We start from the raw sequence: 55,951 nt of genomic DNA, 5'->3' as shown, positions 1-55,951 counted from the left end.
TGTGACGGTGCTGTCCTTCAGGCCGATGCGATCGGCCAGTTCGCCCATGCGCATGGCCGCACCGCCCTCCGGGTGACGGGTTGTCATGTCACTGCGCAGCACGTACGGTTGCTCGTCATGAACACCGGACCGGCGCTACGCCACACACGGATCGGCTATCCGGTGGAGGGCTGACCGGACAGCGGGTGCGCGCAGGGCACCCCCTCGGTTCGGCACGCGGACCCCCCGTGCTCGTGCACCACGACGAGTCCGTTTTCGTGCCGAACCCTCTTGAGGCCCACCGAATGACAGCCACGTTCAACCACACCATCATCGCCGCCAAGGACCGCAACGCATCGGCCCGCTTCTTCCGGGAGCTGCTGGAGCTGCCGGAAGCGCCGTCCTGGGGTCCCTTCACCAACATCCAGCTCACCGACGGCGTACTGCTCCAGTTCGCCGAGCCGCCGGTGGAGATCCAGATGCAGCACTACGCGTTCCTGGTCGACGACGAGCTGTTCGACCGGGCGTACCGGCGGCTTTGCGATCACGGCATCGAGCACTGGGCCGATCCGCAGATGCGACGCCCTGGCGAGATCAACGACGAACACGGCGGCCGCGGGGTCTACTTCAAGGACCCCGCCGGTCACGCCATCGAGCTGATCACCCGCCCCTACCTGTAACCGGGGCCGCCCCCGGCCGGGCGCCCGCGCACGGCGCCCGGCCGGGTCAGCCGGCCGGTGCCCGCGCCGCCAGCTTCTTGAGGGCGTCACCGCTCACGCGGCACACCGTCCATTCCTCCAGCAGCTCCGCTCCGAGCGATGTGTAGAAGCCGATCGCGGGCTCGTTCCAGGCCAGGACCCACCATTCGAAGCGCTCGTAGCCGCTGCGCTCGCAGATCGCGGCGAGCGAGGCGAACAGGGCCTTGCCATGGCCCCCGCTCCGGGCGTGCGGCCGAACGTAGAGGTCCTCCAGGTGCATGCCACCCGTGCCGGTCCACGTCGAAAAGTGCTGGAACCACACGGCGTAGCCGACCGTCTCGCCCGTCTCGTCGTCCTCGGCGATCAACGCGAAGGCGGCGGGACGTTCGCCGAACAGCGCCTCGCGGAGCTGCTCCTCGGTCGCCCGGGCCTGCTCGGCGGCACGTTCGTACTCGGCGAGTTCGCGGATCATGGCGCGGATCTCCGCGATGTCGTTCACGGTTGCGGCACGGATCATGCCGGGATCGTCGATCACCGTGGCGGGCCGTGTCCATCCGCGTCCGCTCACTGAGCAGCGACGCCGGACAGGCGTGCGCTGTGGGGACGCCGGCGCGGAGGATACTCCGCCCCGCCGCCGGATGCTCCTCCTGTGGCGGTGTGGCGACCGGGCGCTCAGCGTGGAACGAAGAGGAGTCCGGCCGGGCGGGCCGAACGCGGCAGGAGAGGTGGAACGCATGGACAGGGACGTCTCCGGGCCGCGGGTCGTGGTCGGTGTCGACGGGTCGCCGTCCTCGTACGTGGCCCTGCGCTGGGCCGTCCGGTACGCCGGCCTCGTCGGCGGCGTCGTGGACGCGGTCGCCGTGTGGGAGCTGCCCGGCCTGTACGGCTGGTCCGCGCCCGCCGTGGACATGGACGTCGACGAGGAAGAGACCCGCCAGCGCATGCGGCAGGAGCTGACCGACGTGCTCGGAGCGGACGAGGCCGGCTCGGTCCGGACGCACGTGGTGCACGGCAACCCGGCCGACGTGCTGCTGCGGGCCGCGGAGGGAGCCGAGGCCGTGGTCGTCGGCAGCCGGGGGAGGGGCGGGTTCGCCCGCGCACTGCTCGGTTCCGTCAGCCAGCACGTGTCACAGCACGCGACCTGCCCGGTCGTGATCGTGCGCTCCGAGACGAAGCAGTGACGCGGCCCGTCGGCGAAGAACCAGTGACGCGGCCCGTCGGCGAAGAACCAGTGACGCGGCCCCCCGGCCCCTCTTGCGCCGTACGCAGGGACCAGTGGCCCATGTGCCGAACGGCGACCAGGGCTCACGCTTGACGACGAGGGGATAGTTGCCCCCGCGACCTACCTCATCAGTGGTGGTGAACACCATGAGTGCGCTGGACGAGAACGGACCGGCTCCGAGACCACCCGCTGCGGATCCCCGAGGAGACCCGTTTCTGCGGACGCAGTTCGCCATCCCGACCCGTCCCGGCACGTTCCTGCGCCGGAACCGGCTGGCCGAACACCTCGACGAGGCACTTCTGACACCGCTGACCGTGGTCGACGGAGCCGCGGGGGCGGGCAAGACGCTGCTGGTCGCCGACTGGGCCGCGACACTGGGCGGGCACGTCGCCTGGCTCACCGCACAGGTGGCGGACAAGGGAGGCGGCACCTTCTGGGCGTACCTGCTCCATGCGCTGCGCCTGTCCGGCGTGCCCCTGTCCACCGACGTCGGGTTCCCCGCCGAGGCCGGCCGGGTGGACGACGGGCTCCTCACACGGCTCGCCGCCGAACTCAGCTCCCGGGACGTTCCGGCGACCCTGGTCATCGACGAGTTCGACCGCGTGACCGACCCGGAGACCGCGGACCAGCTCGCCTTCGTCCTCCAGCACGCCGGACACGGCATGCGCCTGATCCTCGTCACGCGCACCGAGCCGCTGCTTCCGCTGCACCGCTACCGTACGGCCGGGGCCATCACGGAGATCAGGAACGCGGAGCTGGCCTTCACCCCCGACGAGGCGGCCTCCCTGTTGACGCTGCACGGCCTGCACCTCCCCGCCGGTGACGTCCGCGCGCTGGTGGAGCGCACCCGGGGCTGGGCAGCCGGACTGCGGCTGTGCGCTCTGGCCGCGCAGGGGGAGACGGACCCGCAGATGTTCCTCAAGGAGTTCGAGGCCGACCGCACGACGATCGCCGACTTCCTGCTGGCCGAGGTGCTCGAGCGGCAGGGGGACGAGACGCAGGACCTGCTGCTGCGGGTCAGCATCCTCGAACGCGTCTGCCCGGACCTGGCCGACGCCCTGACCGGCCGCAGCGACGCCGAACGCATCCTGTCCGGCCTGCACCGCGAGAACGCGTTCGTCGAGCACCTCGGGCATGCCTGGTTCCGTCTGCACCCGCTGTTCGGGGAGATCCTCCATGCTCACCTGCGGGCGCGCTGCCCCGGACTGGAAGCCGAGCTCCACCGCCGGGCGGCGCTCTGGCTGCGCAGCTCGGGGTCCCTCGACGAGACGCTCGGCCACGCCGCCGCCGCGGACGACTGGGAGGCCGCCGCCGACGCCCTCGTCGGCGATCTCGCCATAGGGGAGATCTTCACCGGCCTGAACTCCGACGGCCGGGACGAGCTGTTCTCCCGCATGGGGCCCCAGCCCATGAGCCCCGCCACCGACCTCGTCCGTGCGGCCAGGGACCTCTCCCGGTGCGACGTCGAACGCGGCCTGCCTCGCCTGGCCCGGGCCGCTTCGACCCTGGCACGGCAGAGCGAGTCGGCCGAGGACCGCGGGGACGATGCCCCCGGCCTGGCCGCCGCCCGGCTGAGCTGTGCCCTCCTGGAAGCCCTGGCCGCGCGGCTGACGGGTTCGCCGGGACGGGCGGAGTCGGCGGCCCGGGCCGCCGAGATCCTTCGACGCGAGGTGCCGGGCCGGCGCCTGGAGGAGCACCCGGAACTCGTCGCCCTCCTCCTCACCCATCTCGGCTCCACCCGTTTGTGGGCGGGCCGCTTCGGGGCGGCGCGGGAGGCCCTGACCGCGGTCGTCGACTCCGGCCGGGAGCCGTCGACGGCACAGCTGCGTGAGGAGTGTCTGGGCCACCTCGCCCTCATCGACTACCTGAGGGGCTGGCCCGACCGGGCCGAGCGGGAGGCTCTGGCCGCCGTGACCACGACGGACCGCCGCGGCCCCGCCCCGGCGCCCGGACCGGGGCTGGGATCGCTGGTCCTGGCCGCCGTCGCCGTGGACCGCGACGAACTGGACCGGGCCCAGGTGCTCCTCGACGCCGCGATCGACGCGCGGCACCCGCTGCCCGACCCCGTGGCCCAGGCGGGGCGGGCCATCGTCACCGGGCGCGTCCTGGTGGCACGCGGCGAGACGCGGGCCGCGCTCGAAGCGGTGGACGGGCCCGTCAGGGCCGATACGGCGTCCCCCTGGGCCGGGGCCCACACGGCGTCGGTGGCGGCCGCCGCGCACCTCGCCGAGGGCCGGCCGGAGCTGGCCGTCGAGCTGCTGCGCGAGGACTTTGGCCATGAGCCGGTGTGTCTGGTGGAAGCCGCACAGGCGGAGCTGGCCGTGGGCAGGACCGGCGCCGCGGTCGACCTGCTCGACCGAGTGCGACAGGAGGGCCACGTCGGCCCCGCCGTCACCGTCCGGGCCACGCTGGTGCGGGCCCAGGTGGCAGGCGAAGCCGGGGACCTCGCCACCCAGCGCAGACTCGTCGCCCAGGCGCTCCGGGAGGCACGGCGCGAACGGCTGCGGCGCCCCTTCCGCGAAGCCGGACCATGGCTGCGGCCGCTGCTCGGCACCGTGCCGCTGCGCGGACTGGCCGAGGGCTGGCTGACCCCCGGAACGCCGTCCTCGGCCGGCGCGGCACGGGCCGAGGAGCAGCCGCCGTTGCCGGTCGTCGAAGAACTGAGCGGACGCGAACGCGACGTCCTGCGACGGCTGGCCCAGATGATGTCGACGCAGGAGATCGCCACCGACCTGTACGTGTCGGTCAACACCGTCAAGACCCATCTCAAGAGTGCCTACCGCAAGCTCGGTGTGAACCGACGTCACGACGCCGTCCGCCGGGCGCGTGAGCTGGGACTGCTGTGACGGCCGGGCGTCCGCCGGCGCCGCGCTCCGGTATCACCTTCCCCGGGTGAAGCCGGGCGGCGGGCCGGAAGAGGAGGATCGCACGGACAGGGACTGGCACGATGCCCCCGAGCGACGTGGGAAGAGCAGCTCATGCGCTACGAGATTCGCGTCGACGGACGGATGACAGAGACGTTGACCAAGGCGTTCCCTGAGCTGGAGCACGTCGTGATGTCCGGTCACACCGTCCTGTTCGGACCGGTGGTCGACGAGGCTCAGCTGTACGGGCTGCTCGCCCGCTGCCAGTCGCTGGGGTTGCGAGTCCTGGAGATGCGCCAAGTACCGGAGTGATGCGGCCCCCTCACTGCGGCGGCTCGCGTCCCTGCCGCCGCAGACCCGCCCGGACCGCCGCCGAGAGCACCCGCACGGCGACGCCCACGAGCAGCAGGCCGCCGACCATCTGCAAGGTCACGACGATCCTGCCCGCCTGGGACAGTGCGGTGATGTCGCCGAAGCCCACGGTGCTGAAGGTCGTGACCGTGAAGTACAGCGCGTCCGTTCTGGTCATGTGCTCGCTGAAGGAACCGGGGAGCGCGCGTTCGATCAGGTAGTAGGTGCTCGCGAAGAGGACCAGATACGCGCACACGGTGATGGCCACGGCTTCGACGGCCTTCAGCCGGGGGTGGGGCGAACGCATGATGGTCCACGCCTCCCACGCGAAGACGAGGACCACCGCCAGCAGACCGCCCAGCAGGATCAGCGAGGTACCGACCGTGGCGGGCCGGTTCAAGGGCAACAGGTAGTAGGCGGTGACCAGACCGATCGCGGTGCCCAGGGTCCGTGCGATGGACAGGGCCGTCGCCCGTCGCCCCGGCCGTCCGCGAAACGGCGCGTCATCCGGCGGGGTGCGCTCGGTCCGGGCAGCCACTGGATCCTTCATCGTGTGTCTCTTCGTCCGGCTTCGGTCGCAGGCCTGTCGCCTGCCCGCAGCTTCCACCTCATCGCCCCGGGCCGGCGCGCGGATCACCCGCCAAGGGTGACGCAGTCCGCGGCCGGCCGCGCGACGCTGGCTCGGTGAGGTCCCCACAACCGGCCCCGTCGGCCGTCCGGCGACGGGCCCCGCGACCGCGTGAGGAGGAGCCATGACCGAGTCACGCGGGCCCGGGGCGTACGCACCGGACGTGAGCAGGTTCCCGACGGGGCCCCAAGCCGCTCGGACCGGCCGCCGAAGCCTCTGACGAGCCACGCCGAGGACGACGGGCACGCCGAATACGACGAGCACGTCGAGGAGCACGAGGAGCACGAGGGCCACGAGGAGCCGTCACCGCCCTGCCCTGCGACACCGCCGACCACAGCGGTGCACATGCCCAAGGAGGAACCATGGCTTCGGGCACCGCCTCCGGACCGACCCCTGCGGGCGAACCCCCGCCTCCCGGTCATGTCCTGACCCCCGAGGAACACGCCGAGTACGAGCGGCTGCGCCGGGCCTCGCGGGTACGCCACCGGCGCCTGCGCCGCACGGCCGCCTCGGTGCTCCTGGTGCTGACGCTCGTTCTCGCACCCCTGGCCGTCGTCGCCGTCTGGGTCCACGACACGGTCGCCGACACCGACCGGTACGTGCAGACCGTCGCACCGCTCGCCTCGGAACCAGCCGTCCAGGACGCCGTGGCGAACCGGCTGACCGATCGCGTGGTGTCCCAGGTGGACGTCCAGGCGGTGACCGCCTCGCTCACCAAGCTGCTCGCCGACAACGGGGCGCCGCCGCGCGTGGTCGACGCCTCGAAGTCGCTGACCGGTCCGCTGCGTTCCGCCGTGCAGACGGTCGTCCACCGCGTCGTCGACCGCGTGGTCACCAGCGACGTCTTCGAGGAGGCCTGGGTGGCGGCCAACCGGCGGGCGCAGTCCTCGGTGGTGGGCATGCTCACCGGCGAGGGGCAGGGAGCTCTGCGGGCCCAGGGCGACACCGTCCAGCTGGACATCGGCGTGGTGATCGACCAGGTGAAGTCGCGCCTGGTCGACGCCGGCTTCCAGAAGGCCTCCGCCATCCCGCAGGTCGACCGCTCGATCACGCTGTTCCGCACCGACAAGCTCACCAAGGCGCAGGACCTGATGCGGCTGCTCGACATCCTCGGCACGTGGCTGCCCATCGTGACCCTCGCGGTGGCCGCCGCGGCCGTGTGGGCCGCTCCCGGGCACCGGGTGATGCTGATGGTCATCTCCGTCGGCATCGGCCTCATGATGATCGTGCTGCTCGTGGCACTGGTCGTCGCACGGCGCGTCTACCTCGACTCGGTGCCCCCGGCCACCCTGCCGCCCGACGCCGCCGCCGCGATCTACGACACCTTCGTCCGCTTCCTGCGCGACAGCGTCCGTACGCTGATCGTCGTCGCCGTGATCACGGCGCTGGCTGCCTTCCTGTACGGGCCGAGCCGGGCGGCGCGCGCCGTGCGCTCGACGGCGCAGCGGGGCACCTCGGCGGCGGGGCGGGAGCTGAGCCGCCACGGCGTGCGCACCGGCCACGGCGGCCAGTGGCTGGCCGCCCACCGGTCGTGGACCACCGGTGTCGTCATCGCGGCGGGCGCCCTGGCCCTCGTCCTGTGGAATCACCCCACGGTCGGTGTGGTGGCACTCGTCCTCTGCCTGGTCCTCGTGGTCCTGGTGGTCACGGCGGTCCTGGCGGCCGCGACGGGACCGGCCGCCGCCGACGCACCGCGTCCGTCGGCCCCCTGAGCGCCGTTCACCCGCGCCGGGTGAGGCGGCCCGGTTGCCGGCCCGCCACGCTGAGAATGCACGCAACGACTACCGGGTGCACACACCTGGGACGGAGGAAGCGACATGAGCGCACCGACCTACCTCGCGTACGACTATCCGGCGCTGAGCGTCTTCTGGTCCATGCTGGTGTTCTTCCTGTGGATCATGTGGTTCGTGCTGCTCTTCCGGGTCGTCGTCGACATCTTCCGCGACGACAACCTGGGCGGCTGGGGGAAGGCGGCCTGGACCGTGTGCGTCGTCGTGCTGCCGTTCCTGGGCGTCTTCGTCTACCTGATCGCGCGCGGCAAGGACATGGGCCGCCGCGAGGTCGAACAGGCCCGCGCGCAGCAGAAGGCCGTCGACGACTACATCCGCCAGACCGCCCAGCCGGGTCCGCCCCGCACCAGTGCCGACGAACTGGCGAAGCTCTCCGAGATGCGGTCCCGCGGCGACATCACCGACGACGAGTTCCGGCGGGCGAAGGAACTGGTCCTCGCGGGCGGCGGCAAGCCCGAACGCACCGAGAACACCGGAGCCGTACCGTCGGCCTCCCCGCGCTGAGCATCACCTTCGAGCACCACGTACGGAGAGGAACGAGGTAGCACGATGACCGCCACACGCGCGCCCGCGGGCACCGCCAAGCAGCAGTGGGCGACCGGCCTGACGGCCTTCGGAGCAGTCATGCTGATGCTCGCCGGGGTGCTGAACTTCTTCCGCGGCGTCATGGCGATCGCCCAGGACGACGTCTTCCTCACGACACGCAGCTACGTCTTCCGGTTCGACCTCACGGGCTGGGGCTGGGTGCATTTGGCGCTGGGCGTCGTCGCCTTCGCCGTGAGTATCGGACTCCTCAAGATCGCACCGTGGGCGCGCGTCAGCGGGGTGGCCATCGCCGCGCTGATCATCATCGCCAACTTCCTGTCCCTGCCGTATTACCCGGTCTGGTCGATCGTGATGATCGCGTTCTCCGGATTCATCATCTGGGCCCTGTGCGTGGTGCGGGAGGACGACGCGTCCGGCCTGTTCGGCTGAGCACTCCGGTGACAGCACGGTGTGCGCCCCCGGCATCGGGGACGCGCACCCTTGAGCGTCCCAACTCGCCCGATCCGTACATCCCTTGCCGGACCTGCCATGATCGTCCTCATGCGCACACGGATCACACCGGCCGACATCACGGACATGCACCAGCTCCTCGCCGACCACCCCCGGTACTGGGGGGACCGCGACCTCCGCTCACTGCACCTGCCGGCCCTGGTGCAGGAGTTCGGCGAGACCTGCCTGGTCGCGCGCGCCGAGGACGGAATCCGGGGATACCTCGTCGGGTTCGTCACCCCGACCGGTACCGGATACGTCCACCTGATCGCCACCCGGGACGATGCCCGCGGCACCGGTCTCGGACGCCGCCTGTACGCGGAGTTCGCCGACGTCGCGCACCGGCAGGGCGCGCGGCGGCTGAAGGCGATCACCTCGGTCGGCAACACCGGCTCGATCGCGTTCCATCGCAGGCTCGGCTTCGACTCGGAGGTCGTCGACGACTACGACGGGCCGGGAGCAGCGATGGTCGTCTTCCGCCGCGACCTGCCGTTCGACGCGCCGCAGACCTGATCGCCGCGCCGTCCGCGTCGCCGTCTCGCGCTGTGGTCAGGTCTGGCGGGCGTGCACCGGGTTGTTGGCCACCTCGTCCGGGCACCTCTCGTGCGGTGGGCGTGTGCGCCGGTCGCGGAGCCAGTCGAACGTGGCGAGGGCCAGGGACGCCACCATGCCGACGAGGGCGGCACCGATCGCGGTGGCGAGGGCGCCGCGGTAGTCGTGGCTCCCGCTGAGCACCAGGTAGAAGAGGCCGGGCAGGGCGGCGGTGCCCACCGCGGCGCCGAGCCGTTGCCCGGTCTGCAGGGCGCCGCCCGCCGCGCCCGCCATGCGCACCGGCACGTCGCGCAGGGTCATGGTGATGTTGGGAGCCACCACGAAGCCGCCGCCGATGCCGCCCAGGAACAGCACCGGGGCGGCGGCCCAGGGAGCGACACCGAGAGGCGCGAGGCGCAGCAGCAGCGCCGTTCCGCCCAGGCCGGCGATCACGCCCGTGAGCCCCCACACGGTGAGCAGCCGGCCGAACCGGTCCACCAGCCGGCCGGATATCACGGCCGCGCCGGCCGAGCCGAGGGCGAAGGGGGTCACGGCCAGACCGGAGCGGAGCGGGGAGAAGCCGAGGCCGCGCTGATAGAAGAGCGCGAAGACCAGCCAGACGCCGCTGAAGCCGATGAAGTACAGCGTGCCGACGCCGGCACCGACGGCGTAGCCGCGCACGGTGGTGAACAGACGCGGATCGAGCAGCGGCTGGGCGCCGCGGGCGACGAGGCGGCGCTGCCACTGGGTGAAGGCGGCCAGCACCGCGACGCCGACGAGGAACAGCCACCACACGTGGGCCAGGCCGCCGGAATCGGCCTGGACCAGCGGGTACATCACCGCGAGGACCCCGGTTCCGAGGAGCAGGATGCCGGGCACGTCCACGTGTCCCCGGCCGGAGCGCCTGGTGTGCGGCAGCAGACGGCGGCCGAGCAGGACGGCGAGAACGCCGATGGGGACGTTGACGTAGAAGATCCACCGCCAGCCCTGGGCGCCGGAGGCCAGGGCGAGGATGGCGCCGCCGGTGATCGGGCCGGCGGCGGAGGAGATGCCGACGGTGGCACCGAAGAAGCCGAACGCACGACCTCGTTCGGCGCCCCGGAACATCTGCTGGATGAGCGCGGAGTTCTGCGGTGCCATGAAGCCGGCCGCCAGGCCCTGGGCGAGGCGGGCCGTCACCAGCAGCGTGATGCCGGGAGCCGCGCCACAGGCCGCGCTGCAGAGCACGAAGCCGGTGAGGGCGAGCAGAAAGATCCGGCGCCGGTCCAGGGCGTCACCGAGGCGCCCGGCGGTGACGAGCGCGAGGGCGAAGGTGAGGGCGTACCCGGACACCACCCACTGCACCTGCGCGGCAGAGGCGTGCAGGTCACGCTGGATGGTGGGCAGGGCGACCGCCACGATCGTGACGTCCAGCAGGCTCATGAAGCCGGCCACCAGGGTGACCCACAGGGCCCGCCACCGGCGGGGATCCGGCTCGTCCCCGGCCTCCTGAGCGCCCGGTGTCCGACCGCCCGTCGCCGGCGTCGACGCTGTCACCTGCGCTCCTCTCACCCGGCCGCGCCCGCCCGCGCCCGGGCGAACCAAGTTCCCCGGCCGGGGCACGGGCACACACCACGGCCTACGGCGGACGGGAGCCCTCCCGCGGACTGCCCGGCCCGTACGGCCCCGTGCCGCGGATGTCAGGAGGAGAGCCAGTCGGTGTAGCGGGTGGGGGCGAGGTGGGCGTTCTTGTCGGTGAGGACGTCGCCCTTGACGGCGGCGAACATGCCGGCGGTGGGGTCGGTGACGACGGTGCGGTCGTCGCCGTGGTGGGACAGGGTGATGCGGCCCAGTTCGTCCAGGGGGAAGACCTCGGGGCCGGCGATGTCGTGGATGCCGTTCAGCGGGGTGCCCGCGGCGACCTCGGCGACGGCGTGGGCGACGTCCTGGGAGGCGATCGGCTGGATGGGTGTGGCGGGCAGCCGGACGGTGTCGCCGTCGGCGGTCCAGGACAGGACGGCGTCGATGAAGTCCATGAACTGCGTGGCCCGGACGATCGAGTAGGGGATCGGGCCGGCGGCGAGGATCTTCTCCTGGAGCGCTTTGGCCCGGTAGTAGTCCAGCTGCGGTACCTGGTCCACGCCGACGATCGAGAGGATGACGAAGTGACCGACGCCGCCCTTGTGGGCCGCGGCGAGCAGGTTGTCCATGGAGGTCTGGAAGAAGGCGAGCGAGGCGTCGTCGAAGGTGGGGGAGTTCGTCACGTTGACGACGACGTCGGCTCCGGTCACCGCCTCGTCCAGTCCACGGCCGCTGATGATGTCGACGCCGGTGGACTGCGAGTGCGGTACCGCCTCGTGTCCGGCGGCGGTCAGGTCCTTGACCACCTGCGACCCGATCAGCCCGGTACCGCCGATCACTGCGATCTTCATGACACGCCTTTCCTCGGGTTTGTGCACGGAATGCCGCGACCGGTGCTGGAAGGCGAGCTCGGCGCTTGCACCAGTGTGCTGTTCGCTTCCGGAACGTGCACCCGCATCGCTCGGCGGGAGCCACCTCGTGGGTGGTAACCGGAGCCTCCCCGGGTACTCGGGCCCCGCATCGGACCGACGCTACGGAGGCACACTGATGAGCATCGTCAAGGAAACAGTGGAAGTCGACGTCCCGCTCCACACCGCCTACAACCAGTGGACCCAGTTCGAGGACTTCCCGAACTTCATGGAGGGCGTCGAGGAGGTCAGGCAACTGGACGACCGCCACAACCACTGGACCACCAAGATCGGCGGAATCCGGAGGGAGTTCGACACGGAGATCGTCGACCAGCTTCCCGACGAGCGCATCACATGGCGCACCACCACCGGTGACACCAGCCAGAAGGGCTCGGTCCGCTTCGAGCGCGTGGACGACATGCACACCAGGGTGGAACTCGTCATGGACGTCGACCCCAGCGGAGCCACGGAGAAGGCCGCGGACATGCTGGGCACGATCGACCGGCGGGTCAAGGGCGACATGAAGCGCTTCAAGCAGTACATCGAGCAGGCCGGCGGCGAGAGCGGAGGATGGCGCGGACGCATCCGCCCGGGAGACAGCGGCACGCCGATCTGACGGTACGACGGGGCATGCCACGGCCCGCCCGACCGCGTCCGGCGTGACGCGGCGGGCGGGCCGCATCGCGCCGCACGGCCCGGCGGTCACATCCTCACGCTGCTGTCACCCATGTCGCTGTCACCCGCGCTGCTGTGATCCACGGTGCAGGCCCACCCGGCCGGGCCCCGTCCAGGGGATCAGTGCGGGGACGCCGGCGCGGTAGGCCTCGTAAGCCGCACCGAAGCGTCCCGCCATCAGGTCGTCCTCCACCCGGACCCGCCGCAGCAGCCAGGGGACGGCGACTGCCAGGAGAGCGATCCAGACGCCGAAGCCGCAGGCCGGCATGGCACCGACGATCAGGCCCAGCAGGCCCGTGTAGATGGGATGGCGCACCAGCCGGTAGGGGCCGTCCGTCCGCAGTTCGTGGTGCTCCTGGACCAGCGGCACGCTGGCCCACATGGTGCCCAGAACCCAGCGGGCCCACAGCAGCAGCGCGGTGGAGGCGACGGCGAGCAGGGCGCCTGCCACCGCGAGCCCCGGCTGCCAGTACTCCAGGTGACGCCAGAACCCCTGAGAGCGGCCGATCAGAGCGGAGAACGCGTAAGCGCCCGCGATCAGCAGCACGCGGCGGGGCCAGGAACGGCGCAGTCCGTGTATCCAGCCGCGCAGCCCGTCCTGACTCCTGACGCCGAAGTAGACGGCCCCCGCGACCCATGCGGCGCCGAAGACCGCGACGCAGGCGACGGTGAGCAGAACGAGTGCCGAGTGGAGAGATCCCATGCCTCCAGACTGCTCCGTGGCCGGTAGCAGGCACCACCAACCAGGGGTCGATGGACAAGAGCCCCCGCAACTCCACCCACGGGTAGAGATCGCTGCGTGGATCGCCTGGCCCGACCGGGTGCCTTCACACGTGCCGGAGGGTGTCGCCCCGCCGTCGGCCGCGGACGGCTCCTAGCCTCGACGGCATGCTGGGGCTACCTGCTCACGTCCGTGCCTGCCTGTTCGACCTCGACGGCGTGCTCACCCAGACCGCGAAGGTGCACGCGGCCGCCTGGAAGGAGATGTTCGACGACTATCTCCGCGACCGGGCGGCACGCGAAGGCACCGCGTTCGTGCCCTTCGACGCGGTCGAGGACTACGACGAGTACGTGGACGGGCGGCCCCGCGAGGACGGCGTGCGCACGTTCCTCGCCGCACGCGGGGTGCACCTGCCCGAGGGAGCGGCGGACGACCCGCCGGAGGCGGAGACCGTGAACGGGCTGGGCACCCGGAAGAACAACCTGGTGCTGCGGCGGATCCGTGACGAAGGGGTCGAGCCCTACGAGGGTTCGGTCCGCTTCGTGCACGCCGTGCGGGAAGCCGGACTGCGCACCGCGGTGGTGTCCTCCAGCGCGAACTGCCGGGACGTCCTGGTGGCGGCCGGCATCGAGGAATTGTTCGACGAGCGGATCGACGGCGTGGTGGCGCACGAACGCGGGCTGCGCGGCAAACCCGCACCGGACACCTACCTGGAGGGCGCGCGCGTTCTGGCGGTGGAGCCCGGCCGGGCCGCGGTGTTCGAGGACGCGCTCGCCGGGGTCGAAGCGGGGCACGCGGGACGGTTCGGCCTGGTCGTAGGGGTCGACCGGGTCGGCCAGGCGGAGCAGCTACGGGCCCACGGCGCGGACGTGGTGGTCCGCGACCTGGCCGAACTTCTGGAGTCGCGGTGATCACCCATCCCAGCTTCACGGTCGAGCCGTGGTGCCTGCGCGAGACCGAGCTGAACGTGGACGTGCTCGCGCAGAGCGAATCGGTGTTCGCCCTGTCCAACGGGCACATCGGATGGCGTGGAAACCTGGACGAGGGGGAACCGCACGGACTGCCCGGCGCCTACCTCAACGGCGTCTACGAGCGGCATCCGCTGCCGTACGCGGAAGCGGGCTACGGATATCCCGAGTCCGGCCAGACGATGATCAACGTCACCGACGGCAAGATCATCCGGCTGCTGGTCGACGACCACCCGTGCGATCTGCGCTACGGCCGGCTGCTGGCGCACGAGCGGGTCCTCGACTTCCGCTCCGGCATCCTCAGCCGCACCGCGCGATGGACCTCGCCCGGCGGCCGTACGGTCCGGATCACCTCACAGCGGCTCGTGTCGTTCACCCAGCGCGCGGTGGCCGCCATCGTGTACGAGGTCGAGGCGGTCGACGGACCGGCCACGGTCGCCGTGCAGTCCGAACTCGTCGCCAACGAGCAACTGCCCCGCATCGAGGGCGATCCGCGCGTCGCCGCGGCGACCGAGTCCCCGCTGGTGGCCGAGGAGGCCTTCGCGCAGGACACCCGGTTGCGGCTCGTGCACTGCACCGGCCAGAGCGTGCTGCGGGTGGGAGCGGCGGCCGACCATCTCGTCGAGGGGCCCGAGAGCACCCGCTGGACGGCGCAGTGCGAGCCCGACGTCAGCCGTCTGACGGTGACCGCGGACCTGGTCCCCGGGCAGCCGCTGCGGCTGGTCAAGTTCGTGGCCTACGGCTGGTCGGGACAGCGTTCACTGCCGGCCGTGCACGACCAGGTGGACGGCGCGGTGGCCGCCGCGGTCAGCACCGGCTGGGACGGCCTGGTCGCGGCTCAACGGGCCTACCTGGACCGGTTCTGGGCCGGCGCGGACGTCGAGGTCGAGGGCGACGCGCAGATCCAGCAGGCGGTGCGGTTCGCCCTCTTCCACGTACTCCAGGCGGCGGCCCGCGGGGAGAACCGGGCGATCCCCGCGAAGGGACTGACCGGAACCGGATACGACGGACACTCCTTCTGGGACACCGAGTCCTACGTCCTGCCGGTGCTGACCTTCACCGCGCCGGAGACCGTCGCCTCGCCGCTGCGATGGCGGCACCGGACGCTGCCGGCGGCCCGGGAACGCGCGCGCCAACTGGGGCTGTCGGGAGCGGTGTTCCCCTGGCGGACGATCGACGGCGCCGAATGTTCCGCCTACTGGCCGGCCGGCACGGCCGCCTTCCACATCAACGCCGACATCGCCATGAGCGCGGTCCGCTACGTCATGATGACGGGCGACGAGGAGTTCGGACGCCGTGAGGGACTCGACCTCCTCGTGGACACCGCCCGGCTGTGGCGCTCCCTCGGCCACCACGACGCGGAGGGCGTGTTCCACATCGACGGGGTCACGGGGCCCGACGAGTACAGCGCCATCGCCCGGGACAACCTGTACACCAATCTGCTGGCACGGCAGAACCTGCGCGCCGCGGCGGACGCGGCCACGCTCTACCGGGAGCGCGCCGAGGAACTGGGCGTGGACGACGAGGAGGCCGCCGCCTGGCGGGACGCGGCGGCCCGCATGGCGATCCCGTACAACGAGACCCTCGGCGTGCACGAACAATCGGCCGGATACACGCACTTCCAGCGCTGGGACTTCGAGGGCACTCCGCCCGAGAACTACCCACTGATGCTGCACTACCCCTACTTCGACCTGTACCGCAAACAAGTGGTCAAACAGGCCGACGTGGTCCTGGCCATGCTGGCCTGCCCCTACGCGTTCACCGACGAGGAGAAGGCCCGCAACTTCGCCTACTACGAGACGCTCACCGTCCGCGACTCCTCCCTCTCGGCGTGCTGCCAGGCGGTGCTCGCCGCCGAGACCGGGCACCTGCGGCTGGCCTACGCCTACCTTGGCGAGGCCGCGCTGATGGATCTGGACGACCTGGAGCACAACACCCGCGACGGGCTGCACATCGCCTCCCTCGCCGGGACCTGGATCGCCCTGGTCGTCGGCTTCGGAGGCCTGCGCCGACACCTCGGTGACGACGGAAAGCCGGACCTGCTGGGGTTCGCGCCGCGGCTGCCCGAAGCGCTGTCCAGGGTGGCGTTCACCGTGGCGGTGCGCGGACGCAGACTGAAGGTGGACATCGGTCGGACCCACGCCCGCTACCGACTGCTCGACGGCGCACCGCTGGAGGTGCTGCACCACGGCGAACCACTGACCGTGACCGCCGAGGAACCGGTGGACCGCCCGATGCCGGCCGCCCACGCACTCCCCGAACCTCAGCAGCCGCACGGCCGCCGCCCGCCGGGCCGGCCCGGCACGGAGGAAGCCCAGGCGGAAGCACAGGAGTGACACGAACGTCCGCACGCACCGTCCGCCGGGCCCGTGCCAGGGCCGCTGGGGAAGCGGGACGAGGGGTCGAAGCCCGGTCACAGGCCGACGACGCGGCTGCGGATGTCCTCCAGTGACTCGCGACGAGCAGCTCACCGTCCTTATGTCGGCGGGGAGTTCGACGCCGGTGGCCAGCGCGTGCCCGCCTCGCGGTGCCGGGCCCACCACGGTCACCCGGACCTGGTCCGCCGTACCGGGCCGGCCGACCGGACGAGGCGCGTACCGGACGCCGTACAGGGCCGGGCGCGGGGTGTCGCTCATGCCGCCGTCGACGGCCGCGAACACCGGCCCGCCCGTGTGCGTACCGGCGCCCCTGACGGGACGCTGATGCTGTGTGTCAGCGGACGCGCTGGAGGGCGTCGGGCGTGAGGTCCGCGAGCGTGGGGTAGCCGTCGACGGCCATGAGGAGGTCCGCCTCGGCGAGCAGGGAGCGCAGGACGTGGACGATGCCGTCGGTGCCGTCGAGGGCCAGGCCGTAGGCGTAGGGGCGGCCGATGCCGACGGCGGTCGCGCCCAGGGCGAGAGCCTTGATGACGTCGGCGCCGGTGCGGACACCGGAGTCGAACAGGACGGGCAGGTCCCCGGCGGCCTCGACCACGCCGGGCAGGCAGTTCAGGGCGGGCAGTCCGCCGTTGGCCTGCCGGCCGCCGTGATTGGAGCAGTAGATGCCGTCCACGCCGGCGTCCTTGGCGCGGCGGACGTCGTCGGGGTGACACAGGCCCTTGAGGATCAGCGGCAGGTCGGTGAGGGACCGCAGCCAGGGCAGGTCGTCCCAGGTGAGGGGGTTGCCGAAGATCTGGGCCCAGAGCATCACCGCGGCCGCCGGATCGTCCTCCGGGGACTTGGCGAGACGAGAGCGGAAGACCGGGTCGCTGGTGTAGTTGGTCAGGCAGTGCCCGCGCAGCTGGGGGAAGTTGCTGACGGACAGGTCGCGGGGACGCCAGCCGGTGATCCAGGTGTCGAGGGTGACCACGATGCCCTGGAAACCGGCCCGCTCGGCCCGGTGGACCAGGCTCTCGGCCAGCTCCCGGTCGGTGGGGGTGTAGAGCTGGAAGAAGCCGGGGGTGTCACCGAGCTCGGGGACGACCTCCTCCATCGGGTCCACGGTCAGGGTCGAGGCGACCATCGGCACGCCCGTGCGGGCGGCGGCGCGCGCGGTGGCGAGGTCGCCGTGGCCGTCCTGGGCGCACAGCCCGATCACGCCGATCGGGGCCATGAACAGCGGCGAGGCCAGGTGCGTGCCGAACAGGTCGACCGACAGGTCCCGCTCACGAGCCCCCACCAGCATGCGCGGCACGAGACCCCACTGCTCGAAGGCGGTGACGTTGGCCCGCTGGGTGTACTCGTCCCCGGCGCCACCGGCGACGTACGACCGCACCGACGGGGGCATCGCCGCGTGGGCCGGCGGCTCCAGCTCGGCGTACGTCATCGGCAGCCGCGGCACCACCCCGTGCAGCCCATGGAAGTAGATCTCGTTCTGATAGTCGGCGAACGCCACGATCCGGTCCTCCTGCCTGCGGCCCGCCCAGTACGAGCTCCTGGAGCCCTACGGTGCGAGACTAACCACGGGGGAGGGGAAGAACGCAGGATTCTCGCCAGGACGGGCCGGCTGATGCAGGAAGATGCGAAACCGCTGAGCGAGGACGATCTCGCCCTGATCAACGCGCTGCAGCTGCGGCCGAGGGCCTCGTGGACCGACCTCGGCCGCGCACTCGGGCTGGATCCGGTCACCGTCGCCCGCCGCTTCAACCGTCTCACCGAGCACGGCACGGCCTGGGTCGGTCTCTCGCCCGGCCCGCGCCTGCTCGAACGGATATGCCTCGCGTTCGCCCAGATCGACTGCACCCCGGGCGCCACCGCCACGGTCGCGCGGGCCCTCAGCGGCCATCCTCACATGCTCACCCTCGAACGCTCCGCGGGCGGCCACGACATCCTCGCCACCGTCGCCACGCGCGACCTGTCCGCCCTGTCCCGCTACACCCTCGACCTGCTCCCGCACGTCCCCGGCATCACCGCCGTCGACGTCCGGATCGTCACCCACACGTTCACCGAGGGGGGCCGCTGGCGCATCGCCGCCCTCGCTCCCGGCCAGCGCGCCCGGCTCACCACGTCGCCCGTCACCCGGCCGCCCCGTCAGGGCCCCGGCGACATCACCCTGTTCGACCGTGCCCTCCTCGCCCGGCTGGCCCGCGACGGGCGCGCCTCCTACCAGGCCCTCTCCACCGCCCTGGGTGTCAGCCTGTCCACCGTCAAACGCCGCATCGAACAGCTGGTACGACTCGACGTCCTGCGCTTCCGCTGCGACTTCGCCCGCCCCCTCGGGGGCTGGCCGGTCGCCCTCACCTTCTGGGCCAAGGTCCCGCCCACCGACCTGCCCGCCGTCGGCCATGCCCTGGTCCGCCTGCCCGAGACCCGTAACTGCGCCGCCGTCACCGGCCCCCACAACCTCGTCCTCCAGGCCAGCCTGCACTCCGTGGACGACGCCCTGCGCCTGGAGACCCACCTCGCCACCACCCACCCCGGTCTCGACATCGTCGACCGCGTCATCACCCTGCGCCACGACAAGCTCCTGGGCCGCCTGCTCGACCCGTACGGCCGGTCGGCAGGGGTCGTCCCGCCCGACATCTGGGCCGAGCCCACGATCTGACGCCGCGTCAGAACAGTCCTCCGCGTCCCGGGCGGTGATCGTCCACTGCCGCGAAGGACCGAGTCCCTTCGCGCCGGGATCAGCGCGTCTGCCGGCGCCAGACCGAGGGGCTGACGCCCCGGGTGCGCTTGAACGCCACGCTGAAGGCGAAGGGGTCCTCGTACCCCACCTCGTGTGCCACGGCTGCGACGGTCGCCTCGGCGTCCCGCAGCAGGTCCGCTGCCACCGTCATCCGCCAGCCGGTGAGGTACGTGAGCGGGGGTTCACCGACCAGGGAGGTGAAACGGGCGGCGAACGCTGCACGGGACATGCCGACCCCGGCGGCCAGTTCGGCGACCGTCCACCGGCGCGCGGGATCCTCGTGCAGCAGGTGCAGCGCCTCGCCGATCGCCGGATCGGCCAGCGCCCGGTACCAGGCGGGCGCGGTCTCCGCTCTCGCCCACCAGGCGCGCAACGCCAGCACGAGCACGAGGTCCAGCAGCCGGTCCAGCACGGCGTCCTGGCCGGGTTCGTCCCGGGCGGCCTCCGCGGCGAGCAGATCCAGCGCCGCCCGGGTCGTCGGACCGGCGGGTACGACGGCCAGCGGCGGCAGCACGCCCAGCAGGCGGTCGCCGACGTGGCCGCGCAGGTCGTAGGCGGCGCGGAGCATGACCGTGGCCCCGGGAAGACCGTCGCCGTAGGTGCGGGGCGCCAGGTTCCGCCGGGTGTCCGCCGCTTCGGCCGCCCCGCCGACGACACTCTTCCGCCGCCCGTGGATCACCACCTGCGGCGGGGTGGAGGGGTCGTCCGCGACCGTGTGGCCACCGGGGCCGGTGACGAGGACGATGTCGCCCGCCGCGAGCCGTACCGGCGCCGTCCCCGCGCCGTCGATCCGCACGGACGCGGTGCCGGCGAGCGTGGTCACGACCGTGAGCGGGGGCGGGTCGGTGAAGGCCAGCGACCACGGGGGACGCCGGATGAGCTGCCTGACGTACGTGTTCCTGGCCCGGGCCCGGTGCAGCAGATCGCTCAGGACGTCCACCCGCCCCACGCTAGACGATCACAAAGGGAGAGGCGACGTTCTCCCATGGATCGTCCAGGCGCCCCTGCGGTTGTCTGGACGCCATGAAGACCATCCTCGTCCTCGGCGGCACCGGCAAGACCGGCAGCCGCGTCGCCCGGCGTCTGAAGGCCGCCGGCCTGCCGGTCCGTACGGCGTCCCGTGCGGGCGGCGACCTCCACCTCGACCTCGACGACCCGACCGGCTGGACACCCGCGTTCGACGGCGTCACCGCCGCCTACCTCGTGGAACCCAGCCTGTCGGCGAGCACGGACCACCCATCGCGCATCCCCCGGCTGGTGACCGAGGCGGTCGCCGCGGGAGTACGCCGCCTGGTGCTGCTGTCCGCCCCGCGCGCGGGTGAGGACGGCCATCCGCTGCATGCCGCCGAACAGGCCGTGCGCGGCAGCGGTGCCGACTGGACCGTGCTGCGCCCGCAGTGGTTCGCGCAGAACTTCAGCGAGGGCCCGTGGCGGCCCGGGATCCTCGCCGGAACCCTGGCGCTGCCCACCGGTGACGGGCGCACACCGTTCGTCGACGCCGAGGACATCGCCGCGGTCGCCGTCGCGGCGCTGACCGAAGACGGCCACAGCGGCCGGGTCTACGACCTGACCGGCCCACGGGCGGTCAGCTTCGGCGAAGCGGCCGGACTCATCGCCCGGGCCACCGGCCGGACGATCCGTCACATCGACGTCGGTCCCGAGGCCTTCGTCGAACGCCAGGTCGCCGCCGGCGCCTCACCCGACGTCGCCCGGCTGCTCACGGAACTCCTCGTCGCCGTCGGCAACGGCGAGGGCGCCACGCTCGGCGACGGCGTCGAACAGGCCCTGGGCCGGCCGCCCAGGACCTTCGAGACCTTCGTGAGCGAGACAGCGGCGGCGGGCTCCTGGAGCTGAGTCCCAGACGTGGCCGGGCAGTTCGGGCTCCGGTCGGACGGGGATCCGGTCACCGCTCGTCGTCCGGCCGCAGACCGGGCACGTCGACGCGGAGGTGGTAAAACGGTGTCCGGCGCACCGCGGTGGCGCGATCATGGGCCGGTCACCGACCACGCAACCGCCGAGGAAGCACACCATGCCCGTGCCTGCCGACCCCACGGTCCTCCACCCCATGCCCGAACAGCCGCGAGTGGTACTGCTCAAGCCGCTGGTGAAGTCCCCGCTGATCGAGGTCGGCGCGTACTCGTACTACGACGATCCGGACGACGCGACGGCGTTCGAGACCCGTAACGTGCTCTACCACTACGGGCCGGAGAAGCTGATCATCGGCAGGTTCTGTGCGCTGGGCACGGGCGTGCGGTTCCTCATGAACGGCGCCAACCACCGCATGGACGGCCCCTCGACCTTCCCCTTCCCCACCATGGGCGGCTCATGGTCGGAACACTTCGACCTGCTCACCGGTCTGCCGAACCGGGGGGACACCGTCGTCGGCAACGACGTCTGGTTCGGCCACGGCGCGATGGTGCTGCCCGGGGTACGGATCGGGCACGGCGCGATCATCGGCACCGGCGCCGTGGTCACCGGCGACGTACCCGACTACGGCATCGTCGGCGGCAACCCGGCCCGCCTCATCCGCACCCGCTACGACGACCGCGACATCGCCCGGCTGCTGGCGGTGGCCTGGTGGGACTGGCCCGCGGAGCACATCACCGAGCACGTGCGGACGATCATGTCGGGCACCATCGCGGAACTGGAGGCCGCGGCCCCGGAGCCGGCGCAGGGCTGACACGCGTGCGGGACTGCGGACCGGGCGAGTCGACGTGCGCGGGACGCCTCCGGAGGGCGGCCGCCGGAAAACGACGTGCCCATGAACGCCGACCGGCTCGTGGAACTCGGCGTGGCCCGCCGCATCGACACCCCGGACGCCACCGCCGAAGCCCTGCGAACGGCCCTCCACGAGCTGGCCGATGACGCCGAGGTCGCCCGCCGCTCGGCACGGCTGCGCACCGACGCACAGACGGAGGGCGGCACCTCACGCGCCGCCGACCTCATCGAGGACGCGCTCGGTTCAAGCTGACGGAGCGCCTACGGTTGCGCGATCCGGGGCCGGGCGCCTCGCCCCCGGAACGGCACCTGGCGCCGGGCTCAGACCGAGGTGCGGGTCACCGGGATCCACAGCTGCGCGTCGGACTGCGCCGGGTCGTCCTGAGAGGGGCGAGTGCGCAGGATCTCCGGCCCCGGACGGTACTCGTACGGGTTGGACGGGATCCACTGGGCGGCCACGTCCCCCCACATCTGCTGCAGCGCCTGCGGGAACGGCCCGGTGTTCTCGAACACGGCCCACGTGCCCGCCGGGCAGTCCAGCACGTCGAGGTCCGCGGGTGACTCGGCGGCAGTGGACACCACCGCGTGGTAGTAGTCGAGTTCACTGCCCTCCTCGAAGCCGTCCGACAGGCGCACGGTCGCCGACACCACGCCCTGGGGGTCCTGGTCCGAGAGGCCGGCGATCCGCAGCATCGTCTCCGGCGGGATGCTCCGGACATGATCGGCGATGTGCGGGTTGACGCCCTGGTGGATCAGCGGGACGCGGGCCTTCTTGCCGACGATCCGGAATGCTTCCTTCTCCACGATGCGATACCGCATGGTGCTGTTCCCTTCGACGATGAGGCGGAAGGACAGCCGGGGCTGCGAGTTCAGGGCCGCGCCGGTACGCCTGGCCTCGCCGGGACCGACACCGTGCACGGCGCGGAACGCCCGGGCGAAGGCCTCTCCCGAGGTGTAGCCGTAGCGCATCGCGATCTCCAGCAAGGACGGTTTCCCGGCCAGCACGTCGGCTCCCGCCACGGTGAGCCGCCGGCGTCGGACGTACTCCGACAGCGGCATCCCCGCCAGCGACGAGAACAGCCGCCGGAAGTGGTACTCGGACGTGACCGTGATCCGGGCCAGCTCGGACACCTCGATGTGCTGGTCGAGGTGACCCTCGATGTGGTCCATGGCCTGGTTCAGCCGATCCAGCAACCCCGGCCTCCTTCCCTTTCGATCACCAACGTTAGGAAGGACCAAGCCTGCCGCACCCGACATCCTGTGCCCGCTCCGGTCGGGTGCCTCAGCCCCGCCGGGCCTGGCAACGCCTCAACCCCGTCACGGGCTCCGGTACGCCGTCGGCGGTCGGCCCAGGAGCTTGCCGAACGCCGCCGTGTAGGCGGCGGGGTTGTCGTAGCCCAGCCGCGCGGCGATGCGCGTGACCGGCGTGCCCGCGGCGAGGTGCTGCAGGGAGTGCAGGACACAGGCGCGTTGCCGCCACCGCGAGAAGCTCAGGCCGGTCTCGCGCTGGAACAGGCGGGCGAGGGTGCGTTCGCTGATGTCGAGGGCCGCGCACCAACGCGCGGGCGGGTCATGGATGTCCGGCTGCCGCAGGAAAGCCTCGCAGAGGCCGCGCAGCCGCGGGTCGGACGGCAGCGGTACGTCGAGCGGCAGCGGCGTGAGGGTCCTGAGCTCGTGGAGGACGAGGGCCGCGACCGCCGCGTCGCGGCTGGGCTCGGCATAGCGCGGCTCCATCTCGACGGCTTCCAGGATCAGCGCGCGGAGCAGGGCGGAGACGTCGACCGCCTGACAGCGGGAGGGGAACCACGGCACGGCGGCGGGTTCGATGTAGAGGCTGCGGGTGCTGACGCCCGTCATGGCGACCTGGTGCCGGGTCCTGGGCGGGACCAGCACCGCACGGGCGGTCGGAATCGTCCAGGTGCCGTCCGTCGTCTCGACCCGCATGACGCCGGTCGCCGCGTACAGGACCTGGGCCCGGCGGTGCTCGTGCCACACGAGCAGGTGGTCGGTGGGGTAGTTGGTGCCGATGGCCAGCACGGCACGATCGAGGTCGTCCACCTCAGCGACCGGGACATTGCGCATGCCGCGAGGTTACGGGGTCCTCGCCCGGCCTGTCCGCTACGCGTAGGAAGATGGCACATCATCGATTGCCCGCCAGACCTCGTGATCCCTAGCGTCGGAGCAGTGCTGACCTCGTTACCCACCCTCCTGTTCTTCGGATGCCTGACCGGCATCACCACCGTGCTCTTCGGCTTCGGAGGGGGCTTCATCACGGTCCCCGTCGTCTACGGCGTCCTGAGCGTCACGGCGCGTGAGGCGGCCGCGGCCGACGCCATGCACGTCGCCGTGGCGACCTCGGCAGCCGTCATGGCCGTCAACGCCGTCGCGGCGGCGCTGGCGCAGTGGCGCCAGGGCCGGCTGCACCGCGCGTACGTCTGGCCGCTGGCGGCGTACATCACCCTCGGCGCGGCCGCCGGGTCCTTCGCCGCCACCTTGGTGGGCGGTACGGCGCTGCGCCTGCTGTTCGCCGCCTACCTGCTGGTGACGATCACCGACAGCCTGCTGCGGAAGGGCTTCCTCGCCGTGGCGCACCAGTCGTGTCCCCGGCCGCTGGGCCGGGGCACGACGACCCTCGGAGGCATGGGCATCGGCCTGGTGGCCGCCGCGCTGGGCGTGGGCGGGAGCGTCATGACGGTTCCGCTCCTGCGCCGCAGGGGCCTTGCGATGGCCGAGGCGACCGCCATGGCCAACCCCCTCACCGTCCCCGTCGCCGTGGCCGGGACCCTCGTCTACGCCTTCGCCCCCACCGCCGCCGCACCCGCCGGCGCACACCTCGGCTACGTCGATCTCGCCGCGGGCGCCGCCCTGCTCCTCGGATCGCTGCCCACCATCGCCGTCGCGAGGCGGCTCACCGGCCGCGTCCCGGACCGTGTCCACTCCGCCGCCTACGTTCTCCTGCTCCTGGTCGTCCTGATCGTGATGGTGTCCATCGGGGTCTGACGCCCGTCGCAGGGCCCGACGGACGCGGACCGGCCCGAGCACGCACGCTTCCCTCTCGATGGGCCATTCGGCCGGTCCTCCCGCGCCCTTTCGGATGAAACTCCCGGCAGTCCGCGATTCGTCACGTGCGAAGCGTCCAAAGGAATGAAACGGGCGGCCGGATCCTGGGACGGGCCGGGCCTGATGCGCACGGAGGGACTGGGTACTCGGCACCCGGCTCGCTGTCCGTCGTCGCTGCTAGGGAGGTATGCGATGCAGTTGATCGGAAGGGGAGCGGCCGCAGCGCTGATGAGCGCGGCCGCACTGAGCCTCTGGGCCCCGGCGCACGCGTTCGCCGATACGCCGCCCGCCACGGACAAGCCCCGGTACTGCGGGTCGGACAAGGCGACAGGGCTCGCGGTCTGGGGCGACCCGGGAGAGTCCTGCAGCACCACCCTGGAGGTGGCGAGCGCCTACACCAAGGCGGCCTCCGCCAAGGGAGGCGTACCCGCCACGGTCCCCGCGGGCGGTACCACCTGGAAGTGCCAGGAGCGCCAGGGCGACCCGAACCCCTACCTGGAGTGCGTCGACTCCAGCGACAGCAGCCGCCGGGTCCTCCTCTCGTCCTGACCCGGCGCCGTCTCCCGACGGAGGTCGAACATGGTGTTCACACGTCTGCCGGCGATCGCGGTCGGTGCCGCACTCTTCCTGGCACTGCCCTCGGCTGCCCACGCCACACCCAGCAGCCGTGACGACGCATGCGCGGGCGCTGTGGCGGCCGCCGACACGGCGGAGCACGACTACGAGGCCTACAAGAAGGAACTGCAGGACAGGATCGCCGACGGAGGGCACCCGGACCGTTCCGAGCTGCAGGCGCTCTCGGACGCCCGGACGCAGCGCGACGCCACGGCCTCCCAGGCCCAGCGCGTCTGCGGCACCTGACCGGCCGGCAGGCCGGCGCGGACGTCGGTGAGCGCGCGGTGAGCGGTCGGTGAGGGCCGGCGCCGAAGGTGGACCCATCGCCGGTTCCAGCAGCGGGACCGGCTTCCACCGAGGGAGTCGACGATGGGTGCTCTGACCGGGAAGACCGCGCTGGTGACCGGCGGTTCGCGAGGGATCGGACGCGCGGTGGCGCTGCGGCTCGCCGCCGACGGCGCGACGGTCGCCGTGCATTACGGGCGGAACGCGGAGGCGGCCACCCGGACCGTGGCACTGATCGAGAAGGCCGGCGGGCGGGCCTTCTCGATCAGTGCCACGTTCGGCGAAGTCGGCGCCGTCGACGCGCTGTTCGAGCAGCTGAGCGACGGCCTGGGCGGCCGTGGGCTGGACATCCTGGTGAACAACGCGGGGATCTCCTCCACCAGTTCGATCGCCGACGTCTGCGAGGAGGAGTGGGAGCGGCTGCTCGCGGTCAACGTCACCACCCCGTTCTTCGTGATCCGCCGGGCGCTCGCGCTGCTCAACGACGGCGGGCGGATCATCAACATGGGTTCCACTGCCAGCAGGTTCGCCGTCTCCACGCAGATCGGCTACACCGTCACCAAGGCCGCCCTGGAGTCGTTGGCCCCGTCGCTGGCCAACGAACTGGGCGGTCGCGGCATCACCGTGAACACGGTCGCGCCGGGCGCGGTGCGCACCGACCTCACCGCCGGGTACACCGCGATCCCGGAGGTGGTGGCCGGCCTGGAGGCGATCACCGCGCTGGGGCGGCTCGGCGAACCCGAGGACGTGGCGGACGTCGTCGGGTTCCTCGCGGGTCCGCAGGGCCGCTGGGTCACCGGCCAGACGATCGACGTGTCCGGCGGCACGTGGCTCGGCCCGCTCGCCCCCAGGTGATCGCCCCAACCGTCCTGTTCCACCCGCATAATCGGCCGCATGCGCTTTCGAATCCTCGGCGGGACGCAGGTGTGCGGCGACGGCGGCGTACCGGTGCCGCTCGGTGGTCCCGCCCGTCGAGCCCTGCTCACCCTGCTGCTGATCCGGCCGGGGGAGGCCGTCTCCGTCGACCGGCTGGCGGAGGCGGCGGGCCCGGACGGCACCCCCTCCGCGCACGCCCTGCAGTCGCAGGTGTCCCGCCTGCGTGCGGCGCTGACCGGGGTGGCCGTCATCGAGCGGACCGGAGCCGGATACCGCCTCCTCGCCGACCCGGACGACGTGGACGCGGGCCGCTTCGAGCGCCTGGCCGCTCAGGGGCGGAGCGCGCTGCGGGAGGGGGATGCGGAAAGGGCACTGACCGTGCTGCGGGGAGCACTTGGGCTGTGGCGGGGGCCCGCGCTGGCCGATCTCGCGGACGTCGAGCAGGGACGCGCGGCAGCCGTACGGCTGGAGGAGCTGCGGCTGACGGCCCTGGAGGACCGCATAGAGGCCGCGCTGGCACTCGGCGAACACCGAGCGGCAGTACCGGAGTTACGTGAACTCGTCGGCCGGTACCCGCTGCGCGAGCGGTTCGCCGCCCTGCTCATGCGCGCCCTGTTCGCCGACGGCGGCCAGGCCGAGGCCCTGCTCGTGTACGAGCAGGTACGGCGCCACCTCGCGGACGAACTGGGCGCCGACCCGTCGACGGAACTCACCTCGCTGCACCGGGAGTTGCTGGCCGGTGACCCCACGCCCGCCCCGGCCGCACCGCCCGCCCCGCTGACCTCCTTCGTCGGCCGCTCCGGCGAGGTCGCCGAGCTCACCGTCCTGCTGCGCACGGCCCGGCTGGTCACGCTCACCGGACCCGGCGGGGTCGGCAAGACCCGGCTGGCCGCCGCGGTCGCCGCGGCGGAGGGCGGCGAGGTGTGCTTCGCGGAACTCGGCCCGCTGCACGACCCGCGCCCCCTGCCGCAGACCCTGCTCGGCGCGCTCGGGCTGCGCGAGCGAGGGCTGCACGCGGCCGACGCCGGCGGCCAGGGCGCACTCGACCGGCTGACGGCCGCCCTGTCCGGCCGGACCCTGCTGCTGGTCCTCGACAACTGCGAACACCTGGTGGAGGAGGCCGCCGTCCTGGCGGCCCGCCTGCTCGCCGCCGGCCCCGGACTGCGCGTACTGGCCACGAGCCGTGAGCCGCTGGGAGTCATCGGCGAGCACCTGCACCCCGTACGACCCCTCGACGACGGTGCGGCCGTCGCGCTGTTCACCGACCGGGCCCGCGCGGTACGGCGCGCCTTCGTGCCCGACCCGGAGGCGGTGCGCCGGGTCTGCGCCGCGCTGGACGACCTGCCGCTGGCCATCGAGCTGGCCGCGGCCCGGCTGCGCACGCTGAGCCTGCGGGAGCTGACCGACCGGTTGCACGACCGGCTGGCCGTGGCCGGGCAGGGCAGCCGGACGGCCGACACCCGGCACCGGACCCTGCGGTCGGTGGTCGCCTGGAGCTGGGACCTGCTGGACCCGTCCGAGCAGCAGGCGGCCCGCCGCTTCTCCGTCTTCGCGGCGGGCGCGACCACGGAGACCGCGTGCCGCGTGTGCGCCACCGACGAGGACACCCTGGCGGCCCTGGCCGACAAGTCCCTGCTGGAGCGGTCGGCGGGCCGCTACCGCATGCTGGCCACGATCCGCGCCTACGCCGCCGAGCGGCTAGCCGAGGCGGGGGAGGAGGGTGAGGCGAACACGGCCCACGCCCATGCCCTCCTCGCACTCATGCGTGACGGCGAGGCGTCGCTGCGGGGCCATGACCAACTCCACCGGCTGGCAGCCCTGTCCGCGGAACAGCCCGAACTGCTGGCGGCCGTCCGCCGGGCGGTCCACGCGGCCGAGTGGACGACCGCGCTGGCACTGCTCGGCGCGGCCTCGACGTACCTGTGGATCCGGGGCGCCGCCGACGCTTTCGCGGACCAGGCCCGCGCCGTACTGCGCGCCCTGGGAGACGACGTACCGGACGGGCTGGGCGAGGAGTACGCCCTGTGCGTGCTGCTGGCCGCGTCCGGGCCGGACGGGCGCGACGCGTGGCGCCGCCACCGTGGGACCGCGGGACGGGCGCTGACCGCGGCCTGGTCGAAGGCGGACGCCGGCCGGTGGCCCGCCGGGCTGCTGCCGTGGATGATGCATCAGGCGGCCGACGGCGACGCGCCCGCCGCACACGCCCTCGTCTCCGCCCAGCGCGACCGCCCCGACGCCTGGACCAGGGCTGCCGCGCACTACGTCGCCGCCTACGGCCCGTTCGGCGAGGGCGACCTCCCCGCGGCCGAGCAGGGCTTTTGGACGGCGGCGACGACGTTCCGGGCGCTGGGTGAGCGCTGGGGCGCCGCGCTGGCCCTGGACGCGCTGGCCGGGCTGGCCGGTGCACGGGGCGCGGCCACGGAGGCCGCCGGGCTCATCGACGAGGCGCTGGGTCTCACCGAGGAACTCGGCGCCCTGGAGGACTGCGCCGACCTCCTGGTCAACCGCGGCGACCTGCGCATGCCCGGGGACCCCGAGGCGGCCCGCACCGCCTACGAACGGGCCGCCGGGTACGCCCGCAGGGCCGGCAGCGAGCGCGCGCTGGCGGCGGCCCGGCGCGGGCTCGCGGACATCGCGCTCCAGGACGGGGACATGGCCACGGCACAGCGGCTGTACACCCAGGCGCTGGAGCGGCTCGACCCGCACTGGGTGAAGGGCATCGGCAACCGCGTCCGCACCCTGGTCGGCCTCGCCAGGATCGCCCGGACCGACGGGAACCCGTCCGGGGCAGAGGCGTATCTGCGCGAGGCGGCACGATCCGCAGCCCTGCCCGGCCGCGAACTACCCGAATCCTTGAGCTTGTTGGGTCTGCCGGAAGGGTTGGTGGCCGAGGTGATCCGACGAGCGGCCGTGCACGACGCGACGACAGGCCCGAGGAGGTCCGCCGGGCCCGGCTGAGCCGGACCTCGACGAGGACGCGGAACTGTACGACCGGGCCGGGCCCGGATGGCCGCGGGAGCTGTACGACGACCTCGCGGACCTCGCGGGTGTGCGCCCCGGCAGCCGCGTACCGGAGGACCGGGCCGCGTCGGCCGCACCCGGGCCGTCCTGCCCGCCCGTGACGCGGGGACGTCGACGGCCAGGGCGCGTCGGCCGGTCATGTCCCGGCTGACAGAACCTCAGGCGCCGGCCAACTCGGCGTTCGCCCGCTCCGTGACCAGCGTCAGCACGCGGCCCGCGACCGCCAGATCCTCGGCCGGAATGCCGGCGTACAGCCGGGCGGAGATCTCGGCGGTTTCGGCGGTCGTGCTCTCGTACAGGTCCCGTCCGGCGTCCGTGAGCCGTACCCGGGACGCGTCCGCGGCGTCCTCTTCCAGCAGCTTCGCGACCGTCAGTTCCCCGACCACGTCGCGCACGACCGACACGTCGGTCTTCAGCGAGCCGGCGACGTCGGCGGCGAGCTCGTCGCGGCCGATGGACTCGCCCGCGACCACGACGGCCCTGAGCGTCACGCTGTGCTGGAACGTGGCGCCGTGGCGGACCAGCACGCCCTCCAGGAGAGCGCGTGCGGCGTAGTGCGCCAGGGCGATGACCCGGCCGTTGGCCGTGGGTGCGGTGGTGGTCATGACTGCTCCTTCTTGTTCTCGGGGTGGGGCATGGCAGATACAGTACATGGCTACTATTGCCATGGCTACTATTTTCACGCTGTGTGCGGCGGCGCGGCTCGGGTGGCAGGATCAGGGGGGTGTCCGTCATCAGCAAGCTGCAGATCAAGCCCGGGCAGAGTGTCGTCGTCCTGGGCAAGCCCGACGACGTCGAGCTGGAGGTCGAGGCCGCGGAGGTCGAGGCCGCGGAGGACGCGGCCTCGGCCGATGCGGTGCTCGCCTTCGTGACCTCCTTCGGCGACCTCCTCAAGGCGGATGCGCAGGCGGCGCTCGCTGCCGCGCGGCGCGATGCCCTGGCCTGGGTGGCCTACCCGAAGGGCGGGAAGCTCGGCACCGATCTGAACCGTGACTCTCTGGCCGCCGCGCTGTCCGAGCGGGGCGTGCGGCCCGTGCGGCAGATCGCCATCGACGACACCTGGTCGGCGCTCCGGTTCCGTCCCGGCGCCTGATCCGTCGGCGGTACCGCCCGAGTTCCGTCCAGGGCGCCCTCGTGAGCGACGGCCCGGCGCAGTGCGCCGGGCCGTACGCCGTCACCGGCAGATCGCCGCGTTGCCCGTGTGCTCCTCCGGCTCGTCGGGATCGCGGTGGACGCGGATGCCGGTCCGGTTCATGGGGCTCTCCTCACTGCGTGAGTCCGCTGCTTATGGTCGTCGGAAAGCCCTGCGCAGGTTCCGGTCCCTGTTGTAGGGGCCGGTGCGCAGCGTCCGCAACGCCCTTCGCCGCAGGTCGGAGGAACCCCGGAAAACCGGAAAACATCCGCCCTCGTCCCGCAGCCCCTCAGCCGGCCCGTTTTCCGGTGCCACGGCGTCGGTTGACCAACCCCAGTACGAGTGCCCCGGCCAGCAGTGCCGTGCTGCCGTAGCAGACCAGGCCGGGCCTGACCGCGCCATGGCCGTCGATCACGTACGGGGCGCACACGAGCCACGACGTGACCGGCACGACGACCGCCGTCCAGACGGCGACGAGCCGTCCGCTGCGCGACGCAGAGCCCAGGCACCGGCGGAGGCGTTCGCCGCACCACAGCGACCAGGTCACCACCGCCGCCAGGCATCCGAGCGACGGCGCGACCAGCGCGGCCGTCAGGTCGGTGACGGCGCCGCCGTCCTGGTAGGCGCGGCCGGCGGCGGCGAACGTCCGGGCGCACACCAGCTGGACCCCCAGCAGCGCCGGCGGCAGCACGGCGACCCGGACCGACCGCAGCAGGGCACCGCCGCCCAACACCGCGGCCTGGCCCAGCACTTCCAGGGCCCGGCCCAGTGCGGAAAGCAGCAGGCGCGTCATGCGGACCAGGCCACGCCAGAGCAGGTTGCCGAGCGCCGCCAGCGCGCGGAGGACGAGTTCCGCCGAGAGGATGAGGATGTCGAGGACGATGCAGCCCACCGCCACAGCGGCCGTGAGCATGAGCTGGGCCAGTGCCCCCACGATCACGACGAGCTGGTCGAGCGGCCCCGATCCGGTGGCCGGGTCCAGCCGCCATCGAGGCCGGGGCACCTCGAAGAGGGGAAGGGGCCGAAGGCGGGGGAACAGCGGGGGCACCGTACGGTCGAAGTTCCTGGCTCCGTGGAGGAATCCGGCGAGTACGGCGGTGAGCGCGGCACCGAGAACCCCGATCCACGGTGCTCTGGCCAGCCAGAGACGCACCGGCTCCGGCGGGTCCCAGAGCCAGCCCTCGGGCGCGTGCCGCAGTGCGGCCTCGACCATCAGCACCGGCAGCGCGCCCGCCGTCGCACCGAAGGTCAGCGCACCCGGCAGCATCCACGCCTCGTGCCGGTCACGCGCATTCCGGGCGTCCGGGGCCGCCGAACCGGGCCCGCGCGCCGGTGTCCGGGGGGCGATGCCGCTCCAGCCGCCGTGCCAGGCGATCCGGCCCGCGCACCAGGCCCACAGGAGGGCCGCGACCCCCAGCGCCGACGTCAGCGCGACCATCCGTGCGGTGGCACCGCCCCACTGGGCCACCGCGCCGACCACGCCGGCGAGCAGCAACAGGACGGCCGCTGCCCGACGCGTCGTCGGATAGCGCCGCAGGGGCGCCAGCGTGAACAGGGCCGCGCAGCCCAGCGCCGGAACCAGCAGCGGCATCGCACTGTGCCAGCGCGCGCTCAGGTTGACGGACGCCGGCAGCAGCAGGGCCACGGCGGACAGGACGACGCGCCGCACCCCGGGTGAGGCGTTGCTCAGCGGCAGGAAGCCGTTCTCGGGGCAGAACAGGTCCGTCGGCGCGACGTCACCGCGAGGGTGGTCCGCGCAGCCCGGATGGCAGGCGCGGGCGGACGGACCGGCGGGTTCCGCACCCCAGCGCAGATACCAGGGACGAGGGTCCGCCAGGGGGAGGACCACACCGCCCCGCCAGGGCTGCGCGGGATCCCGGAGGTCCCTCGTGTGCGTACTCATGTCGGTTCCCCTCTCCGCCCACCTCGGCGGGTGCGGCGAAAGATCGGACGGAAGCGGACGGCTCGGCGGGCGGCGAGGGACACCGCGTAGCGGGCCAGCAGCCGGAAGCGGTGCCAGGGCGCGTACTGGACCGACCGGACGTGACACCAGTACTCGCGCGGCCCGAACACCCGGTCGGCGCCGGGCAGCAGCACGGTGCGGGCGGCGCCCGCCACGGAGCCGAGGAGGGTGTAGAAGGCGGTCAGTTCGCGATACCGCACGGCCAGTTCGCCGTCGTACGCGCGTAGCTCCGCCTCGGACGCGTGGGCGGGCGGCGGCCGATACCCGTCGCGGAGCCGCCGGTGGCGGTAGCTCACCCAGGCCAGCAGGTTCCCGGCCTGGAAGACCGTCTCGGCGGGCCCCTCGGTGGCCTGCGGCCCGCGCGCCTCCCCGCGGTGGATCCGGGCCAGGCTGTCCCGGAGGTCGCTGCGCGTGGCGAAGAGGGACGCGCCGGCGGCCGGGGACGGGTGCTCGAGGTCGGCGCGGTGCCGGCCCGCCAACCGCCCTCCGAGAAGCCGCAGTTCCGGGGTGTACGTCATGTGCTCGACCACCCGGCCCGCGGTCTCGCTGAGCATCAGGTACTCGGCGCCGCCCCGGGGGAAACGCCGGCGTCGCAGGAGCAGCCACAGGTACGCGGGCAGCAACCGGCCCTGCACCCACAGGCAGGCGCCGATCCGTTCGGCGCGGGCGGCGGCCAGCGGGCCGCGTGCGCCGCCAGGAGTCGCATGGCGCCACATACGGCGCAGATCGCGCCAACGGCCCTGCTCCCACAGCCACTCGGAGCGCGCCCACCACCGCTCGTCGGCGGACACGGCGGTCAGCCGGGTGTCGTCGGCGAGCATCAGCCCCAGTCGCCGGTGCAGCCCCAGTTCGCGGCAGAGCACGAACGTACAGGCGGAGCGCAGCGGGTCGTCGGGGTCCAGCCGCAGGATTCCGGGCTCCGGGTGGCCGGCCGGGGCACCCGCCGGGGGCTCCGGGTGGTCGGCCGGGCCACCCGCCCGGGGCTCCGGACCGAGGTCCCAGCGGTCTCTCAGCACCGGATACAGCCGCGCGGTGTGCCCGCACACCACCGAGACGGCGGCGCCGGCCTTCGCCAGCAGCCGCACCAGCCGGGGCACCGACGCGTCGTCGGGGGACACCTCGTGCCAGGGATGGCCGGGCTCGGTGTGGTGATGGATCCACACCACGCGCAGCCCCGGCAGCGTCCCTGGCCGCCAGGCCTCGACTGTGGCGTCGACGTCGAAGAAGTCGCTGCCCGAGTAGCCGATGACGACCAGGACACCCACTTCGCGCAGCGTGCCCAGCAGCTGCTCGGCGTGGGCCGGGTCCAGGCCGCTCTGGATGCTCGCGAGGGTCGCGCCGAGCCCCTCGCCTTCCGGGTTGCCGACGAAGGAGTGGTGGAAGTGCTGCACCAGTCCGGCCCGCGGAGGGCCGCCGGTCAGTTCGCGGTACCGCTGTTCGACGCAGCCGTCGAAGTTGGCCGTGATGTGCCGGCCACCGGCGACGAGGTGCCGGGCGAAGAAGTCGTGCCCGGCGTTGGGGCGGGCCTCCCGTACGTCGGCCAGCAGTTCCATCGGTCGGACCGGCGTGCCCGCGCAGGCCCGCACCAGGGCGCCCAGCACGGTCTCCAGCCGTGGGTCGGCCGGGACGGCGGGGGCCGCCCCGGGCCGGTCGTGGGGGCAGCCCGGCGGCCGCAACCAGCCGAACGCCGTGTGCAGCGCCTGGATCTCCGTCAGCACGTCCGGTTCCAGGCACGACCGGGAGGCCCGCCGGTTCAGAGCGGGCCCGGACGGCAGGCACGACGGCTCGTCCATGGATATCCCCGCGCCGGTCAGAAAGGCGGTGTGCCCCGGCCCGGCGCCGGCGACGAGATCCGCGAAGGCCCCCAATCCGTCGGGCTCGAATCCCTGTGCCCCGAATCCGTCGGCCGCGGATCCGTGGGCCGTGAGGCCGTTCACGACTCCTCGCCCGGCGGTTCCGGGCGGGCGGCCTTCCACAGGGCGTCGTACCGCTCGACCCAGTAGTCCATCCACCGGGGCGACTCGTACCGGGAGATCCGGATGTGCATCCGGTCGGCGATGTTGTCGTCCTGGAAGCCGTGCAGCTCGACGATCGCATAGCCGTTCGGGCGGTGCGCGTTGACGATCAGCAGGCTGAACCCCGGATTGACCGCCAGCCTGCGGAACTCGAAGCCCGGCTGCTCCCGGGCGAGCCGGCGCAGGATCTCCGCCGACCCCGCGAGCGTGGAGGCGAGGTCGACGCTGTCGTCGAGCTGCAGCGCCGCGCCGCTGATCGCGGCCGGATCCTGCGCGAGGACGACACAGCGCACCGAACCGCCCTTGGCCAGCACGAGCTTGCGGATGTCCGCGTTGTTCAGCAGGACATGGGCGGCCGTGGGACCGTAGATCCGCAGATCCTCGACCCCCGGCAGCAGCGCCCCGAACGGCTGGAAGACCTCCCGCCCGCACAGCACCCGGTCCAGCGCCGGACCCGAATCCGCCGCGCTCCGCCGCGAGGTGAAGACGAGGACGTTCACGCCCAGCAGCAGGGCGGCCAGTTGGTAGTGGAGCGCGACCGCGTCGGCGAGGCTCAGCGCGGTGACCACGAGCCCGACCAGGAACGCCGTGTACGCCTCGACGTTGTGTTGCTGTCTCACGTCCGCGACGAGCGACGCCAGTGCGCGCCGCAGCCGCCGGGGTATGCCTGTCATGCCACCTGTCCTTGTCCGGTGTCCGTACGCGGTCCGCCTGATCCGGCCGCGTACGGGGGTAGCAGACAGCACCTCCCGGCCAAGGCGCGCGACGGAGCGAAAAGGCGCGTGATACCCGCGGGTTGCCGCGCGGACAGCCGCACGGCGCACCGGGCGGGTCACCATGGGGAACTCGACCGCGCGGCGCGCCGTACCGCCGCAACGCGCACTGCCGTCCGCCGTACACCCCGCGCCGTACGGCCCTGCCGACCGATGGAGGAACCGCGTGGCACACCGCCCGTTCGACAACACCGAGGCCACCCGGCAGTTCATCGAACAGTGCCTCACGACCCTGCGCGGCCGGCGGTTCCCGGTCGGCCCGAAGGTCATCGGGGAACAGCTCGGCGTGTCCGAGAGCACCGCGCGCGACTATCTGTCGGGGAAGACCAACGCGGTTCCGGCCGGCTTCTGCGTGGCACTCGGCCGGCTCGCGCAGATACCCGCCCACGACGTCCTGGGCGCGCTCGACCTGCTCCCGCCCGAGCTGCCCGAGCCCCCGGCGAGTGCCGCGCCCGGTGCTCCGCTGCGCGCGGTGGAGGCGCTGCTCCACGATCCCGTGGGCGCGGAGCGCTTCGCCGCCCAGGTCCTGCGGATCTCCTCCGGCCACCGGTACCGCTGCCCGAGCCACGAGGTCGCCCACTTCACCCTGCGACCCGGACACGCGCCCCTGCCCTACGACGACGCCGAGGGGATGGCCCGGCTGGCCGCCGTGGAAGGACTGCCCGAGGCGGAGAAGCTGCACCGCGACCGGGAGTACTGGTCGCTCCGCCTGGAGCTGCGGGCCCGCGTCGAAAGAGCGCTCCGCTCCGCCGGCGAACACAGCTGGCAGGGGGACCCCGGCACCGATCTCTGGGACCGGCTGCGCACGGCGGACGGCCGCGCGCCGCAGGTGCTCGTCCAGGACCCGGTGGCCGGTACCTCCACCGGCCCGGTCACCGCCCCGGACGGCAGCCGGCCCACCGTCCTCTTCGTGGGCGGGCGGCAACTGATCGGCACGGCCGCCGCGCTCCTCGCGCAGGCGCTCGGCCGCCAGTACGTCCTGGTGCGGTCGCTGACCGAGGTGGCGCAGGGCGGGGTGCTCGTTCCGGTACGGCGCGACCTCGTCGGCGGGCGCACCACCGCCTGGACCTCGGTGGCGGCCCACATCCGGGAGCAGGACCTGGCCGGAACGCCGTGGCCGGCCGTGGCCGTGGTCCGGCCCTACGCCTTCTCCGCCCGGGACGGCCTCGACGACGCGGCACTGGAGCACCTGCGCCACACCCCGGCCCGGATCGTATTCTGCCGCCCGTCGACCGCCATGCTCGCCTGGTGGGCGAAACGGCAGGAGAGGACCGCGGGACGCGCCCGGTACCACGGCTCGGCCCGCCGCGCCGAGACCGAACGGGCACTGGACGCCGTGGGCGCGGTGGTCAGGGAGCGGGCACGGGCCGACGACCTGATGGTGCGGCTTCCCGAGCCGCACAGAGAACGCGACGCGGGAGCGGACCGGGAGTTCGCGGCCGAGTTCCCGCCCGCCGTGGCCGACCTCCAGGCCCGGATCGCCTGGTGGGTCCTGCGCCGGCTGAGCGAGACCGATCCGGGCTGTCTGCCCCGCCAGCTCGTGCCCACCAGCCGGCTGGCCCAGTGGTCCGAGCTGCTCGCGGCCGACCCGCGCGCCCTGTCCCCGGCCCCTCTCTGACCGGGTCCCGGAGACCGGTGGACACCGCCCATCCCCACCAGGACAATGACGGGCATGCCGCCTCAATCCGGGGGGAATCATGGCGCGGCCCGAACAGCGACTCGTCCGTGACGGCACTCCGCTGCGCGAACTGGCCTTCTGGCTGCGCGACCTGCGTACCGGCACGGGTCTGACCTATGCCCAACTGGCCGCCCGCTCCGGCTACTCGGTCAGCACCCTCCAGGAGGCCGCCGCGGGCCGCAGACTGCCGACCCTGGCCGTCACTCTCGCCTTCGCGCGCGCGTGCGGCGCGGACCAGGGCGCCTGGCAGCGTTTCTGGACGGAGGTACGCCGCGCCGTGGACACGGGCGCCCCGGCCCCGGCCCCGTCCTGGAGTACCGGGACGGCGGACCGGAGGGAGCGGGGGCGGCCGGGGGAGCGGGGGCGCGACGAAGGGCAGGGTCGGCCGGAAGCGCCGTACCCGCGCGAGGAGTTACGGCCTCCGCAGCCGCCCGGCACCCCCCGCCCCAAAGCAACCCGCACCACCCGCACCGTCCGTGTCGCGGCCGCCTCGGGCCTGCTCCTGCTGGTGGCGGTCGGCGTCCCCGGCGGGTTCTGGCTCGCCTCGGCCCCCGACCGGCCGCCGCACCGGGACTTCGCCTCCGTCGTCGTACAGAACAAGGTGGCCATCGGCCCCACCTCGCTCGTGGAGGACAAGACCCCGGCCTATCTGTCCAGCGAGACCATCTCCCACTGCGGCGCACGCGGCTGCAAACTCGCCGGCACCGAGATGTGGAGCGGCGCCAAACTGGTCGTCTTCTGCTGGACCCGCGGGGAGAAGCTCACCAACGAGGACATCACCTCCGCCGGGATCGCGAGGAACAAGGGTGGTGCCACCTCCGACCTCTGGTACGGCGCCAAATGGAAAGACGGCCGGACCGGCTACTTCCCCGAGGTCTACCTGACCCCCGCCGACCGGGGCGGCTCGGATCTCGCCCGCTGTTCCGGCTGAGACATCTCGTCGGCGCCGGCGCCGACGCCTGACGGGCGGACGCGCGGCGGCCGTCACACCGTCGACAGGTCGATGGCCCGGTCGACGTCCTTCGGCCGCAGTACGCGCAGGATGCCTTCCAGCAGGTAGTAGTCGGCGTACGGCAGGGAGATCTCGATCCCGTCCTCCGCCGGCCGGTTGCGGGTGCAGCGGGCGACGACGGCTTCCGCGCGGGTCGAGTTCCTCGTCAGGCAGGTCTCCGACAGCGCGGTGAGGATTCGCACGGCGACCTGCCGGTACTCGGGCCGGCCGGTCGCGGCGGACAGGTCGAGCAGCCCGCAGGCCATGGCCGCTCCCGCCGACGCGTCCTTGACGTCGTGGGGTTGCTGCGGCGCACGGTAGTCCCACACGGGGACGTGATCCGCGCTCAGCGCTCCGACGGCGAAGTCGGCGAGTCTGCGTGCCGTGGACAGGAATCGGCCGTCCTTGGTGCGGCGGTACAGGGTGGTGAAGCCGTAGATGCCCCAGGCCTGCCCGCGGGACCAGCAGGAGGCGGGGCTGTAACCCTGGACCGTGTTCGGGCCGATCGGCGCGCCGCTGTCGGGGTCGAAGTCGAAGACGTGGGGTGTCGAGCCGTCCTGGCGGGGAAAGACCCGCTGCGCGGTCCTGGCGTGTTCGACGGCGATGCGCAGGTACGTCTCGTCGCCCGTCTGCCGGCTTGCGAAGGTCAGCAGGTCGAGGTTCATCATCGTGTCCATGATCACGCGGCCGGCGTTCCGCGGGTCGCCGAGCGCTCCCCAGGCCCGGATGAAGCGGCCTCGCGGGTTGTATCTCCGGGTCAGGGAATCGGCTGCCTGTATGGCGCCCGCCCGCCAGCTGTCCTCGCCGGTCAGCCGCCAGGCGGTGACCCAGGAGGGGTAGAAGAGGAAGCCGAGGTCGTGGGTGCCGGTGTCGTACCGGCGTGGCGCGAGCTTGCGGGCCGAGTCGAGCGCCAGCGTGCGGAACGTGTCGTCCCCGCTGTAGAGGTACGCCATCCACAGCGTCCCCGGCCAGAACCCTCCCACCCAGTCGCCGTTCTGGGAGAACACCCACTTCTCGAACTTCGTACCGACGGGGAAGGCGCTCACACCCGGCGCCACAGCACGCAGTTTCTCCACCGCGTAGTCGGCCGCCGCGCGCAGCGCGGCCGGACCCGACACCGGCTCGCGGCCGCCGGACGTCGTTGCGGCCGCCGGTGCGGCGGCGGTTGCCGTGGCGCCGGCCGCCACCGTCAGCACGGCACGCCGGGACAGGCTCATGGAGACCTCCGAGCAAGTAGCCGATCTCGCAGGGACGTTGAGCGAGTCTGGCACGGCGGCCACCATCACGTACACCCACATGGGTGATGTTCTTGTATGTGAACCACGGGTGGACATGTCTGGCTGCCTGCCCGGCCCAGTGTGTGTTCCTCCCGCAGGCGGCGGGAAGTTCGAGGCCGAGGCCCGGGACCGGACGGGGCCGGGAGCGAGGGATACCCTCGGGACCGTGTCGAATCGAGCGGTAGCAGGTGCGATGGGGCTCGCGCGGGTGATGGCCCACTGCGGGGGCAGCCCGGCCGCGGCCGTGCACCATGTGGCGGGTGCCATCGCCTCCGCGCCGGAGGACCCCGAGCCCTATGCGGTGCCGGCCGAACTGTGGCGGGACCAGCCTCGACCAGTTCCACTCGCTCATCGGCTGATCCGCGGGCGGGGCCCGGCTCCGTGTGTGATCGGTGGGCGGGGCACGGCCCCGTGCGGCGACCGGCCCCGATCGCTACGCCGCCGGTCCGAGGTCGCCTTCGAGGACGGTGCGGATGATCCGCGGCCGGTCCCAGAGGGCCAGCAGTTCGTTGGCGAGGGCCACGATCGACAGGGGGGACTGCTCGCCCTGCACCGTGATGGCGGCGGCCGACAGGCTCCGCGGGACGGCACCGGCGTCGAGAAGGACCCGCCATTCCCGGGGACCGAGCTCGAGGTACTCCAGGCCGGTCAGCCCGGCGATCTCCAGAGGGTCGGCCAGCGTGCCCGGGTAGGCGGCGAGGGTCCGCAGCCGGGGCAGCCCGGTGACCGGGGCGAGGCTGAGCGGCTCGGCCTCCCACACGCCGAGCGACAGCACCTCCAGGCCCGGGTGGGCGGCGGCCTCGATGCTGGGCAGGCTCTGGATGTTGACGTGCGCCACGGCCGGCCGCTCGTCTCCGCCCGCGCCGCCGCCGGTCGGCTTGCTGAGCCGGTCCATGACGAGGTCGGTCAGCGAGTCGGCGACCAGACCGGCGCCGACGTTCTCCTCGTGGCTGAGGATGACGACCTGCCCCACGTGCCCCCGCGGGCCGGGTGTCAGGTCGAGCGCCAGCCGGTCGCCACCCCCGGTGTCACCGAAGACGATCCAGCCGGGTGAACCGACCAGCCCCTGCACCGCGGCGTCGGGCGGGGTGACGACCGCTTCCTTCGCCGCGAACCTCCAGGGACAGCGGCGGGACGCGGCGTCGGCGATGTACAGGTCGTTCAACGGGAAGAGTTCACAGCGGACCACCGTGACGTGACGTACCACCGCGTCGTAGTCGTCGGCCCAGTCCTCCGACCGCGAACGCGTCACCCGGTAGAGCGCCTTGAGCTCCTCGGGCAGGGCGATGCCGAGGCGGGCCTCGGCGGCGGAGATCTCCTCGTCCGTCGCGCCGACGGCGTCGGGCAGCCGCTCACGCAGCGTCCGCTCCAGCAGTTCCGGATCCGCCGAAGGGGCCGGTACGGCCCCGGGCACCGGATCGGGAAGACGGCGCCAGGGCTCGGGAACCGCGCCCTCGACCAGGATGAGCGCGCCCGGGTGCGGGCTGCCGATGCCGGACTCCACGGCAGGGCTGGGTGCGAGCAGGCTCAGCGCGGCCTCTCCGGTCGGCGAGATCCGCGCGGTGAACGAGATGTCCTCGAGACCGGCGTCGACGAGCCCGCTCTGGACCCGCTTCACCGCCTCGAACTCCCGCCCCATGTCGCCGGCCTGCGCGGCTCGACCGGGCGCGCCATGCCCTTGCCGCACGGGCAGGCTCCAGGTTCGCCGGCCGATGCGCCCCGCCACGCGTATGGACGAGTCGGCCTGCTCCTTTGCGCCGCGGTCCCGCAGAAGCCGCAGCACGGGCTCCCAGGTCGCGAAGTCGTTCAGCGAGGACGAGGCAAGTCTCTGATCAGCCATGGGCAGACCGTACGGGAGACCACTGACACCGAAGATCCGCAGGGCCGGGGGACGCCCGCGGAGTCGGCCGGCCCGGGAACATGCGCCCGGTGGGTGGGGTTGTAAGGGGGTGATGGTCCTCCGGCCATCACCCCGCTCTCGGTGGACGACAGCCATGCTCCTCGTTCAGGCAGAACGCTTCTCGCCACCCGCCCCCGGCAGCACGAAACAGGGGCGGCGATAGCCGTGGGTGCCCTCTTGGCGCTGCTGGCGTCCTTGGCCTACGGCACCTCGGACTTCGCCGCGGGACTCGGCAGCCGGCGCCTCGCGGCCGGCCCGGTGACCGTCGCCGTTCAGGCGTTCGGGCTTCTCGCCGCGGGCGTCGGCGTCGTGCTCTTTCCCGGAGCCGGCCCCACCCCCCACGCACTGCTCTGGGGTGCCGTCAGCGGGCTCGGCAGCGCCGTGGGCACCCTGGCCCTCTACCGCGGCCTCTCCCTCGGAGCGATGCGGGTGACCGCGACCTGCTCGGCCGTACTCACCGCCGTCATCCCCGCCGTCGTCGGGCTCTTCCTCGGCGACCGCCTCTCCCCGCTGGCCATGACCGGCATCGTCATCGCGGTCCCCGCGATCGCCCTCGTCTCCTGGCAACCCCGGACCGACCGGCACGGGCGCGCCGGACTGGCCCACGGGGTGGCCGCCGGCGCCGGATTCGCCCTGCTCTTCATCGCCCTGGACCGCGCCGGCACCGCCTCCGGGGCCTGGCCCCTCGTGCCCGGCCAGGCCGCAGCACTGCTGCTCGTGCTCCCGTTCGCGCTCGGGGTGCGTCCGAGGGAGGCGGACTGGCGTCCGGCCGTGCTGCCCACCGTCGTGGCCGGTCTCCTCGCCGGGATCGCGAACCTGCTGTTCCTGGCCGCCACCGGGCGCGGCCAGCTCACCGTCGTGGCCGTGCTCACCGCTCTGTACCCCGCGGTGACGGTGCTCCTCGCCCGGGTCGTGCTCACCGAGCGCTCGTCCCGCCTGCAGACCACCGGCCTCATCGCCGCGGCAGCCGCAACCGCCCTGACCAGCCTCGGGTAGCCCTCGCGCGCGCCCCTTCGCGCAGCGGCCGGTCCAGCGGTCGGCGCAGCACACGATCACCCCTGGTCACCGCCGCCGCCCTCGGCCATGCTGGACCCTCCACCAAGCCTTCCGGGAGTGAACCGCATGTCCGAGCCCCGTGGGAAGTTCGCCGTCCTCGGCGCGGGCAGCATCGGCTGCCATCTCGGCGGCAGCCTCGCCGCCGCAGGCGCCGACGTCACGTTGATCGGCCGGCCGGGGGCGATGGACGTCCTGCGGGAGAAGGGCCTGACGCTCAGCAGCTCAGGCCGCCCGCCCCGCCATCTGCCGGCCGACGGGGTGACCGTAGCCACCACGCCCGACGCCGCCGCAGAGGCGGACTATGTGCTGGTCACCGTGAAGACCGCCGCCACCGGGGCCGCGGCCCGGGAACTGGCCGCGCACCTCAAGCCCGGTGCGGTCGTGGTCAGTTTCCAGAACGGGCTGCACAATCCGGCCACCCTGCGTGCCGCTCTCCCTCAGGCCCGGGTGCTGGCGGGGATGGTGCCGTACAACGTCGTTCAGTCCGAGCCGGGCACCGTGCACCAGGGCATGCCGGGCACGCTGATGGTGGAGGACGCACCGGAGGCGGCCGGCCTGATGACCGCCTGCAGGGAGGCGGGCCTGGCGATCGAGGCGCGCGGTGACATCGCCGGGGTGCAGCAGGCCAAGCTGCTCATGAACCTCAACAACGCCGTCAACGCCCTGTCCGGGCTGCCCCTGCGCACACAGCTGGCGCAGCGCCCGTACCGGCTGTGCCTGGCGATGTGCCACACCGAGGCCCTAGCCGCCTACCGCGCCGCGGGGATACGCCCCGTCCGGATCGGCCCGTCGCCGGCCTGGCTCACCCCGTACGTGCTGCGGCTGCCGGACGCCCTGTTCCGCACGGTCGCCGCCTCGACGCTGCGCATCGACGCGCACGCCCGCTCCTCGATGTGGGAGGACCTGCAGCGCGGCAGGCCCACGGAGATCGACACGCTGCAGGGGGAGATCGTCGAGCTGGCCTCGCGGCACGGCCTGCGCGCACCGGCCAACCAGCGTCTGGTGGCCCTCGTGAAGGAGGCGGAGGGCGGGGCGGCGAAGAGCTGGACGGGCCCCGCGCTGCTGGCCGAGCTCCGGACGGCGGCGCAGGCCTGACGAGGGCCCCCCGGGGCCGCGGACCGGAACGTGGCGGGGTGGCCGGTGCCCGTCATCCGCACTGCCAGGTGAGCATCGCCCGGTCGAAGCGGTGCCGGGCCAGGTCTTCCGGGCGGATGAGCCAGTACAGGACGCCGCAGTCCCCCCACATCATGTCGGCGTCGTCGTCCGTGTCGAACTGCGCGAGCAGCACCCAGCGCAGGGCCTCTTCGGCGATGCGGGGGTCGTCCCAGGCAGGGCTGCCCAGGGCGCCGCGGGCCACCTCGAGCTCCACCTCACCCTGCACCGTGGTGGCGTAACCGCCGATACGGTGTTCGGTGCCTTCGAAGAAGTTCCACAGGGCACTCTCGAAGTCCCGGTGGCGCGCCGGGTGGTCGTCGGGCGTCGAGTCGAACGCGCGCGAGACCACCGGGTGTTGCGGCTCGGGTGCCGTCGTCTCCAGGTGCGCTGTCAGCCGTACTTCGGGATAGGGCCTGATCTCCCGTGGCGCCGCCCGCTCGGCGACGGGGACGTGTGCGGGTATGTACAGCACCCGCGCGCCCGCCCAGCCGTCGGGATCGCCCGGATCGACGACCGCGCAACCGTCGTCGAGCTGTCCGTCGAAGTAGAAGAAGGCCAGCGTCCCGTCGGCGGGCAGGGCGATGTCGAGGTCGGCGGAGGGGAGCAGGCCGCAGTCGAGTGAGGCGATGAACGCCAGCGGCCCGTGCCCCTCCCACACGGGCCACGGCTCCTCTTTCGGGAGGTGAGGCAGGCCGCCGAGCCGGCCCACGACGGTGGCCGGGTCCGCTGCGGTGTGCCGGTGCAGACGCAGGCTCGGCCGCAGCAGTCCGATCCACCGCTCGGCGGTGTGTTCAGGCAGATGGGTATGGGCGAGCTGGCGAAGCCGGTCGGCGGTCTCGTGTGTCATGGTAGCGATCATGCACGCGCCCACTGACAAAGTGACGATCAAGGAGGGCCCATGACCGCCGAGTTGAACCAGCAGGTGCTCAAGCGGCTGGAGGAGCCGAACTTCTGGTACGTGGCCACGGTGACGCCGGACGGGGCGCCCCATGTCACGCCGATGTGGGTGGGACTGGAGGACGGGCTGATCGTCTTCAACACCTCGGTGGGCCGGATCAAGGAGGAGAACCTCCGAGGCGACCCACGGGTCCACCTCTCGCACGCCGACGCCGAGAACCCCTACGACCGGGTGCAGATCTCCGGCCGCGCGGTGCGCTTCGTGGAGGGTGAGGAGGCCGAGCGCGGCATGGACCGGCTGGCCCGCAAGTACCTCGGCCTGAACGGCTACCCCTGGCTGGTCGAGGGCGAGCAGCGGGTGCACGTCCTGGTCGAACCGGAGCGGGTGCGCCACATCGTCGGCGTGGAGCCGTTCCGGCCGGGAGTCATCCCCTCGTAGCCGGGAGTCATCCCCTCGTAAGCGGGCGGGCTTCCGGTGGAAGAGCTGCGGTTGTCTCTCGGGAGGCGTGCGCTCTGAACAAGCGCTTAGTAAGGTGGTGCGGTCCGCGAGGCAGGGAAGGGGCAGTCATGTCGACGTCGCAAGCCGAGGCCTTCTACGAGCGGGTGGCCGCCGACCGGTTCGCCCCCAGCGCGTACACCCGGGGGCCCTGGGACGCCGACTCCCAGCACGCCGGCCCGCCGGCCGCGCTGCTGGCGCTGGCCGTGGAGCAGCGGCCGGGCGCACGGCCGGACATGCGGCTCACCCGGATCACGTACGAGATCATGCGCCCGGTGCCCATCCGGCCGCTGACCGTGGCCACGCGCGTGCTGCGGGCGGGGCGCAGTGTCGAACTCGTCGAGGCGGTACTGACATCCGACGGCGGCCAGGACGTGATGCGGGCGACGGCGCTCCTGATCAAGGCCGTGCCGGACTCGGTACCGCAGGTCTCGCCGGGCTGGCAGGTGCCCGGGCCCGGGGACGTGCCCGAGAAGGCGTTCTTCCCGGTCCCGTGGGACCAGGGCTACCACACCGCGATGGACCTGCGTTTCGCCGCCGGTTCGTTCCTCGAGCCGGGCCCGGCCACGGCCTGGATGCGGATGAGGGTCCCCCTGGTCGCGGGGGAGGGGATCGCACCGCTCAGCCGGGTGCTGACCGCGGCCGACTCGGGCAACGGCGTCAGCGCCGAGCTGGACTTCCGCCGCTACGTCTTCATCAACGCCGACCTCACCGTCAGCCTGCACCGCCATCCCGAGGGCGAGTGGGTCTGTCTGGACGCCCGGACGATGGTGGACGGCGCGGGCATCGGCCTGGCCGCCTCGGCCCTGCACGACGAGAAGGGCCCGCTCGGCAACAGCACGCAGAGCCTGTACGTGGCCGCGCGCGGCTGAGAGGGCTGAAGGGGCGCCGGCGGGTGACCCGGCCCACGAGAGGCATGTCACGTCCTATCGCGGGTCGTAGGACCGCACCACCCTGAACAGCACCAGAAAGCCCCGGACAAGATAATTTCGGACATTTCTCCGTAGTTGGGTAGTACGTCACATTCTTGCCACGGCTTCCGGCCGCCGCTAACCATGTTTCCCGTTGCCGGGAACCGCAGGCCGCACCGGGCGTACACCGCCGGATGCCTGCTGACCCCTGCAGCGCGGGGCCCCCTGACGCCCCTGCGGGCCGCGACCGCGATCCGGCCGGCCTCACCGACGTCCCCCCAGGAGAGACCCCTTCATGACCGCGATCACCGGTACCCGCCGCCTTGCCCGACTTCGTGCGATCGCCCTCACCGGCCTCGCCACCACCGGCGTCGCCGCCGCTGCCATCGTCGTGATGCCGGCTTCCGCGCAGGCCGCCGAGGCGCCGCGGACGACCGCCGTCCACCAGGTCGCCCAGGGCAGCCACACCGACCCCAAGACGACCACCGGCAGCGCGGGCAACCTCGACGGCTGGATCAACCAGGCGCTGCAGATCATGAAGTCCAAGGGCATCCCGGGCAGCTACGACGGCCTGAAGCGCAACATCATGCGCGAGTCCGGCGGCAACCCCGCCGCGCAGAACAACTGGGACGTCAACGCCAAGCAGGGCACCCCCTCCAAGGGCCTGCTCCAGGTGATCGACCCCACCTTCAACGCCTACCACGTCGACGGCACCGCGCACAGCGTCACCGACCCGGTGGCCAACATCACCGCCGCCGCCAACTACGCCGCACACCGCTACGGCTCCATCGACAACGTCAACTCCGCCTACTGATCCCGTAGCCGGGGGCGCCGGCTCCGATCAGAGAGACCGCCGCTCTGGGCCGGACGCATACTTGCAGGGACGAGACCCGGCCGACGGGACGGGAGACCGCATGTGACCACACCGCGGATCGACTATCGGGCGCTGTTCGCCGTGACGCCCAGTCCCTACCTGGTACTGGACCCCGGCCTCGTGGTGGTCGAGGTCAACGAGGCGTACCTGCGGGCGACGGGCCGCACCCGGGACGAGCTGATCGGCCGGTACCTCTTCGCGGTACACCCCGACAATCCGGCGGACCCCGACGCCGACGGCGCGCGCAAACTGAGCGCCTCCCTGCGCCGGGTGCTGCGCTCGAAGGAACCGGACACGATGGCGGTGCAGAAGTACGACGTCCCGGTGTCCGGCTGCCCGGGGGTGTTCCGGCAGAAGTGGTGGTCGCCGATCAACACGCCGGTCCTCGGGCCCGACGGAGAGGTCGCCTTGATCATCCACCGGGTCGAGGACATGACCGAGTTCGTCCTGGCCCGCTCTCGGCGGGCGCGGCCCCAGGACCCGGGCGGGGAGCCCGCCGGGATGGAGTCCGAGCTGTACGCGCGGGCGCAGGAACTGCAGTGCCTCAACGAGGAGCTCCGCGAAGCCCACGACCGGGAACGCCGCACCGCCCTCACCCTCCAGGAAGCGATGCTGCACTCCCCGGACCTGGCCGGGCACCGGGACATCGCCGTGCGGTACATGCCCGCGGCCCGGTCGCTCAACGTCTGCGGCGACTGGTACGACGTCGTGGACCTCTCCGGAGACAGATTCGCCGTCGCCGTCGGCGACGTGGTCGGCCACGGCCTGGAGGCCGCCGCCGTCATGGGCATGCTCCACAGCGCCCTGTCCGCCGCCGTGCTCGCCCTCGGCGAACCCGGCAGGGCGATGGACGTCCTGAGCCGCTACGCCGGCGCCTTTGACGGCGCACTGGCCACGACCGCCGCCAACGCCGTCGTAGACACCCGTCTGCGGCACATCACCTACAGCAGCGCCGGCCATCCACCGCCCCTGCTGGCCCAGGCGGACGGAACGGTCGCCCTGCTCGAACACGCCACCGACCCGCCGCTGGGTGTCCCCACCGGCCAGGCCCCGCGCCCCCGGGCCACGGTGCCCTACAGCCCGGGCGACACCCTGGTCCTCTACACCGACGGACTCATCGAGCGCCGGGGCGAGGACATCGACGCCGGGCTCCACCGCCTCGCCGGCACCCTCGCCCGGCACGCCCGGCTGGGCCCCGGCGATCTCGCCGACACGCTGCTGACCCGCCTCGGCGTGGCCGACGGAGGAGGCGACGACATCGCCTTGATCATCGTCCGGCTGTAGAGCCTCCGTGCCGCACGGCCGGGGCGGGGAGAAGCCGCGGCGCCGGACGTGCCGCTCGCCGTGCACGGGCCCCGGGTGCTAGAAAAGGGACATGAGCGGACGTTTCCGCCGGTCGTGGAGCAGAGCGGCACCGCCGCCCGGCACACGGTGGTCACGGCCTTTCCGTCGGTCACGGCCCGCTCCTTCACACGGGCGTTTCACATCGCCGTCCCTGAGCGTCCGCACCCTCGCCGCGCAGGTCTTCCTGCTCCAGGCCCTCGTCGTGCTGGTCCTGGTCGTCCTGGCGGCCGCCGCCCTGGTGGTGCAGGGCCGGCATGACGGCGAGCGCGACGCGGCCAACCAGTCACTGGCCGCGGCCGAAGCGTTCGCGAACGCACCCGGAACGGCGCCGGCGCTGCAGTCACCGCATCCCACCGCTCGGCTCCAGCCGGCGGCGGAGCGGGCGAGGAAAGGTTCCGGCGTCGACTTCGTCACGGTCCTGGACAAGGACGGCGTCCGGCTCACCGACCCCGACCCCGCCCTGATCGGTACGAAGGCGGAAGGCGTCGGCCGAGCCGCCGGGGGAGAGACGTTCACGGAGACGTACCACGGCCGGCCGACCGACGCCGTGCGGGCGGTCGTACCCGTGACGGATGCGAACGGGCACGTGGTGGGGATGGTCACCGCGGGCATCGAGTACGCCACGCTGGGCCATGTGCTGAACCAGCAGCTGCCCATGCTGCTCGGCGCGGCGGCGGTGGCGCTCGCACTGGCCACCGGCAGCACGGCACTGGTCAGCCGCCGCCTGCTCCGGCAGACCCGCGGACTCGGACCCGCCGAGATGACCCGGATGTACGAGCACCACGACGCCGTGCTGCACGCGGTGCGCGAAGGCGTCCTGATCGTCGGCGGCGACGGACAGCTGCTGCTCGCCAACGACGAGGCACGCCGGCTGCTGGACCTCCCCGCGGACGCCGATCGGCGGACGGTGCCGGAACTGGGGCTGGGCCCCGTGCTGACGCGGTTGCTGGCGTCGGGCGAGGCGGCCTCCGACGAGGTGATCCCGGCGGGGGAGCGGCTGCTGGCGGTGAACATCCGGCCCACCGCTCCCTTCGGCGGCGCGCAGGGACTGGTCGCCACCTTCCGTGACACCACGGAACTGAGGGCCCTCTCCGGCCAGGCCGAGGTGGCCCGCGGCCGGCTCTCCTTCCTCTACGAGGCGGGCATGCGCATCGGCACCACGCTCGACGTACGGCGTACGGCCGAGGAACTCTCCGAGGTGGCCGTACCCCGCCTGGCCGACTTCGTCACCGTGGAGCTCCTCGAGTCCGTCCTGCACGGTGAGGAGCCCACCGGAGCCGTGCACCAGATGCGGCGCACCGCGCTGCGCGAATCGCGGACCGGGGTGCCCCTGCAGCCGGTGGGGGACGTGATCCGGTTCGTCATGGCCGACACACCGATGGCGGCGGCGCTGCACGACGGGAAGGCGGTCCTGGTGCCGGATCTGCGGGCCGCCCGGGACTGGCGGGCACAGGATCCACAGGGGGCACGGCAGGCGCTGGACTACGGCATCCACTCCCTGATCACGGTGCCGCTCCGGGCGCGCGGTGTGACCCTCGGCATGGTCAACTTCTGGCGGGCGGCCGACTCCCCCCGGTTCGAGGCGGAGGACACCGCCGTGGCCGAGGAACTGGTGGCCCGTGCCGCCGTGGCGATCGACAACGCACGCCGTTACGCCCGCGAGCACGCCATGGCCGTGACGTTGCAGCGCAACCTGCTGCCCCTGGGCTTCCCGGACCAGAACGCGCTGGAGATCGCCTCACGCTACCTGCCGGCACAGTCCGGCGTGGGCGGCGACTGGTTCGACGTCATCCCGCTGCCCGGCTTCCGCGTCGCCCTGGTCGTCGGCGACATCGTGGGACACGGGCTGCAAGCGGCCGTGACCATGGGACGGCTGCGCACCGCCGTGCTGAACTTCTCCTCGCTCGACCTGGCGCCCGACGAACTGCTCGGCCACCTCGACGAGATGGTGAACCGGCTGGACGCGCAGACGGACCACGCCGACGACGACCGCGCTCCGCTCACCGGAGCCACCTGCCTCTACGCCGTCTACGACCCCGTCGACGGGCACTGCGTCCTGTCCCGCGCCGGGCACATCGCGCCCGCCGTCGTGGACCCCCAGGGCACGGTGACCTTTCCCGACCTCCCGCTGTCCCCGCCCCTGGGAGTGGGAAGCGTCCCCTTCGAGGTCGGTGAGCTGGACCTCGCCGAGGGCAGCCGGCTGGTGCTGTTCACCGACGGCCTGATCGAGCACCGGGGTGGTGACATCGACGAGAGCCTGGAGACGCTGCGCTCCACCGTCGCCCGCGCGGGCGACACACCGGAGGAGATCTGCCAGGCGCTCGTGGACACGATGCTGCCCGAGCAGCCCAGCGACGACGCCGCGCTGCTGGTGGCACGGACCCGCCTGCTCAACCCGGCCTGCGTCGCCACCTGGGACGTGCCCTACGACGCGACGTCCGTGGGGTGGGTCCGCGGCGAGGTGACCCGGCGACTGGCCGGCTGGGGGCTCGAGGAGCAGGCCTTCGCAACGGAACTGATCGTCAGCGAACTCCTCACCAACGCGATCCGCTACGGCGCACCCCCCGTACGCGTCAGGATGCTGCTGGGGCGCACCCTCGTCTGCGAGGTGTCCGACGGCAGCAGCACCTCCCCTCGGCTGCGCCGCGCGGCCACCACCGACGAAGGGGGCCGTGGCCTGTTCCTCGTCTCCCAGTTCACCCAGGCCTGGGGAACGCGCTACCTGGCCCGGGGGAAGGTGATCTGGGCCGAACAGATGCTGGGCCGCACTCCGGAACCCGACATGTCCGTGTTGTTCGACGACGTGGCCCTCTGACGCCCCACGGCCGACGCGTGCAGGTAAGTCAAGCCTTACTTTCTCGGAATTCGGGCTGCATAGTGGGGAGCCGTATCGAGGGGAGGCCGGTTGTTTCCGCAGGTCGATGGTGATGCCGAGCGTCAAGTGGCGGGCGAGCAGGCCCGTGTGGACGGCATGTACGCAGTGCTGGACGAGCGCCTCGCGCAGGCACGTGCCCAACTGGCGGACGTTCTGGAGCAGAAGCCCGGGAGCCCTGGCGAGGTGTACGCGCGTGAGGTGGAGGCCGGGCGCCTGACCGGGCTGGCGCGCCGGCTGGAGGGTGCCGAGCAGGGGCTCGTCTTCGGGCGCGTCGACGGCGCGGACGGGACGGTGCTGCACCTCGGACGGATCGGCCTGCACCTGCGGGACCACGACCTACCGCTGCTCGTGGACTGGCGGGCCGAGGCGGCGCGGCCGTTCTACACGGCGACGCCGCTGCGTCCGACCGGGCTGCGGCGCCGCCGCCACCTGCGCTGCGAGGGCCGCGTGGTGCGCGCGGTGAGTGACGAGATCCTGGACGGCTCCGCCCCGACCCCCGACGACGTGGTGGGCGACGGGCCGCTGATACAGGCGCTGGAGGCGGGGCGGACCGGGCGCATGGGTGCGGTGGTGGCCACCTTGCAGACGGAGCAGGACGCGATCGTGCGGTCCGCCGACCGTGGGGTGACGGTGGTGCAGGGCGGCCCCGGCACGGGCAAGACCGTGGTGGCGCTGCACCGGGCCGCGTACCTCTTGTACGCGTTCCCTCGGGTCGCCGAGCGAGGCGTGCTGATCGTCGGGCCGAACCCGCGCTTCCTCGACTACGTCTCCCGGGTTCTTCCCTCGCTCGGGGAGAACGACGCCGTCCTGGCGACCTGTCGGGAACTCGCCGGGGTGCACCGGCCGGCCGCCCAGGAGCCGTCGGAGGCGGCGCGGCTCAAGGGCGGCCCGGCGATGGCCGAGGCACTGGCCGGGCTGGTGCGCTCCCACCAGGGGCACGGCGGGGACTTCACGGTACGCGTGGGACAGGAGCAGGTCCGGCTGCCCCAGGAGGAGGTCGCGCGGGCGCGCGACGCCGCCGCGGCGAGCGGCCTGCCGCACAACCCGGCGCGTGAGGTGTTCAAACGGCACCTCGTCGACGCGGCCACCGCGACGCTGGGGCGCGCGTTCGCCGATGCCTGGCACGCTTCGACGCGGAAGCGGCGGCGGCCACCGGGATCGACCTCGACCAGGCGGTCGACGCCGACCTGCGGACCCTCGGACTGGGCGACGCGCCGGCCGCGGACGCGGACGAGGAGTTCGACGCGGACGCGGTACGCGCGGCCCTGCTGGACGAGGACCACGTCGAGCACGCCGTCCAGGAGCTGTGGCCGCGCCTGACACCCGCCGCCCTCCACAGCGCTCTCCTGACGGACCCGCACACCATGACGGCGCACCTGCCGCACCTGACCCCCGCCGAACACGCCCTGCTGCTGCGCACCGCGGGCGCCGGGTGGACCGACTCGGACGCGGCTCTCCTGGACGAGGCGGCGAGCCTGGTCGACGGCCCGCCCGAGCGCGTCTTCGGGCATGTCGTCGTCGACGAGGCCCAGGAGCTGACCCCCATGCAGTGGCGCATGGTCCTGCGCCGCTGTCCGGCACGGTCCATGACCGTCGTGGGCGACTTCGCCCAGGCGGGCCCCGCGTCCACCGCCCGCGACTGGCGGGAGGCGCTGGGCCCGCACCTGGGCGACCGCTTCACCGTGCACACCCTGACCGTCAACTACCGCACCACCCACGAGATCCTGGCCGCCACCGGCGACCTCCTGGCACGGATCGCTCCCGGCCGGCGACCGGGCCGCTCGATCCGCCACGGCGAGACGCCACGCACCCTGACCGCACAACCCGGGCTCGTCACCGCCCTGACCGGCGAGCTGCGGGCGCAGGCCGCCGCCCACCCCGGCGACCTGCTCGCGGTGCTGTGCCCGGACGCCAGGACCGACGAGCTGACCCGGGCCCGGGTCACCGAGTGGGCGCGCGTCGTCCCGGCCTCCGAGGCTCGCGGCCTGGAGTTCGACTCCGTCGTGGTCGTCCTGCCCGAGGAGATCGCCGCGGCCGGGCCCAGCGGCGAGAGAGACCTGTACGTCGCCCTCACCCGTCCGACCAAGCGGCTGTGCGTCCTGACCGGAGCGAGGTGACGATGCTGCGGTGGGCAAGGGCACAGGCCCCCCGGTTTCCTCATCCCCCTCGGTTTCGCTCGGCGTTGAGCCGCGCGGCCTGGCGCGTCAGATAGTCGCGCTCGGCCAGGTTGGGCGCCTTGTGGGCCGCCTCGGCGTACAGCCGTGCCGCCGTCGCCAGGTCGCCGTCACGCTCGTGCAGGTACGCCGCCACCGCCGCGTGGCGGGGCAGGGAGTCCTTCAGCGCCGCGAGCGCCGTCAGCCCCGCGCGCGGTCCGTCGGCCTCGCCGACGGCCACCGCACGGTTGAGCCGGACGACCGGGCTGTCGGTCAGCCGCACGAGTTCGTCGTACCACTCTACGATCTGCACCCAGTCGGTCTCCCCGGCGGTGGGCGCGTCGGCGTGGAGTGCCGCGATGGCGGCCTGGGCCTGGAACTCGCCCAGCCGGTCGCGGGCGAGGGCCGCCTGCAGGATCCCCACGCCCTCGGCGATCGAGGCGGTGTCCCAGCGGCCGCGGTCCTGCTCGGCGAGCGGCACCAGACTGCCGTCCGCAGCGGTCCGGGTGACGCGCCGGGCGTGGTGGAGCAGCATGAGGGCGAGCAGCCCCGCCACCTCGGGATGGTCGATCGCCGCCGCCAGTTGCCGGGTCAGCCGGATGGCCTCGGCGGCGAGGTCCACATCACCGGAGTAACCCTCGTTGAAGACCAGGTACAGGACGCGCAGCACGGTGGCCACGTCGCCGGGCCGGTCGAAGCGGACACCGGAGACCGTGCGCTTGGCCCGGCTGATCCGCTGCGCCATCGTCGCCTCCGGCACCAGATAGGCCTCGGCGATCTGGCGCGTGGTGAGCCCGCCGACGGCGCGCAGCGTGAGCGCGACCGCCGACGACGGCGTCAGCGACGGGTGCGAGCACAGGAAGTAGAGCTGGAGCGTGTCGTCCATCGCGGGCGCGGGCCCGGGCACCGGCTCCTGGTCGACGACGTCCTCACGCCGGCGACGGGCCGTGTCCGCCCGGGTCGCGTCGAGGAACCGACGCCAGGCCACGGTGACCAGCCAGCCCTTCGCGTCCCGCGGAGGGTCGTCGGGCCAGACACGGACCGCCTCGACCAGCGCGTCCTGTACGGCGTCCTCGGCCGCGGCGAAGTCGGCTCCGCGGCGGACGAGGATCGCGAGGACGCTCGGGGTGAGGCTGCGGAGCAGGGCCTCGTCCATGGAGGGAGTCACTCGGTGATGGTGGGCGGGGCGGCCAGGAAGGGGCGTACCTCGAGCCACTCATGGATCGGCCGGCCGCCCGCTCCGGGGGCGGCCGACAGCTCTCCGGCCAGTTCGGCGGCGCGTTCGTGGCTGTCGACGTCGATCACCATCCAGCCGGCGATGAGGTCTTTGGTCTCGGCGAACGGTCCGTCGGTGACCGGTGGGCGGTCCTCGCCGTCGTAGCGGACCCAGGAGCCTTCGGGGGCGAGTGCCTGGGCGTCGACGAACTCGCCGGTCTTCTCGAGCCGGGCGGCGAAGTCCTGCATGTACCGCACGTGCGCCGAGATCTCCTGCGGTGTCCACTGGTCCATGGGTACGTCGTTGCACGGTGCCGGAGCGCCGCGGTAGTGCTTGAGCAGCAGGTACTTGGCCATCGTGGTTCTCCTGGTTGCGGGTGCGGCCCATTGTGGTCGCGTTCACCCCTGGGACGGAGCCGGTCACGGATTCTCGACAACGCCGCCCAAGATTTTTTCGGCTCGGTTGTCCGGCGAGCTTTCCGGCGCGGTTTTCCGGCGTGGCGAGGCGGGTCAGTGACCGGACCGGGACGGGCCCGGGGAGGGCTTCGGTGCCGGCCCGCGCCGCAGTTGCCGCGTCTCGCGGATCTCCAGCAGCAGAACGGCGGCGAGCAGCCCGGCGGCCACCGCGACCGCCGGGGCACCGACCAGGCGGGTGGTGACCGCCCCGATCGCCGCGCCGGCCACGAACCCGACGACGACCAAGGAATACCGTCCCGCGCGCCGCGCGGCCGCCGCTTCCCGCGACGCCACCCACTGGTGCGCGGCGACCAGGGCCTTCTGCAGATTCCCGCTCTCCGCCAGCGTCGTGTAGGGGGCGTCACGCAGCGTGGTGAAGGTTGCGAACTGCAACGCGGCCACGAACGACACGGTGACCGTCGTCGCCGGTTCCGGTACACCGGGGGGAAGCGCGGCGATCACGGACAGGGCCGCGATCTGCAGCGTCAGCACCAGCCGCAGCGGCCGGCGCACCAGCCGTACCACCCGGGCCACACCGAGCACCTGCACGAGGAGGACACCGACGGTGAAGGCCGCGATCGGGACCAGCAGGAACACGGCCCGCCGCCAGTGCCGGGCGGTGGCCTCCACACAGAACAGCAGGACGTTGCCCGACTGCAGGTTGGCGAAGACGTTGTGCCGGACATACGTGTACGCGTCCAGGAACCCGCCCACTGCGGCGAGAAGCACCCCGACGGCCAGCGTATCGGGGCGGGGGTGGATCGTGGCCATGCACCACAGCATGCACGACGGGACCTGCCCGGCCGGTGAGGGAACCGCCGGACCCGGCCGGGCCCCGCGTCACTTCCCGGCCAGCTCCTCCTCCAGCCAGGTACGGCCCCGGGTGCGGGCGGCCAGGCGTGTGCCGCCCAGCCGGGAGGCCAGCCGCTCGGCCTCCGCGTCCACGGCGGCACGCGCGTCGGCACCGACGTCCTCCAGGAAGCGGCAGACGATCTCACCGCCGGCGTCCTGGGCCCAGCCGCCCACGATGCGGCCGTTCCACCACACCGAGGGGCCGATGTTGCCCACCCGGTCGAACAGACGGGGCCCGTGCGGGCCGAGGAACCACTCGCGCCGCTGCCAGCCCATCGGCGTGGGGTCCAGCGCCGGCAGCAGGGCCGCCCACGGCTCGGGCTCGGCCAC

50 protein-coding genes and 4 pseudogenes (1 of these 54 cut by a window edge) are annotated in these 55,951 nt (G+C 72.9%); 32 read left to right on the top strand and 22 right to left on the bottom strand.

Annotation, left to right across the window (positions count from 1 at the left end; translation table 11 throughout):
* Window positions 1-87, bottom strand: partial view of a MarR family transcriptional regulator gene (locus tag AB0N17_RS35015; RefSeq protein WP_366015661.1) — the start only. Its footprint begins 252 nt before the window's first position; 87 of the gene's 339 nt are visible here — the first part of the coding sequence; its start codon is at window positions 85-87; its stop codon lies off the left edge, out of view.
* 197 nt (window positions 88-284) lie between these two features.
* Here AB0N17_RS35015 and AB0N17_RS35010 point away from each other — a divergent pair, with 197 nt between their 5' ends.
* Window positions 285-659, top strand: a complete 375-nt coding sequence (locus tag AB0N17_RS35010; protein WP_366015660.1) for a VOC family protein — start codon at window positions 285-287, stop codon at window positions 657-659.
* A 46-nt stretch (window positions 660-705) separates the two neighbouring features.
* On the opposite strand, the gene AB0N17_RS35005 is transcribed toward AB0N17_RS35010, so the two are convergent.
* A complete protein-coding gene (locus AB0N17_RS35005; protein WP_366015659.1) occupies window positions 706-1,194 on the bottom strand; it encodes a GNAT family N-acetyltransferase in 489 nt (162 codons plus the stop codon).
* 217 nt (window positions 1,195-1,411) lie between these two features.
* On the opposite strand from AB0N17_RS35005, the gene AB0N17_RS35000 reads away from it, so the two are divergent.
* From AB0N17_RS35000 to AB0N17_RS34990, 3 genes are all read left to right on the top strand, one after another.
* Complete coding sequence (locus AB0N17_RS35000; RefSeq protein ID WP_366015658.1) at window positions 1,412-1,858, top strand: universal stress protein; 447 nt, start codon at window positions 1,412-1,414, stop codon at window positions 1,856-1,858.
* Between the two features lie 187 nt (window positions 1,859-2,045).
* Window positions 2,046-4,745: a LuxR C-terminal-related transcriptional regulator gene (locus tag AB0N17_RS34995; RefSeq protein ID WP_366015657.1), complete on the top strand. Its 2,700-nt coding sequence runs from the start codon at window positions 2,046-2,048 to the stop codon at window positions 4,743-4,745.
* A gap of 132 nt (window positions 4,746-4,877) precedes the next feature.
* On the top strand, window positions 4,878-5,075 hold the full coding sequence (locus tag AB0N17_RS34990; RefSeq protein WP_366015656.1) for a hypothetical protein: 198 nt from the start codon (window positions 4,878-4,880) through the stop codon (window positions 5,073-5,075).
* Window positions 5,076-5,085: 10 nt separating this feature from the next.
* Here AB0N17_RS34990 and AB0N17_RS34985 read toward each other — a convergent pair whose 3' ends face one another.
* A complete protein-coding gene (locus tag AB0N17_RS34985) occupies window positions 5,086-5,664 on the bottom strand; it encodes a potassium channel family protein (RefSeq protein WP_366015655.1) in 579 nt (192 codons plus the stop codon).
* Window positions 5,665-6,104: 440 nt separating this feature from the next.
* Between AB0N17_RS34985 and AB0N17_RS34980 the strand changes: the two genes are divergently transcribed.
* The 4 genes from AB0N17_RS34980 to AB0N17_RS34965 all read left to right on the top strand — a co-directional run bounded on the left by AB0N17_RS34980 (window position 6,105) and on the right by AB0N17_RS34965 (window position 9,080).
* Entirely contained in the window at window positions 6,105-7,454 is a 1,350-nt protein-coding gene (locus tag AB0N17_RS34980; protein WP_366015654.1) for a hypothetical protein, read from the top strand.
* Window positions 7,455-7,559: 105 nt separating this feature from the next.
* On the top strand, window positions 7,560-8,036 hold the full coding sequence (locus tag AB0N17_RS34975; RefSeq protein ID WP_366015653.1) for an SHOCT domain-containing protein: 477 nt from the start codon (window positions 7,560-7,562) through the stop codon (window positions 8,034-8,036).
* 45 nt (window positions 8,037-8,081) lie between these two features.
* Entirely contained in the window at window positions 8,082-8,507 is a 426-nt protein-coding gene (locus AB0N17_RS34970) for a hypothetical protein (protein WP_366015652.1), read from the top strand.
* A 99-nt stretch (window positions 8,508-8,606) separates the two neighbouring features.
* The gene (locus AB0N17_RS34965; protein WP_366015651.1) at window positions 8,607-9,080 is read left to right on the top strand and encodes a GNAT family N-acetyltransferase; all 474 of its coding nucleotides are present in this window, start codon (window positions 8,607-8,609) and stop codon (window positions 9,078-9,080) included.
* A 36-nt stretch (window positions 9,081-9,116) separates the two neighbouring features.
* On the opposite strand, the gene AB0N17_RS34960 is transcribed toward AB0N17_RS34965, so the two are convergent.
* Both AB0N17_RS34960 and AB0N17_RS34955 read right to left on the bottom strand, forming a co-directional pair.
* The gene (locus AB0N17_RS34960) at window positions 9,117-10,634 is read right to left on the bottom strand and encodes an MFS transporter (RefSeq protein WP_366015650.1); all 1,518 of its coding nucleotides are present in this window, start codon (window positions 10,632-10,634) and stop codon (window positions 9,117-9,119) included.
* Between the two features lie 143 nt (window positions 10,635-10,777).
* On the bottom strand, window positions 10,778-11,509 hold the full coding sequence (locus AB0N17_RS34955; protein ID WP_366015649.1) for an SDR family oxidoreductase: 732 nt from the start codon (window positions 11,507-11,509) through the stop codon (window positions 10,778-10,780).
* Window positions 11,510-11,705: 196 nt separating this feature from the next.
* On the opposite strand from AB0N17_RS34955, the gene AB0N17_RS34950 reads away from it, so the two are divergent.
* Window positions 11,706-12,182, top strand: a complete 477-nt coding sequence (locus AB0N17_RS34950) for an SRPBCC family protein (RefSeq protein ID WP_366015648.1) — start codon at window positions 11,706-11,708, stop codon at window positions 12,180-12,182.
* Between the two features lie 120 nt (window positions 12,183-12,302).
* Here AB0N17_RS34950 and AB0N17_RS34945 read toward each other — a convergent pair whose 3' ends face one another.
* Entirely contained in the window at window positions 12,303-12,944 is a 642-nt protein-coding gene (locus tag AB0N17_RS34945; RefSeq protein WP_366015647.1) for an isoprenylcysteine carboxylmethyltransferase family protein, read from the bottom strand.
* A 185-nt stretch (window positions 12,945-13,129) separates the two neighbouring features.
* Between AB0N17_RS34945 and AB0N17_RS34940 the strand changes: the two genes are divergently transcribed.
* A complete protein-coding gene (locus AB0N17_RS34940; RefSeq protein ID WP_366015645.1) occupies window positions 13,130-13,873 on the top strand; it encodes a beta-phosphoglucomutase family hydrolase in 744 nt (247 codons plus the stop codon).
* Window positions 13,870-16,266, top strand: coding sequence for a glycosyl hydrolase family 65 protein (locus AB0N17_RS34935; protein ID WP_366015644.1), 2,397 nt, complete (start codon window positions 13,870-13,872; stop codon window positions 16,264-16,266). Before AB0N17_RS34940 ends, AB0N17_RS34935 begins: the two co-directional genes overlap by 4 nt.
* Window positions 16,267-16,397: 131 nt before the next feature.
* Here the strand turns inward: AB0N17_RS34935 and AB0N17_RS34930 are convergent.
* Window positions 16,398-16,602: pseudogene (locus AB0N17_RS34930) on the bottom strand (diaminopimelate decarboxylase); the annotation flags it as partial.
* 40 nt (window positions 16,603-16,642) lie between these two features.
* Entirely contained in the window at window positions 16,643-17,803 is a 1,161-nt protein-coding gene (locus tag AB0N17_RS34925; protein WP_366015643.1) for an alpha-hydroxy-acid oxidizing protein, read from the bottom strand.
* Window positions 17,804-17,917: 114 nt separating this feature from the next.
* Here AB0N17_RS34925 and AB0N17_RS34920 point away from each other — a divergent pair, with 114 nt between their 5' ends.
* Window positions 17,918-18,952 (top strand): Lrp/AsnC family transcriptional regulator, encoded by a 1,035-nt coding sequence (locus AB0N17_RS34920; RefSeq protein WP_366015642.1) that lies wholly within the window; start codon window positions 17,918-17,920, stop codon window positions 18,950-18,952.
* 79 nt (window positions 18,953-19,031) lie between these two features.
* On the opposite strand, the gene AB0N17_RS34915 is transcribed toward AB0N17_RS34920, so the two are convergent.
* Window positions 19,032-19,973 carry an AraC family transcriptional regulator gene (locus AB0N17_RS34915; RefSeq protein WP_366015641.1) on the bottom strand — a complete coding sequence of 314 codons (942 nt, stop codon included), beginning with the start codon at window positions 19,971-19,973 and terminating at the stop codon, window positions 19,032-19,034.
* A gap of 83 nt (window positions 19,974-20,056) precedes the next feature.
* Between AB0N17_RS34915 and AB0N17_RS34910 the strand changes: the two genes are divergently transcribed.
* The 3 genes and pseudogenes from AB0N17_RS34910 to AB0N17_RS34900 all read left to right on the top strand — a co-directional run.
* Entirely contained in the window at window positions 20,057-20,887 is an 831-nt protein-coding gene (locus AB0N17_RS34910; protein ID WP_366015640.1) for an NAD(P)H-binding protein, read from the top strand.
* Between the two features lie 175 nt (window positions 20,888-21,062).
* Window positions 21,063-21,713 carry a CatB-related O-acetyltransferase gene (locus AB0N17_RS34905; RefSeq protein WP_366015639.1) on the top strand — a complete coding sequence of 217 codons (651 nt, stop codon included), beginning with the start codon at window positions 21,063-21,065 and terminating at the stop codon, window positions 21,711-21,713.
* Window positions 21,714-21,794: 81 nt separating this feature from the next.
* Window positions 21,795-22,004 (top strand): annotated as a pseudogene (locus tag AB0N17_RS34900) (glycosyl transferase); the annotation flags it as partial.
* Window positions 22,005-22,072: 68 nt separating this feature from the next.
* Here AB0N17_RS34900 and AB0N17_RS34895 read toward each other — a convergent pair.
* Window positions 22,073-22,945: an AraC family transcriptional regulator gene (locus tag AB0N17_RS34895; RefSeq protein WP_366015637.1), complete on the bottom strand. Its 873-nt coding sequence runs from the start codon at window positions 22,943-22,945 to the stop codon at window positions 22,073-22,075.
* Window positions 22,946-23,068: 123 nt separating this feature from the next.
* Window positions 23,069-23,833, bottom strand: a complete 765-nt coding sequence (locus AB0N17_RS34890) for a helix-turn-helix transcriptional regulator (RefSeq protein WP_366015636.1) — start codon at window positions 23,831-23,833, stop codon at window positions 23,069-23,071.
* A gap of 102 nt (window positions 23,834-23,935) precedes the next feature.
* On the opposite strand from AB0N17_RS34890, the gene AB0N17_RS34885 reads away from it, so the two are divergent.
* The 6 genes and pseudogenes from AB0N17_RS34885 to AB0N17_RS34860 all read left to right on the top strand — a co-directional run.
* On the top strand, window positions 23,936-24,751 hold the full coding sequence (locus tag AB0N17_RS34885; RefSeq protein ID WP_366015635.1) for a sulfite exporter TauE/SafE family protein: 816 nt from the start codon (window positions 23,936-23,938) through the stop codon (window positions 24,749-24,751).
* A 252-nt stretch (window positions 24,752-25,003) separates the two neighbouring features.
* On the top strand, window positions 25,004-25,360 hold the full coding sequence (locus AB0N17_RS34880; protein WP_366015634.1) for a hypothetical protein: 357 nt from the start codon (window positions 25,004-25,006) through the stop codon (window positions 25,358-25,360).
* A 30-nt stretch (window positions 25,361-25,390) separates the two neighbouring features.
* The gene (locus tag AB0N17_RS34875) at window positions 25,391-25,672 is read left to right on the top strand and encodes a hypothetical protein (protein ID WP_366015633.1); all 282 of its coding nucleotides are present in this window, start codon (window positions 25,391-25,393) and stop codon (window positions 25,670-25,672) included.
* A gap of 123 nt (window positions 25,673-25,795) precedes the next feature.
* On the top strand, window positions 25,796-26,566 hold the full coding sequence (locus tag AB0N17_RS34870; protein WP_366015632.1) for an SDR family oxidoreductase: 771 nt from the start codon (window positions 25,796-25,798) through the stop codon (window positions 26,564-26,566).
* A 39-nt stretch (window positions 26,567-26,605) separates the two neighbouring features.
* Entirely contained in the window at window positions 26,606-29,545 is a 2,940-nt protein-coding gene (locus AB0N17_RS34865) for a BTAD domain-containing putative transcriptional regulator (protein ID WP_366015631.1), read from the top strand.
* Window positions 29,542-29,663: pseudogene (locus tag AB0N17_RS34860) on the top strand (SAM-dependent methyltransferase); the annotation flags it as partial. The gene AB0N17_RS34865 and the pseudogene AB0N17_RS34860, both read left to right, overlap by 4 nt.
* A gap of 103 nt (window positions 29,664-29,766) precedes the next feature.
* On the opposite strand, the gene AB0N17_RS34855 reads toward AB0N17_RS34860, so the two are convergent.
* Window positions 29,767-30,213 (bottom strand): MarR family transcriptional regulator, encoded by a 447-nt coding sequence (locus AB0N17_RS34855; RefSeq protein WP_366015630.1) that lies wholly within the window; start codon window positions 30,211-30,213, stop codon window positions 29,767-29,769.
* A gap of 119 nt (window positions 30,214-30,332) precedes the next feature.
* Between AB0N17_RS34855 and AB0N17_RS34850 the strand changes: the two genes are divergently transcribed.
* On the top strand, window positions 30,333-30,701 hold the full coding sequence (locus AB0N17_RS34850) for a hypothetical protein (protein WP_366015629.1): 369 nt from the start codon (window positions 30,333-30,335) through the stop codon (window positions 30,699-30,701).
* A 328-nt stretch (window positions 30,702-31,029) separates the two neighbouring features.
* On the opposite strand, the gene AB0N17_RS34845 is transcribed toward AB0N17_RS34850, so the two are convergent.
* From AB0N17_RS34845 to AB0N17_RS34835, 3 genes are read right to left on the bottom strand one after another with little or no spacing between them, the layout of a single operon-like run.
* Window positions 31,030-32,643 (bottom strand): hypothetical protein, encoded by a 1,614-nt coding sequence (locus AB0N17_RS34845; protein ID WP_366015628.1) that lies wholly within the window; start codon window positions 32,641-32,643, stop codon window positions 31,030-31,032.
* Window positions 32,640-34,640 carry a hypothetical protein gene (locus AB0N17_RS34840; protein WP_366015627.1) on the bottom strand — a complete coding sequence of 667 codons (2,001 nt, stop codon included), beginning with the start codon at window positions 34,638-34,640 and terminating at the stop codon, window positions 32,640-32,642. Before AB0N17_RS34840 ends, AB0N17_RS34845 begins: the two co-directional genes overlap by 4 nt.
* Entirely contained in the window at window positions 34,637-35,392 is a 756-nt protein-coding gene (locus tag AB0N17_RS34835; RefSeq protein ID WP_366015626.1) for a hypothetical protein, read from the bottom strand. The genes AB0N17_RS34840 and AB0N17_RS34835 overlap by 4 nt, the downstream gene beginning before the upstream one ends.
* Before the next feature lie 265 nt (window positions 35,393-35,657).
* Here AB0N17_RS34835 and AB0N17_RS34830 point away from each other — a divergent pair, with 265 nt between their 5' ends.
* Complete coding sequence (locus AB0N17_RS34830; protein WP_366015625.1) at window positions 35,658-37,109, top strand: hypothetical protein; 1,452 nt, start codon at window positions 35,658-35,660, stop codon at window positions 37,107-37,109.
* A 79-nt stretch (window positions 37,110-37,188) separates the two neighbouring features.
* The gene (locus AB0N17_RS34825) at window positions 37,189-38,100 is read left to right on the top strand and encodes a helix-turn-helix transcriptional regulator (protein WP_366015624.1); all 912 of its coding nucleotides are present in this window, start codon (window positions 37,189-37,191) and stop codon (window positions 38,098-38,100) included.
* Between the two features lie 53 nt (window positions 38,101-38,153).
* Here the strand turns inward: AB0N17_RS34825 and AB0N17_RS34820 are convergent, their stop codons facing one another.
* Window positions 38,154-39,377: a glucuronyl hydrolase gene (locus tag AB0N17_RS34820; protein ID WP_366015623.1), complete on the bottom strand. Its 1,224-nt coding sequence runs from the start codon at window positions 39,375-39,377 to the stop codon at window positions 38,154-38,156.
* 493 nt (window positions 39,378-39,870) lie between these two features.
* The gene (locus AB0N17_RS34815) at window positions 39,871-41,277 is read right to left on the bottom strand and encodes an SMI1/KNR4 family protein (RefSeq protein WP_366015622.1); all 1,407 of its coding nucleotides are present in this window, start codon (window positions 41,275-41,277) and stop codon (window positions 39,871-39,873) included.
* Window positions 41,278-41,502: 225 nt separating this feature from the next.
* Here AB0N17_RS34815 and AB0N17_RS34810 point away from each other — a divergent pair, with 225 nt between their 5' ends.
* Both AB0N17_RS34810 and AB0N17_RS34805 read left to right on the top strand, forming a co-directional pair.
* Window positions 41,503-42,333: an EamA family transporter gene (locus tag AB0N17_RS34810; RefSeq protein ID WP_366015621.1), complete on the top strand. Its 831-nt coding sequence runs from the start codon at window positions 41,503-41,505 to the stop codon at window positions 42,331-42,333.
* Between the two features lie 126 nt (window positions 42,334-42,459).
* Window positions 42,460-43,488 carry a 2-dehydropantoate 2-reductase gene (locus tag AB0N17_RS34805; protein WP_366015620.1) on the top strand — a complete coding sequence of 343 codons (1,029 nt, stop codon included), beginning with the start codon at window positions 42,460-42,462 and terminating at the stop codon, window positions 43,486-43,488.
* Between the two features lie 52 nt (window positions 43,489-43,540).
* Here the strand turns inward: AB0N17_RS34805 and AB0N17_RS34800 are convergent, their stop codons facing one another.
* A complete protein-coding gene (locus AB0N17_RS34800) occupies window positions 43,541-44,395 on the bottom strand; it encodes a YwqG family protein (protein WP_366015619.1) in 855 nt (284 codons plus the stop codon).
* 51 nt (window positions 44,396-44,446) lie between these two features.
* On the opposite strand from AB0N17_RS34800, the gene AB0N17_RS34795 reads away from it, so the two are divergent.
* The 6 genes and pseudogenes from AB0N17_RS34795 to AB0N17_RS34770 all read left to right on the top strand — a co-directional run bounded on the left by AB0N17_RS34795 (window position 44,447) and on the right by AB0N17_RS34770 (window position 53,062).
* The gene (locus AB0N17_RS34795; protein ID WP_366015618.1) at window positions 44,447-44,884 is read left to right on the top strand and encodes a PPOX class F420-dependent oxidoreductase; all 438 of its coding nucleotides are present in this window, start codon (window positions 44,447-44,449) and stop codon (window positions 44,882-44,884) included.
* Between the two features lie 128 nt (window positions 44,885-45,012).
* Entirely contained in the window at window positions 45,013-45,813 is an 801-nt protein-coding gene (locus tag AB0N17_RS34790; protein WP_366015617.1) for a thioesterase family protein, read from the top strand.
* Window positions 45,814-46,147: 334 nt separating this feature from the next.
* On the top strand, window positions 46,148-46,666 hold the full coding sequence (locus AB0N17_RS34785; RefSeq protein ID WP_366015616.1) for a transglycosylase SLT domain-containing protein: 519 nt from the start codon (window positions 46,148-46,150) through the stop codon (window positions 46,664-46,666).
* 102 nt (window positions 46,667-46,768) lie between these two features.
* Window positions 46,769-48,010: a SpoIIE family protein phosphatase gene (locus AB0N17_RS34780; protein WP_366015614.1), complete on the top strand. Its 1,242-nt coding sequence runs from the start codon at window positions 46,769-46,771 to the stop codon at window positions 48,008-48,010.
* Between the two features lie 91 nt (window positions 48,011-48,101).
* Window positions 48,102-50,885 carry a SpoIIE family protein phosphatase gene (locus AB0N17_RS34775; protein WP_366015613.1) on the top strand — a complete coding sequence of 928 codons (2,784 nt, stop codon included), beginning with the start codon at window positions 48,102-48,104 and terminating at the stop codon, window positions 50,883-50,885.
* A 156-nt stretch (window positions 50,886-51,041) separates the two neighbouring features.
* Window positions 51,042-53,062 (top strand): annotated as a pseudogene (locus AB0N17_RS34770) (ATP-dependent DNA helicase).
* 40 nt (window positions 53,063-53,102) lie between these two features.
* Here the strand turns inward: AB0N17_RS34770 and AB0N17_RS34765 are convergent.
* From AB0N17_RS34765 to AB0N17_RS34750, 4 genes are all read right to left on the bottom strand, one after another.
* Window positions 53,103-54,254, bottom strand: a complete 1,152-nt coding sequence (locus AB0N17_RS34765; RefSeq protein WP_366015671.1) for a DUF6596 domain-containing protein — start codon at window positions 54,252-54,254, stop codon at window positions 53,103-53,105.
* 8 nt (window positions 54,255-54,262) lie between these two features.
* The gene (locus tag AB0N17_RS34760) at window positions 54,263-54,670 is read right to left on the bottom strand and encodes a YciI family protein (protein ID WP_366015612.1); all 408 of its coding nucleotides are present in this window, start codon (window positions 54,668-54,670) and stop codon (window positions 54,263-54,265) included.
* 153 nt (window positions 54,671-54,823) lie between these two features.
* Entirely contained in the window at window positions 54,824-55,540 is a 717-nt protein-coding gene (locus tag AB0N17_RS34755) for a YoaK family protein (RefSeq protein WP_366015611.1), read from the bottom strand.
* 69 nt (window positions 55,541-55,609) lie between these two features.
* A partial coding sequence (locus AB0N17_RS34750) for a crosslink repair DNA glycosylase YcaQ family protein (protein WP_366015610.1) occupies window positions 55,610-55,951 on the bottom strand: 342 nt, incomplete at its 5' end.

Source organism: Streptomyces sp. NPDC051133, assembly GCF_040682635.1.
Classification (GTDB): Bacteria; Actinomycetota; Actinomycetes; order Streptomycetales; family Streptomycetaceae; genus Streptomyces.
This window is presented reverse-complemented; position numbering and strand designations above follow the sequence as displayed.

What these genes read in the sequence shown, in the direction of transcription:
- AB0N17_RS35010 (WP_366015660.1), top strand. Translation starts at nt 285, where the DNA reads ATGACAGCCACGTTCAACCACACCATCATCGCCGCCAAGGACCGCAAC.
- AB0N17_RS35005 (WP_366015659.1), bottom strand. Translation starts at nt 1,194, where the DNA reads ATGATCCGTGCCGCAACCGTGAACGACATCGCGGAGATCCGCGCCATG.
- AB0N17_RS35000 (WP_366015658.1), top strand. Translation starts at nt 1,412, where the DNA reads ATGGACAGGGACGTCTCCGGGCCGCGGGTCGTGGTCGGTGTCGACGGG.
- AB0N17_RS34995 (WP_366015657.1), top strand. Translation starts at nt 2,046, where the DNA reads ATGAGTGCGCTGGACGAGAACGGACCGGCTCCGAGACCACCCGCTGCG.
- AB0N17_RS34990 (WP_366015656.1), top strand. Translation starts at nt 4,878, where the DNA reads ATGCGCTACGAGATTCGCGTCGACGGACGGATGACAGAGACGTTGACC.
- AB0N17_RS34985 (WP_366015655.1), bottom strand. Translation starts at nt 5,664, where the DNA reads ATGAAGGATCCAGTGGCTGCCCGGACCGAGCGCACCCCGCCGGATGAC.
- AB0N17_RS34980 (WP_366015654.1), top strand. Translation starts at nt 6,105, where the DNA reads ATGGCTTCGGGCACCGCCTCCGGACCGACCCCTGCGGGCGAACCCCCG.
- AB0N17_RS34975 (WP_366015653.1), top strand. Translation starts at nt 7,560, where the DNA reads ATGAGCGCACCGACCTACCTCGCGTACGACTATCCGGCGCTGAGCGTC.
- AB0N17_RS34970 (WP_366015652.1), top strand. Translation starts at nt 8,082, where the DNA reads ATGACCGCCACACGCGCGCCCGCGGGCACCGCCAAGCAGCAGTGGGCG.
- AB0N17_RS34965 (WP_366015651.1), top strand. Translation starts at nt 8,607, where the DNA reads ATGATCGTCCTCATGCGCACACGGATCACACCGGCCGACATCACGGAC.
- AB0N17_RS34955 (WP_366015649.1), bottom strand. Translation starts at nt 11,509, where the DNA reads ATGAAGATCGCAGTGATCGGCGGTACCGGGCTGATCGGGTCGCAGGTG.
- AB0N17_RS34950 (WP_366015648.1), top strand. Translation starts at nt 11,706, where the DNA reads ATGAGCATCGTCAAGGAAACAGTGGAAGTCGACGTCCCGCTCCACACC.
- AB0N17_RS34945 (WP_366015647.1), bottom strand. Translation starts at nt 12,944, where the DNA reads ATGGGATCTCTCCACTCGGCACTCGTTCTGCTCACCGTCGCCTGCGTC.
- AB0N17_RS34940 (WP_366015645.1), top strand. Translation starts at nt 13,130, where the DNA reads ATGCTGGGGCTACCTGCTCACGTCCGTGCCTGCCTGTTCGACCTCGAC.
- AB0N17_RS34920 (WP_366015642.1), top strand. Translation starts at nt 17,918, where the DNA reads ATGCAGGAAGATGCGAAACCGCTGAGCGAGGACGATCTCGCCCTGATC.
- AB0N17_RS34910 (WP_366015640.1), top strand. Translation starts at nt 20,057, where the DNA reads ATGAAGACCATCCTCGTCCTCGGCGGCACCGGCAAGACCGGCAGCCGC.
- AB0N17_RS34905 (WP_366015639.1), top strand. Translation starts at nt 21,063, where the DNA reads ATGCCCGTGCCTGCCGACCCCACGGTCCTCCACCCCATGCCCGAACAG.
- AB0N17_RS34890 (WP_366015636.1), bottom strand. Translation starts at nt 23,833, where the DNA reads ATGCGCAATGTCCCGGTCGCTGAGGTGGACGACCTCGATCGTGCCGTG.
- AB0N17_RS34880 (WP_366015634.1), top strand. Translation starts at nt 25,004, where the DNA reads ATGCAGTTGATCGGAAGGGGAGCGGCCGCAGCGCTGATGAGCGCGGCC.
- AB0N17_RS34875 (WP_366015633.1), top strand. Translation starts at nt 25,391, where the DNA reads ATGGTGTTCACACGTCTGCCGGCGATCGCGGTCGGTGCCGCACTCTTC.
- AB0N17_RS34870 (WP_366015632.1), top strand. Translation starts at nt 25,796, where the DNA reads ATGGGTGCTCTGACCGGGAAGACCGCGCTGGTGACCGGCGGTTCGCGA.
- AB0N17_RS34865 (WP_366015631.1), top strand. Translation starts at nt 26,606, where the DNA reads ATGCGCTTTCGAATCCTCGGCGGGACGCAGGTGTGCGGCGACGGCGGC.
- AB0N17_RS34855 (WP_366015630.1), bottom strand. Translation starts at nt 30,213, where the DNA reads ATGACCACCACCGCACCCACGGCCAACGGCCGGGTCATCGCCCTGGCG.
- AB0N17_RS34845 (WP_366015628.1), bottom strand. Translation starts at nt 32,643, where the DNA reads ATGAGTACGCACACGAGGGACCTCCGGGATCCCGCGCAGCCCTGGCGG.
- AB0N17_RS34835 (WP_366015626.1), bottom strand. Translation starts at nt 35,392, where the DNA reads ATGACAGGCATACCCCGGCGGCTGCGGCGCGCACTGGCGTCGCTCGTC.
- AB0N17_RS34825 (WP_366015624.1), top strand. Translation starts at nt 37,189, where the DNA reads ATGGCGCGGCCCGAACAGCGACTCGTCCGTGACGGCACTCCGCTGCGC.
- AB0N17_RS34820 (WP_366015623.1), bottom strand. Translation starts at nt 39,377, where the DNA reads ATGAGCCTGTCCCGGCGTGCCGTGCTGACGGTGGCGGCCGGCGCCACG.
- AB0N17_RS34815 (WP_366015622.1), bottom strand. Translation starts at nt 41,277, where the DNA reads ATGGCTGATCAGAGACTTGCCTCGTCCTCGCTGAACGACTTCGCGACC.
- AB0N17_RS34805 (WP_366015620.1), top strand. Translation starts at nt 42,460, where the DNA reads ATGTCCGAGCCCCGTGGGAAGTTCGCCGTCCTCGGCGCGGGCAGCATC.
- AB0N17_RS34800 (WP_366015619.1), bottom strand. Translation starts at nt 44,395, where the DNA reads ATGACACACGAGACCGCCGACCGGCTTCGCCAGCTCGCCCATACCCAT.
- AB0N17_RS34795 (WP_366015618.1), top strand. Translation starts at nt 44,447, where the DNA reads ATGACCGCCGAGTTGAACCAGCAGGTGCTCAAGCGGCTGGAGGAGCCG.
- AB0N17_RS34790 (WP_366015617.1), top strand. Translation starts at nt 45,013, where the DNA reads ATGTCGACGTCGCAAGCCGAGGCCTTCTACGAGCGGGTGGCCGCCGAC.
- AB0N17_RS34785 (WP_366015616.1), top strand. Translation starts at nt 46,148, where the DNA reads ATGACCGCGATCACCGGTACCCGCCGCCTTGCCCGACTTCGTGCGATC.
- AB0N17_RS34775 (WP_366015613.1), top strand. Translation starts at nt 48,102, where the DNA reads ATGAGCGGACGTTTCCGCCGGTCGTGGAGCAGAGCGGCACCGCCGCCC.
- AB0N17_RS34765 (WP_366015671.1), bottom strand. Translation starts at nt 54,254, where the DNA reads ATGGACGAGGCCCTGCTCCGCAGCCTCACCCCGAGCGTCCTCGCGATC.
- AB0N17_RS34760 (WP_366015612.1), bottom strand. Translation starts at nt 54,670, where the DNA reads ATGGCCAAGTACCTGCTGCTCAAGCACTACCGCGGCGCTCCGGCACCG.
- AB0N17_RS34755 (WP_366015611.1), bottom strand. Translation starts at nt 55,540, where the DNA reads ATGGCCACGATCCACCCCCGCCCCGATACGCTGGCCGTCGGGGTGCTT.